Raw genomic sequence first — 56,353 nt, forward strand, 5'->3', positions numbered from 1 at the left:
AAGCTCTGTCCGATGCCGCGGGTCAGGATCAGCGGCAATTTGCCGCCGCGAACCTTTTTGTCGTGCGCCATATGGTCGGCGAGGGCACGGCCGCCGGTGTTGATGCCGGCGCTGGCGAGGCTGTGCGGCAGGTCGACGCTGGCCAGATGGTCGCGCACGCGCGCCGCATCTTCGGGCGGGCAAAGGCCGTTTGCGGCGGAGAATTGATGCGCGAGCACCATGCCCGCCGCGACCGCTTCGCCGTGGAGCAGCCGGTCCGAATAGCCGGTCTCGGCCTCGAGCGCGTGTCCGAAGCTGTGGCCGAGGTTGAGCAGCGCACGGATATCCTGCGTTTCACGTTCGTCGGCCGCGACGATACGCGCCTTGGCCGCGACGCTGTGCGCGATCGCATGCGCGCGCGCGGCGCTGTCGCCGGCGAGCAGGGCGGCGCCATGTTCCTCGCACCAGCTAAAGAAGGCCGAATCGTCGATCAGGCCATATTTGACGACTTCGGCATAGCCGGCGCCGAGTTCGCGGCGCGGCAAGGTTGCGAGCGTCGTCGGATCGATCACGACGAGCGCCGGCTGATGGAAGGCGCCGATCAGATTCTTGCCCGCGGGAACGTTGATCGCGGTCTTGCCGCCGACGCTGCTGTCGACCTGCGCCAATAAGGTGGTCGGGACCTGGATGAAGTTGCAGCCGCGCTTGACGATACTGCACGCGAAGCCGACGAGATCGCCGATCACGCCGCCGCCCAGCGCGATGACATGATCGCTGCGCTCGACGCCTTCGCCGATCAGCCATTCGGTGAGCCGGGCAAGGCCGGCCCAGCTCTTCGTCGCTTCGCCCGGATCGAGCACGAAGGAGGAGAAGGAGATATTCTCCATCGCCAGCGAGGTGCCGACCTTGGTCAGATAATGGTCGGCGACGTGACGGTCGGTGACGATCATCGTCCGCGGACGTTTGAGCAGCGGTGCGATATGGCGGCCGATGTCCGCGAGCAGCCCGTCGCCGATCAGGATCGGATAGCTGCGCTTGCCGAGCTCGACGGTCAGGGTTTGCATGTTGCGATGGCCTCCATGATCGCGCGCACCGTATGCTCGTGCGGCGTGCTCGCCGAACTGACGCGCAGATGCGCCTCGGCGTAGATAGGGTTGCGGACCGCGGCGAGTTCGCGGAGCACCTCGCCCGGGTCGCGGTCCTTGAGCAGCGGGCGGTGGCTGCGCCGCGCGACGCGGTCGACGAGCGTCGGGATATCGGCGTCGAGCCAGATGCACAGGCTGCTTTCAAGGATCAGTGCGCGCGTGTCGTCGTTGATGAAGGCACCGCCGCCGGTCGCCAGCACCAGCGGCTTGCCGGTCAGCAGCCGCTGGATCACTCGCCGTTCGCCATCGCGAAAATGGGCTTCGCCGAAGCGCGCGAAAATATCCGAAATCGTCATGCCCGCCGCGCGCTCGATCTCGTCGTCGGCGTCGGCAAAGCGCATGCCGAGCCGCTGCGCGAGGCGGCGTCCGATCGTCGATTTTCCCGATCCCATCAGCCCGACGAGCACGATCGAGCGCTCGCGGATCGACGCAGGTATGGCCTGCGAGCGAGTGGTGGCCGGGCTTTTCGGGTTTCGCGACATGGTGCGCGCGGCTATACCGCCGAAGCGGCGCGGAACAATGGTTTTCGCCGGTACGACGAATGGTGGGCATTGGATATTGCGCGCGAAGGGCAGATCGGGAAAAGGCCGCTGGATTGCACGATCGATCGTGCTGGCCCTGCTGCTCGTCGCCTTCTGGCTGTTCCTGCTGTTTCTGGGCCGGCCGATCGAGCCAAGGACGATTGAGGTGGACGTGACCGACAAGATTGCCGAAAGCGGGACGCGATGAAGAAGTCGATCCCATCGCTGACGCTGGGCCTGTCGGGTGCCGCCATCGCTGCCGTGCTGGTCTTGCCTGCGCTCGCACAGGAATCGCTGTTGCCCGAAGGCTTCGGCAATCCTGCGGAAACCCCGGCACCGCGCCCGTCGCCGACGCCGTCGCCCACCGCGACGCCCGCACCGACCGCGACGCCGAAGGCCGGGTCGCCGCCCCCGCCCCCGGTCACCGCGACGCTCGGGAGCAGCGCCGCGAGCGATACCGGCGATACGGAAGAAGGCGAGGAGGGCGAAGAGGTCGCGCCCGGGACGCTGAAATATGACTTGCCGCCCGGCGCGCGCCGGCTGCTAACCCGCATCGGGCCGCTGACCCCGGAAACCGGCGGGCTCGGCCCCGATGCATTCGGTGTGCGTGGCCAATATGCCGCCGCGATCATGCGGGGCACCCGCGGCGAGCTTGCGTCGCGCTGGGGGCAGATATTGCTGCGGCGGTCGCTCGTGTCGGCGATCGACACGCCCGACACGATCAACGGCGCCGACCTTGCCGCCGAACGCGCGGCGTTGCTCTTGCGCATGGGCGAATCGATTGCGGCGCGCTGGATCGTGCAGTCGGTCGATTATGACCGCGCCAGTCCGCGCCTCGTTTCGGTCGCGCAGCAGACCTTCCTCGCCAACGCCGATCCGGCCGGCATGTGCGCCTATGTCCCTGCGGGGCTGGCGCATGGCGACGAACAGGCATGGCGCCTCGCCGCCGCGATCTGCGCCGGCCTGTCGGGCGAAGCGGGACCCGCCGGCTGGGCGATCGGGCGCGTGCGGTCGAGCGGCAAGATTTCCAACTTCGACATCCTGCTCGCCGAGCGCGTGCTCGGCGCGACCGGCGCGGGGCGCCGCTCGACGACGATCGAATGGGACAAGGTCGACCGGCTGACGAGCTGGCGCTTCGGGATGGCGACCGCGACCGCGGTTCCGATTCCCGAGCCGCTGCGCGCTTCGGAGCCTGCCTATATGCGTGGCTGGACGGTGCTGGCCCCGATGACCGACATGACGCAGCGGATCGCGGCGGCGCCCGATGCCGCGGCGCGCGGGGTGCTGTCGAGCGAGGCCTATGTCTCGCTGCTCAGCGCCGCGGCGGGTCAGGAAGAGCCCACCGAAGCGCTCACGGCGCAAACCGACGCGCTGCGTAACGCCTTCGGCGCGGCGAGCGGTATCGAACGTTATACCGCGATGCAGGGATTGTGGGGCGCCGATGCGAACACGCCCGGCCGCTATGCCGCGATGATCGCGACGGCGCGCGCCGCCGCGGCGCTGCCGGTGAGCACCGAGGTCGGCGACGATCCGTGGCAGCTCGTGGGGTCGATGTTCGCCGGCGGATATGATCGCAATGCGATCGACTGGGTGCCCACCATATCGGTCGGCAGCCGGACGTGGGGCTTGCTCGCGGTCGGTTCGCCGCGGCCGCTGAACGGCACCAACGCGAGCGCGATCGGCAATTTCGCCGGCGGCGACGACAGTGCCGGATCGCTGCGTTCGAAATTCCTGCTCGCCGGGCTCGCGGGGCTCGGCCGTATCGATGCCGGCGCCGCCGCCTCGGCGGCAAGCGATCTCGACGTCGATCTCGGCAAGCAGACGCGCTGGTCGCGCGCGATCATGGCGGCGGCCGAACGGCGCGAACCCGGCATGGTCGCTTTGCTCGCCGCGGCGGGGATGCAGGGCGACTGGTCGAAGGTGCCGCCCTATCACCTCTATTATATCGTCCGGTCCCTGCGCGAAGTCGGGCTCGGCTCCGAAGCGCGGATGATCGCCGCCGAAGCGCTGGTGCGTGTCTGAGTCCATCAAAGTGCGGCGCCGGCCCGCGCCCCCACCCGGCCTCCCAACGACATGTTACGCTGTTTGGGAGGCCCTCGGCGCCACGCGTCGCCTCGGGCGGTGGGGGCGCGGGCCGGTGCCGGGCCTTTGCAATGTCTGATGGGGCTCTTATCGAGCGCTTTCTCGAGATGATGGCGGCCGAGCGCGGGGCGTCGCGCAACACGCTGGCCGCCTATCGCCGCGATCTGGAACAGGCTGCCGAACTCGCCAAGGGCAGTCTTGCGGACGCCGATACGGCGACGCTCAGAAAATTGATGGCGGGTTATCAGTCGCTTGCCGCAAGCAGCGCGGCGCGCAAGCTGTCGGCGCTACGCCAGTTCTTCGCCTTTTTGCTCGACGAGGGCGAACGCCCCGACAATCCGGCGCTCGACATCGCGCGTCCCGCGACGCGGCGGCCGCTGCCGCGCATCGTGACGCACGACGACGTCGAACGGCTGTTCGCGCAGGCGGGCGAGGAGGCGGCGGGCGAAACGCCGCCCGCGGCCGCGGTCCGCATGCTGCTGCTGATCGAGCTTCTCTATGGCTCGGGTTTGCGCGCGAGCGAACTTGTGACGCTGCCGCGGCGCGCGGTTGCGGGGACGCGCGAGTATCTGATCGTGCGCGGCAAGGGCGACAAGGAGCGGTTGGTACCGCTCTCCGAACGCGCGCGTGACGCGCTGGGCCGCTGGTTGCCGCTGCTCGCCGACGGGTCGCCGTGGCTCTTTCCGTCGGGCAAGGCGCATCTGTCGCGCGTGCGGCTGTTCCAGATGCTGCGCGAACTCGCGGGCCGCGCCGGGATCGATCCGGCGGCGATCAGTCCGCATGTGCTGCGCCATGCCTTTGCGACCCACCTGCTCGAGGGCGGCGCCGATTTGCGCGCATTGCAGTTGATGCTCGGCCACGCCGATATCGCGACGACCGAGATTTACACCCATGTCGACAGCCGCCGTCTCGTCGAACTGGTCAACCGGCGGCATCCGCTGGCGCGGATGGATGTCGCGGCGGCGGGCGTTGACGTTGCGGCGCCTTCGTCCTAGCGACGGCGCATGACAGCCTTTCTGGACTTCGAAAAACAGGTCGCGGCGCTCGATCGCCAGATTGCCGAACTGCGCGAGATGGGCGACGACCCGACGCTCGACATCGATGGCGACGTCGCGCGGCTGGAGGCCAAGTCCTCGAAATTGCTGCGCGAAATCTATGCGAAGCTGACGCCGTGGCAAAAGACACAGGTGGCGCGTCATCCCGACCGGCCGCATTTCAAACATTATGTCGCGGGGCTGTTCGACGACTGGATGCCGCTCGCCGGCGACCGGAATTTCGGCGACGATCAGGCGATCCTCGGCGGGCTCGCGCGCTTTCGCGGCCGCCGCGTGATGGTGATCGGGCACGAAAAGGGCGACGACATCCCGTCGCGCATGAAGCATAATTTCGGGATGGCGAAGCCCGAAGGCTATCGCAAGGCGATCCGCCTGATGCAGCTCGCCGACCGCTTCGGGCTGCCGGTGGTGACGCTGGTCGATACGTCGGGTGCCTTTCCGGGCATCCAGGCCGAGGAGCGCGGTCAGGCCGAAGCGATCGCCCGTTCGACCGAACAATGCCTCGCGCTCGGCGTTCCGATGATCGCGGCGGTGGTCGGCGAGGGTGGTTCGGGCGGCGCGATTGCGCTTGCGGCGGCCAATCGCGTGCTGATGTTCGAACATGCCGTCTATTCGGTGATTTCGCCCGAAGGCTGCGCCTCGATTCTGTGGCGTACCTCGGACAAGGCGGCCGATGCCGCCGCGGCGATGAAAATGTCGGCGGAGGATCTGCTGGCGCTCAGGGTCATCGACCGCATCGTTCCCGAACCGGTGGGCGGCGCGCACCGCGCGCCCGAGGTCGCGATCGCGTCGCTGGGCGATGCGATCGCGCAGGAACTCGATGCGCTCGCCGGTCTGCCGCGCGACACATTGCTCGCCGCCCGCGAGGAAAAATTCCTCGCGATGGGCCGCGCCTGACCGCCCGGAACCCGATCCGCGGCTGTCGCGTTATTTCCGCAACATATGGGCAAGCTCCGGTCCGGCCGCGGCTTGCCTTGTCGCAATCAGCGGATATTCCTGCGCAAGGGATAGATCCGGCAAGAGACCATGAGGGAGGCGCACCGATGACCCGGAAGACAATGACCGCTTTGGCAATCACGCTGGCCGCCGGCATGACGCTCGGTACCGGCGGGATCGGCGTTCCGGCCGACGCCAAGACCAAGACGATCAAGACCGCGACGAGCATTTCGCCGAGCGACCGCAAGCAGGGGCAGGACGCCCATCCGCAGTTGATGGAGGAATTCGGCGGCGCCTATGCCGGGCCGCAGGCGAGCTATGTCAATCGCATCGGGCAGAATATCGCGGTGCAGTCGGGCCTGTCGCGGAACCCCGGCGACTTCACCGTGACCCTGCTCAATTCGCCGGTGAACAACGCTTTCGCGATCCCCGGCGGCTATGTCTATGTCACCCGCCAGTTGATGGCGCTGATGAACGACGAGGCCGAACTGGCGGGCGTGCTGGGGCATGAGGTCGGGCACGTCGCGGCGCAGCACAGCAAGAAGCGCCAGTCGGCGGCGACGCGCAACGCGATCCTCGGCGTGCTGGCGCAGGTCGTGGGCGGCGCGATCGGCGACAATGGCGGGCTGCTCGGCGGCCTTGGCGGCCTGATCCAGAACAATGCGATGCAGGTCGCGCAATATGCGACCCTCGGCTTTTCGCGCAGCCAGGAATTGCAGGCCGACCAGCTTGGCGTCCAGTATCTGCGCAGCGCCGGCTATGACCCGCTGGCACTGTCGACGATGCTGGCGAGCCTTGCCGCCCAGACCAATCTCGAAGCGCGCCTCGCGGGCGGCGATGCACGCGCGATTCCCGAATGGGCAAGCACCCACCCCGACCCGGCGTCGCGCGTGCGCAATGCCCAGACGCTGGCGAGCCGCGCGGGAACGGGCGGCGTCCGCAATGCCGACGCCTTCCTCGCATCGGTCGATGGCGTGCTTTATGGTGACGACCCGAAGCAGGGGGTGGTCGAGGGCAATGAATTCCTTCACCCCGATCTCAAGCTGAAATTCGCCGTTCCGAACGGCTATGGTATGCAGAACGGCAACAGCGCGGTAACGGTCAGCGGCAACGGCGGGCAGGCGCAATTTTCGACCGGCGCCTATAGCGGCGATATGAATGCTTATGTTTCGGCGGTGTTCAAATCGATCGCCGGCAATAGCTCGGTCAGCCCGAGCAGCCTCCAGCGAACGACGGTGAACGGGATTCCGGCTTATTATTCGGTCGCGCGCGCGAACACCCAGTCGGGACAGGTCGATGTGACCGTCTTCGCTTATGAGTTTTCCAAGAATCAGGCCTTCCACTTCGTCGCGCTGACCAAGGCGGGCGGGGCCGGGGTGTTCAACCCGATGTTCAACAGCGTGCGGCGGCTGAGTACGGCCGAGGCCACGGCGATCCGGCCGCGCCGTGTCGATGTCGTGACGGTCGGGCGCGCCGACACGGTGGCCAGCCTCGCGAAACGCATGGCGTACAGCAATTACCAGTCGGAACGCTTCCAGGTGCTCAATCGCCTTACCGCGTCGAGCCGTTTGACGCCGGGGCAGAAGGTGAAGCTGGTCGTCTACGCGAGCCGATAATCAAGCACGAAAAAGGGCGGTGGATCGCTCCACCGCCCTTCCTTGACCCGAAGGGTCGTTTTTCAGCGCTTAGCCGCCGGTCGAGCCGCCCGACGAACCGCCGGCCGCACGGGTCTTCAGCGCGGTATCGACGTCCTGGAACGTGCCGCTGACGCTGGTGCCAACCGAACGGAAAGCGGCGATGCCGGCGACGGCGATGAGAGCGGCGATCAGGCCATATTCAATGGCGGTCGCGGCTTTGTTGTTGCGAATGAACTTTTTGAAAAACAGCATGTCTGGTCTCCTGACAAATCACTTACCCTGTTGACGGTCTGGTCGTGGTCAACATCAGCCGATTTACGGCGAATTGGTTTTGAAAAGCTTAATGTCGAAAATCCCTTTGTGCGGGCGCAAGTCCCGAAATCGGACAGTTACGGGTGATTCATCGCTTGTCCGGAGTTCGAGGAGATGTCGGTCCACATTTCGCCAGCTTGGGTTGCGACATTGCCGACGGCGGCAATGATGCCGATGAAGATCAGCGCGAGTATCAACCCGTACTCGACGGCTGTCGCGGCCCTGGTCGACCGCATCAGCCCGGAAATTTTGTTCATTGTCCCGCCCCTAACTGCAGTTATAGTTCCCGAGGCTGCCGAAGATCGCACAGGAGGGTTAATAATTTGGCTGTGGCGACACCCGGGAAATCCCCGGAAAACTGTCTCATTGTCGTCGCTGCTGCGTTGATTGATCGCGACGGGCGCCTGCTTGTCCAGCAGCGGCCCGAAGGTCTGTCGATGGCGGGCCTGTGGGAGTTTCCGGGCGGCAAGATCGAGCCCGGCGAAACCCCGGAACAGGCGCTGATCCGCGAACTCGGCGAAGAACTGGCGATCGATGTCGATCACGCCTGTCTGGCGCCCGCCTGTTTCGCAAGCGACACGCTCGGCGACCGGCACTTGTTGCTGCTGCTGTATGTTTGCCGCAAATGGCGGGGTACGCCGGTGGCGCAACACGCCAGTGCGCTGCGCTGGGTGCGGCCGGTCGAGCTGCACGGTCTCGCCATGCCGCCCGCCGACAAGCCGCTGATCGGACTGCTCGAAGCGCTTGTCTAGCTCTTCGGCTTGAGCGCATCAGCGAGCGATGCCGTGCCGCTGCCGCGCCGCGCCGGTTGCGGCTGGTCGGGGTGCGGCGCCCAGCCGCTGAAATGGATCAGGCGGAAGGTTTCGGCAATCCGGCCATCGGGGTCGGCCTCGGCGGCGAATGCTGCAGCGATGCGCGCCGCCTCGTCGCGGGTCAGCGGCGGCGGCGCGGGGGAAAGCCGGCTCGACAGGCCTGCCGCACGCAGATCGCGGACGAGCCCGAACCAGTCGCCATAGCGTACCGTCAGCGTATCGACGTCAACGACGGGGAGCGTGAAGCCGGTGCGCTGCAGTAAATTGCCCATCGCCGCAAGGTCGATCTGCGGGTGGAGGCGGGCGACCGGGCGCACGTCTTCGGTCATCGTCGCACGGCGCAGGCGCGGCAGGCTGCCGTCGCCGACGAAGGCGCCGAGGAGCAGGCCGTCGGGTGCGAGCAGCGCCCGCAGGCGCACGAGCGCGCCTGGAACATCGTTGATCGCATCGAGTCCGCCGGGCCAGACGATGAGGTCGAAACGGCCGAAGGGCAGGTCGATGCTATCGGCCTCGCCGACGATCGCGCCAGTGTTGGCGGCGAGCGCCGGCCCCGCCTCGAGGAGCGTCAGATTGCTGCCAATGCCGCGCAGATGGGCGATCAGCGCCGCGTCATGGGCGCCGATCAGCAAGGTCCGGGAAAAATCGCGGGTCACCATGGCGAGGCGGTCGAGCAGGGTCTCGGCGATGATCGGCGCGAGGAAATCGGCGCCGGCGGGCTGGCTGGCGATGCGATCGCGCTGGGCGCGCTGGCGGGCCGGGGAGAAGAGCGGGGGCTGCGACATGCGGCGCTTGTGCCGCCCCCGGCGATGCTTCACAAGTCCGCTATGGGGGAAGGCGGTGCGGATGATCCATCGGGGTGGCAAGCGGACCGCGCCTTGCGCCATATTGTCCGGACGATCGTCGACTATGCCCTGCCGCCGCGCTGCCCCGGATGCGGCCTCGTCGTCGATGACGACCGGCAGTTCTGCCTCTCCTGCTGGTCGTCGCTGACCTTTCTCGACGGACCGGCCTGTTCGCTCTGTTCGATCCCGCTGCCCGCCGCCTTGCCCGGCCCGGTGACTTGCGGCGCCTGCCTTGCCGCGCCGCCGCCGTTCGACGGCGCCCCGTCTGCGGTTGCTTACGGACCCGTCGCACGCACCGTCGCGCTGCGGCTCAAATATGGGCGGCGCGTCGGGCATGCGCGGCTGATGGCACAGCTGATGGCACGCCCGCTCGGCAAGCTCGCGGATGCGGAGCCGGTGTTGCTTGTCCCGGTCCCGCTCCATCGCTGGCGCCTCTGGTCGCGCGGCTTCAATCAGGCGGCACTTGTTGCCGACGAACTGACGCGGCTCACCGGTATCCCGCACGACCATGATCTCTTGCTGCGGATCAAAGCGACGAAGGCACTGCGCGGCCAGGGGCGGCGCGAACGCGAGCGGATCGTCGCAGGTGCCTTCGCGCTGGGGAATGGCGCGAAAGAGAGGGCGGCGGGCCGGCATCTGGTGCTGATCGACGACGTCCACGCGAGCGGCGCGACGCTGCGCGCGGCGGCGCGGGCACTTCGTCGGAGCGGAGCCGCGCGCGTTTCGGCGCTTAGCTGGGCGCGGGTGTTTCCCGACGCGCTGATGACCAGCAACATATTTGACTTTGCGCGCGTTGATTCCGATATGATGGACGAAAGGATGACAGGATAGCCGCATGGCGAAGATCGAAATCTTTACCAAATTCTTCTGCCCCTATTGCTCGCGCGCGAAAGCGCTGTTCGACAAGAAGGGCGCCGCCTATCAGGAAATCGACGTGACGATGGATCGCGCCGGGTTCGACGCGATGGTCGATCGCGCCGGCGGCGCGCGCACCGTGCCGCAGATATTCATCGACGGAAAGCATGTCGGCGGCAGTGACGACCTTGCCGCGCTCGACGCGCGCGGCGGGCTCGATCCCCTGCTCGGCGCGGGATAATCCCGTGATCGTCTTCGACCTTTGCTGCGCGGCCGGCGATCACCGGTTCGAGGCGTGGTTCGCGAGCAGCGACAGCTTCGCCGACCAGCAGGCGCGCGGACTGATTGCCTGCCCGGTCTGCGGCGACAGCGCGATTGCAAAAGCGGTGATGGCGCCGCGGGTCGGGGCGAAATCGAACCAGCAATCGGGTGCAATTGCCAAACCTGCCGAGGTTTCGGCGACCGGTGAGCCTTCGCCCGAACTGGTGCGCAAGGTGATCGCGGAGATCGCGGCGAAACAGGCCGAAATGTTGCCGCAGTCGCGCTGGGTCGGGCGCGATTTCGCCGATGCCGCCCGCGCGATGCACGAAGGGCGGGCCAAGGAAGACCTGATCCATGGCCAGGCCTCGCCCGAACAGGCGGCGGAGCTCCGCGAGGATGGCATCGCCGCGATGCCGCTCCTCGTCCCTATTGCCCCGCCCGACGCGGTGAATTGATCGCCCGCCGATTGACGCTCGATACCTCGCGCCGCTAAACGGGCGCCGCGTGCACCCGTAGCTCAGCAGGATAGAGCATCAGATTCCTAATCTGGGGGCCACAGGTTCGAATCCTGTCGGGTGCACCACTTCCGGGTTTGGGTGGCACAATAGATTTTGTCATCGAGGGCAGGGGGTGAATATGCTGAAACAACGTCTCGAGGCCGCCAACGATGTTGCGCGCAAGCTGGTCGAAGCGGAGCGTGCGATCGAAAACGCCATTGCCGCGACCGGCGTACTCGCCGGTGCGCTTGCGCAGGGGCAGGCGAAGGTGGGGCTATCCGCGGTTGCGGCCGATCCGGCTTATTCGAATTTGGCGGTCAGTTTTGCCGGGCTCTTCCAAGCGCATGCCAATATGGTGGCTCTCCATAAGGAGCTTGAAATGATCAAGGACGCCATTGGACTTCGCAATTTCCGTATCGAAGGCACCGGCGATGCGGCCAAGATCCTGCGACCGACGGGCGGAAATGATCGGGCAGACCCTACAGCACAGGTAGCGTGAAATCGATACTCGTCACCTTCACCTGGCTCTGAGAGAGCGCCGCTTTGAATCGGCCGGGGGGTAGGATATCAGGGGCATTCACAGGCGAGGCGGGACGATGGTGAGAGAAGGCGCGCTCAAGCTGAAAGCGCAGCTATTCTGCGGCGACGAGCCCGCGATCGGCCCCGGCAAGGCGGACTTGCTCGAGGCGATCGATCGCGAAGGGTCGATCTCGGCGGCGGGGCGGTCGCTGGGGATGAGCTATCGCCGGTCGTGGTTGCTCGTCGACAGCATGAATCGCTGCTGGGCCGAAAGACTCGTCGAAACGACGGCGGGCGGCGGAGCAGCGAAAGGCGCCCGGCTGACCGATTGCGGCCGGACGGTGCTGGCAAGCTATCGTGCGCTCGAACGCCGGCTGGCCGATGCCGCGCGGCGCGGGGGATTGGACGAGCTGACCGCGCTGATGCGCGCTGCGCCGCTGCCGCCGAGCGCGAAGCCCTGACAAGCCCGCGTCAGGGCAGCTTTGCGACCAGCGCCGCGATCGACGGCGTGGAGCTCGCGGCGATCTGCAGCAGATAGTCCCCCGGCGTCAGCGAAAAATCGACCATCTTGCGAATACCCGAGCATTGCGGGCCATGGCCATGGGCGGTTGAGGCAAGGGCGCTGCCGCCTTGGATCACGTCGACCCACGCGCCCGCGCCCAGCGCGACGCGGTAGCTGCCCGCCGTCTCGACGTGAAAAGCAAGGAGCCCGGCGTGCGTTTCACCTTCGCCGGGCTTGCCGGGCGGCGCAGCGAACCGGACCTTGCTGGCGGGTTGGAGCGCGACATCGGCGGCGCGGCCGATCGCGATGGGCGAAGCCTCGGCCGCGGCGGCATCGCTTGCTCCCGTCAGCGTGCTGCGCGACGTCCACCCGGCCAGTTCGGCGGGGAGCGCTGCGCTGCCGGTCGTGCAGTCGGGCTGTTCCGCATAAGCGGCGCCGGGTGCGGCCAGCGCAAGCGCCGTCATTGCGGCAAAAAAAGAGCGGCGCATGCTTTCCCTCCGAGGCGACCAATGTATATGGCCGTATATAGCGATTCGCCCAAAAGCAATGGCGATCTGCGACATAAGGGGAATCTCCATGCGACTGCTTCTTTTCGTGACGACGGCGCTCGCCGCCGCGGTGCCGGCCCATGCCCAAGCGGCAGACGAAGCAATTGCCGCGAAAGACAGCGCCTTCACGCTCGGCCAGATCGTCGTCACGGCGCCGCGTTCCGAGGATATCACGATCGGGACCGAAACGCTGTCGTCCGAAGCGATCTACACCTTCAACCGCAACACGCTCGACGAGGCGGTCAACCTGATGCCCGGCGTGACGTCGGCGAACAGCGGCGGATCGCGCAACGAGCGACTGATCTTCGTCCGCGGGTTCGACCGTTTTCAGGTGCCCGTGTCGCTCGACGGCATCCGCGTCTATCTGCCCGCCGACAACCGGCTCGACTATGGCCGCTTCCTGACCCCCGACATTGCCGAAATCCAGGTCGCCAAGGGCTATGCCTCGGTACTCGACGGCCCCGGCGCGATGGGCGGGGCGATCAACCTCGTGACGCGCAAGCCGACCAAGGCATTGGAAGCCGAGGCACGCGCGACGATCGATCTCGACCGCGACGTCGATTATGCCGGTTACAATGTCTTCGCGCTGCTCGGCACGCGGCAGGAAAAATTCTACGCGCAGGCGTCGTACACGCGCAATTTCCGGGACCATTGGGACCTTGCAGGCGGTTATGATCCCGCGCCGGGTTCGGCCGAAGACGGCGGTGAGCGCGATTTCTCGCGGACACGCGACTGGCGCGTCAATGCGAAATTCGGCTTCACGCCCAACGATACCGACGAATATTCGATCAGCTATACGCGGCAGGAAGGGTCGAAGAACGCGCCGCTGCACGTTACCGACGATGTCGCGGCGCAGCGCAACTGGAGCTGGCCCTACTGGAACATCGAGAGCATCTATTTTCTTTCGACCACCGCCTTGGGGGATCGCGCGACGCTGAAGACGCGCGTCTATCGCAACAGCTTTGACAATCTGTTGCGTGCGTTCGACGACCGGACGCAAACGACGCAGACGCGCCCGCGCGCGTTCAACAGCTATTACGCCGACAAGGCGTGGGGCGGTTCGGCCGAACTGGCCGTCGACCTTACCGACGCCGATACGCTGACCGTCGCCGCGCATTACCGCCGCGACAAGCATGTCGAATGGCAGCAGAGCTTTCCCGCGGGCACCACCGAACCGCGCCAGACCAACGTCGAGGATAGCTACAGCATCGCTGCCGAAAATCGCCTTGCGCTGACTCCGGCGCTGAGCTTCGTCGCCGGCGCGAGCTTCGACTGGCGCGATCTCAAGCGGGCCGAGGAATATGGCACCCCGCCGGGCGAGACCGCGGCGCGCATCTTCAGCTATCCGATCCGCAACGCGAGCGCGTTCAACGCGCAGGGGCAGCTCGTCTGGACCCCCGACGCCGATACGCGCGTCCACGCCGGAATCTCGTCGCGCGCGCGCTTCCCGACGATCTTCGAGCGCTTCAGCACCCAATTCGGTACCGCGGCGTCGAACCCCGACCTCAAGGCCGAACGCGCGACCAATTACGAGATCGGCGTGTCGCGGCAGTTCGGGCCGGTGCGGGCCGAGGGGGCGGTCTTTTACAGCGATATCAGCGACGCGATCGTCTCGGTACGCCCGGCGGGTTTCCCTGCCAATTCGACGCAGCGCCAGAATCTGGGGAACGCCGAATATTATGGTGCCGAGCTGGCGCTGACCGCACATGTTACCCCGACCCTAGAACTCGGCGCGAACTATACCTACACGCACCGTTCGTTCGAGATCGGCACACCGGCGGCGGGCACGGTGGTTCCCGTCTTCCGCCTGACCGACGTCCCGGCGCACAAGGGCTTCGCTTATGCGAGCTGGTCGCCGTTCGGCGGGCTGACCATCGTGCCGAGCGCCGATTTCGCGTCGAACCGGACGACACTGACCACGGCATCGCCGCCGGTCTATTACCGCACCGGCAGCTATGTGCAGGCGAATCTGCGTATCGATTATGCGCTGCGCGACGGCATCGAGATCGGCGTCGGCGCGCGCAACCTGTTCGACGACAATTATGTCCTGACCGACGGCTTCCCCGAACCGGGGCGCAGTTTCTTCGCGAGCATCCGGGCGCGCTACTGAGCGCCCGGAACCCTTTCGGCGCTGCCGCGCTATGAAAGGCGATGGAGCTCAACGCGCCGATACTTGTCCACTGGATCGACCTCGACCTGCTGTCGCGGCTGGGCGTTGCGGCGGTGCTCGGGCTGCTTCTCGGACTCGACCGCGAGATCCGCGGGCATGAGGCGGGGTTCCGCACGCATGGGCTGATCTGCTTTTCGGCGGCGATGATGACGGTGTCGATCATCGCGCTCTATACCCAGATCGGCGGCGAGCGCTCCGATCCGCTGCGCATTTACGAGGCGACGGGCGCTTTCATCGGTATCATCGGCGCCGGGCTGATCGTGTTCAGCAAGGGCGAGGTCAAGAATCTCACCACCGCGGCGCATCTGTGGCTGGCGGCGGTGATCGGCATCGCCTGCGGCGCGGCGCAATGGCCGCTGGTGCTGATCGGGTCGGCGATCAGCGTGATCATGTTGACGTTGTTGAGCCTGGTCGAGGCGCGGTGGGAGCGCAAGCGTGGCGATGAAGGGCGGACTGGCGAGCGCTAGAGCGAAGCCGAAGCCTGCATGACCTGCCGCCCGTCCACGGCAAACGCCCCTAGCTCCAGTCCGCCGTCTTTGCCGCGCAACGCCAGATGAAGGGGTTCGCCGCAGATCGCCGGGGACACGCCGCGGAAAGCGAAGCTCTTCAGGCGATTGTCGCCATACTCGCGCTGCGCGAGGTCGAGCAGCAGCGTCGCGGTGAGCGGGCCATGGACGACAAGGCCGCGATAGCCCTCTTCCTGCGTGGCGTAAGGCAGATCGTAATGGATGCGATGGCTGTTGAAGGTCAGCGCCGAATAGCGGAACAGCAATGCTTCCGACGGGACGAGCATGCGGTGCGCGTCCCAGCCCGACGGGTCGAAACCATCATCGCCGGGCGGCGGCGGAGCGGGCAGCGTTCCGGCGGGGGCAGGTTCGCGGAAGACGATCGATTGGGTTTCGCGCACCGCGAGGGTGCCGTCGCCATGGGTTTCGTGCGCGACATCGGCGAAGACAAGCTTGCCGGTGCCGCCCTGCTTTTCGGTGATCGCGGCGACGCGCGACGTGCGGATCACCGACTGGCCGGGGCGCAGCGGGGCGAGGAACTCGACCTTGCTCGCGGCCCACATGCGGCGCGGAAGCGGGATCGGCGGCAGGAAGCTGTCGTCGCTGTCCGCGCGGACCGGATGGCCGTCGGCGCCGAGGATCGCGGTCGGCGCGTCGGGCAGGCAGAGGCACCAGTGATAGGCCTGCGGGACGCTACCGTCGGCGGGCGCCGTGCGGTCGAGCGTCGCCAGCCAGCGCGCGGCCGCCGCTTCGTCGATGCGGTCACGGCGCGTTTCGATCCGGCCGATCCAGTCCTGCCACTCGCTCATCAATTGCGTCCTCCGGTCAGCCCGCGCGCGATCACCTGCGCCTGAATTTCCGCCGCGCCCTCGAAGATGTTGAGGATGCGCGCGTCGCAGAGGATGCGGCTGATTTCATATTCGAGCGCATAGCCGTTGCCGCCGTGGATTTGCAGCGCGGCGTCGGCGTTCGCCCATGCCGTGCGCGCGCCGAGCAGTTTCGCCATGCCCGCCTCGATATCGCAGCGCTTGCCCGAATCCTTGGCGCGCGCGGCGGCATAGCTGAGCTCGCGCGCCATGACGAAATCGACGAGGCTCATCGCCAGCTTGTCGGCGACGCGCGGGAAGTGGACGATCGCCTTGCCGAACTGCTTGCGGGTCAGCGCATAGTCGAGCCCGAGTTCGAGCGCGCGGCGGGCGACGCCGACCGCGCGTGCGGCGGTCTGGATGCGCGCGCCCTCGAAGGTGCGCATGAGCTGCTTGAAGCCTTGCCCCTCCTCGCCGCCGAGCAGCGCATCGGCCGGTGCCGTCATGCCATCGAATTGCAGCGCATATTCGCGCATGCCGCGATAGCCCAAGACCTCGATCTCGCTGCCGGTCATGCCGGGGGCGGGGAAGGGATCGGCCTCGGTGCCGCGCGGTTTGGGGACGAGCAGCATCGAGAGGCCGGCATAGCCTTTGGCATCGGGCACGGTGCGCGCCAGCAAAGTCATCAGGTCCGAGCGCGCGGCGTGGGTGATCCAGTTCTTGGCGCCGTCGATTACCCAGCTTGCGCCTTCGCGGCGTGCGCGGGTCTGCAGCGAGCCGAGGTCGGAGCCGACATCGGGTTCGGTGAAGACGGCGGTGGGCAGGATTTCGCCGCTGGCGATCTTTGGCAGCCATTCGGCCTTCTGCGCGTCGGTACCGCCGAGCACGATCAGCTCGCCCGCGATCTCCGACCGCGTGCCGAGCGAGCCGGTGCCGATCCAGCCGCGCGACAGTTCCTCGGTGACGATGCACATGACGAGCTTGCCGAGCCCGAGCCCGCCATATTCCTCTGGAATGCAGACGCCGAAGGTGCCGAGTTCGGCCATCGCCTGCACCGTCGCATCGGGGATCAGCGCGTTGGCGAGGTGCCAGCCGTGCGCGTGCGGGATGATCGCGGCGTCGGTGAAGCGGCGGTACTGGTCGCGGATCGCGTCGAGGTCGGCGTCGTGGAGCGTCTCGCTGGGCCAGTGGTCCGCGGCGAGCGCGGCAGCAACTTCGACGCGGGTTGCGGCATGGTCGGTGTCGAGCAGGTCAGCGCAGGCGCCGGCGAGCGTCCGAGCAGCGGCGCCGAGGCCGAGATCGGCGGGGCGGAAAATCTCGTTCTGGCCCATCGGCAGGCCGCCGGCGAGCTGGCCGATGCTTTCGGCGAAGGCGAGGGTGGCAATCTGGGCGTCGAGCGGATTTGATCTCGAGCCGGACTCGAACCAGTCGAGTGTGGCTTCGAGCGCCGCGACCGTCGTTGCGACCCATGCAAAGCCATGCGCTGCGCGCTGCTCGCTGTCGATCGGGTTCGCAGCCAGCCGCTCGCTGAGCGCAGCCTGCGCCGCGCCGCGATAGGCTTGCGCGGCCGTGAGGGCTTGGCGCAGATCGCCCACGCTCAGGCGGCGCGCTCGAAGATTGCGGCGATGCCTTGGCCGCCGCCGATGCACATGGTTTCAAGGCCGTAGCGGCCGTCGCGGCGCACCAGTTCGCGCGTCAGATTGGCGAGGATACGCCCGCCGGTCGCGCCGATCGGGTGGCCGAGCGAAATGCCCGAGCCGTTGACGTTGAGGATTTCATTCCGGCTGTCGTCGTCGCTCCAGCCCCAGCCCTTGAGCACCGCGAGCACCTGCGGCGCGAAGGCTTCGTTCAGTTCGACGAGGTCGATGTCGTCCCAGCCGAGGCCATTGCGCGCGAAGAGGCGCTCGACCGCGGGGACGGGGCCGATGCCCATCCGGCTGGGATCGCAGCCGGCGGCGGCCGAGCTGTGGTACCAGGCGATGGGGGTGAGCCCGAGTTCGTCGAGCTTGTCCTCCACGACGACAAGACATGCGGCGGCAGCATCATTCTGCTGGCTGGCGTTGCCCGCGGTGACGACGCCGCCTTCGAGCGGTCGCAGCTTGCCGAGCGATTCCAGCGTCGCGTCGGCGCGATAGCCCTCGTCGTGCGCGAAGACGACCGGATCACCCTTTTTCTGCGGGACCGACACCGGCACCAGTTCGTCGTCGAACAGGCCGTTTGCCCACGCGGCGGTGGCGCGCTGGTGGCTGCGGACGGCATAGGCGTCGCATGCCTCGCGGCTGATATCATAGTCCCTGGCGAGATTTTCGGCGGTCTCGATCATGCCGGTGATGACGCCGAAGCGCTCGACCGGCTGCGACATGACGCGGCCGCGGGTCAGGCGGTCGTGGAGGGTGAGATTGCCCGCGCGGATCCCCTTGCGAATATCGGTGCTGTAATGTTCGACGTTCGACATCGATTCGACCCCGCCCGCGACGACGATGTCGGACATGCCGGTCTGGACCATCATCGCGGCGTTGACGATTGCCTGCAATCCCGAGCCGCAGCGGCGGTCGAGCTGGTAGCCGGGGACCTCGATCGGCAGCCCCGCGGCGAGCCACGACCAGTGGCCGATGCACGGCGCTTCGCCATTGCCATAACCCTGCGAAAAGACGACGTCGTCGACGCGCGCGGGGTCGATCTTCGTGCGTTCGATCAGCGCCTTCAGGATGACGGCGCCGAGATCGCCCGCGGTCAGCGACGACAGCGCGCCGCCGAACTTGCCGACGGGGGTGCGGATCGGGGCGACGATGGCGGCGCGGCGCAGGGTCATTTCATTCTCCGGTGTTGGCGGTGCCGACGATGCCGGCGTCGATCAGGCGGGCGATCTCGCCCGAGGAAAGCGAAAGGCGCGAGGACAGTATTTCTTCGGTGTGCTGGCCGTTCAGCGGGGCGGGCCGCGGCGGTTCGCGCTCCGCCTGCGGGATCGTCGAGAAAGCGCCGGCGGCGGGATAAGCGAAGCCGCTGGGGTTTTGGGCCGAGCCGAAGATCGGGTTGTTCGCGACGAGCGCCGGGTCCTGTACTGCGTCGTGCATTGTGCGATAGGGCGAATGGACGATCCCGCCCGCATCGAAGGCGGCGGCAAGGTCGGCATGGTCGCGCGCGGCGATCGCCTGCTCGAACAGCGGATAGAGCGCGTCGCGGTGGTCGAAGCGGAGCCCGTCGTCCGTGGCGAAGGATATACCGCGTTCGCTCTCGATCGCGGCGATGGCATCACCGAGATCGAGCGCGGCGATCAGGTTCGCCCATTGGCGCGGGGTGACGACGACGATCATCGTCCGCTTGCCGTCGCGCGTCACGAAATCGCGCCCGAACAGGCCGTAAACCGCATTGCCGAGCCGCGGGCGGTTCTCGCCCGAATAAAGCACTTCGGCAATCCCGCCCAGATTGGCGACGGTGCCGATCGCGACATCGGAGAGCGGGATGCGGACCTCGCCACCTTCGCCGGTGGTTGCCCGGCGCTGGATCGCCGCGAGCAGCGCGAAGGCGGCGTAGGCGCCGGTGAGCAGGTCCCACGCGGGCAGGACATGGTTCACCGGATCGGGCCCGGCACCGGTCAGCATCGGATAGCCGACGCTGTTGTTGACCGTATAGTCGAGCGCGGGTGAGCCGTCGGCCCAGCCCATCACGCGGACGGTGATCAGGTCGGCGCGGCCGGCCGCCAGCGTGTCGTGCGACAGGAAGCCGCCGACGGGAAAGTTGGTGATGAACTGGCCGTTGGCGCGCACCAGTTCCTGCAGCAGTTCGCGCCCCTCGGGTCGGGCCAGATCGAGCGCGACCGATTTCTTCGCGCGGTTGAGATTTTCCCAATAGAGCGAGTTGTTGTCGGCCGTCACCGGCCAGCGCCGGAAATCGGGGCCGCCACCGATCTGGTCGACGCGGATCACTTCGGCGCCGAATTGCGCGCAATAAAGCCCGGCTGTGGGCGAGGCGACGAAGGACGACGCCTCGATCACCGACAGGCCCGACAGCAAGGAATACATCAGTTCGCCGCCGCAAATTCGCGCAGCATATGCTTGGCGATCTGGAGCTGGAGGATCTGCGTCGTGCCTTCGTAGATGCGATAGATGCGCGCATCGCGGAAGAAACGCTCGGCGTCATATTCGGCGAGATAGCCCGCGCCGCCATAGACCTGGACGCAGGCGTCGACGACGCGGCCACACATTTCGGACGCGAAGACCTTGAACGCCGCCGCCTTGCGCAGGACATTCTCGCCCGCGTCGGCGCGGCGGGTGACATCCTCCATCATGCATTCGGCGGCGTAGATGTCGATCTCGCTCTGCGCGAGCATCTGCTGGATGAGCTGGAAATTGGCGATCGGCTCGCCGAACGCCTTGCGCTCGGTCGCGTAGCGCACCGCGCTGTCGAGCGCGCGGCGGGCATAGGCGGTTGCGGCGGCGCCGACCGACATGCGGCCGTTGTCGAGGCTCATCATCGCAAAGGCGAAGCCCTTGCCGAGTTCGCCGCCGAGCAGCGCCTCGCCGCCGACGCGCACATCCTCCATGATGATGTCGGCGATATGGCTGCCCGACTGACCCATCTTCTTGTCCGACTTGCCGACCGTCACCCCCGGCGTGTCCATCGGCACGATGAAGGCCGAGACATGGGCGTTCTTGGGGAGGTTCTCCTTGCTTGTGCGCGCCATGATCAGCGCGACCTTCGCAAAGGGCGAATTGGTGATGTAGCGCTTGGTGCCGTTCAGCACCCAGCCGTTGTCGGTCTGCACCGCCGTCGTCTGGAGTCCCGCCGAATCCGACCCGGAGCCGGGTTCGGTCAGCCCGAAAGCGGCAATCTCTCCTGCCGCGACGCGCGGCAGCCATTCGGCCTTTTGCGCCTCGGTCCCGCCATTCTTCAGCGCCGAGGCGAACATGCCGAGGTTGATCGAGATGATCGAGCGGAAGGCGGGCATCGCATAGGAGAGCGTGTGGATGGTGCGGACATATTGGCTGACGTTCATTCCCGAACCGCCATATTCCTCGGCCATCGTCAGCCCGAACAGGCCCATCTCGCGCATCTCGGACAGGATGTCGGCGGGGATCGCGTCGGTCTCGATGATCGTCTGCTCGGCGGGGAGCAGGCGTTCGCGGACGTAGCGCTGCAACTGCTCGATGAATTGCTCGAAAACATCGGCGTCCATGCCGGGGTTGGGACTGCTCATGTGGGCCTCCTGATCTGGTCATAGGCCGATAGGCGCATCGCCGCCAATATTCAATATTCGGAATTGCTTTTTATATAGATGAAAACTATCAGGCCGCATGACCGGTCCCGTCCGTTCCGTATCGCAAGCGCTTGCCATCCTGCGCCTCCTCGCCGAGACGAGCCCGCTGTCGCTGTCCGACATCGGCCGGATGGTGGGTCTCAGCCCGTCGAGCTGCCTCAACCTGCTCAAGACGCTGGCGGGTGAGGGCGCGGTCGAACGCGATGCGCGGACGAAGACCTACCGGCTCGCCCCGGCATGGGCGATGCTCGGCGTGCTCCGCGACGGCGACGCGCAAAGGCTGGTCGAGCGCGCGCGGCCGCTGATGGCGGAACTCGCGCAATCCTTCGATGCCGCGGTCGGGCTGTGGAAAATGGTGTCGCGCGAGCGGACGCGGCTGATCGCGCGGGCGGAAAGCGACGCGGGGATGCGCCTTCACCTTGCCGACGATCAGCGCCAACCCCTAGGCGGCGGTGCGGTGGGGCGCGCGCTCGCAGCGAAGCAGGGCGCCGACGATATCGAACTCGCGCGCCGCTTTGCGCCGGTCCGCTGGCAGGCCGATCTGCCGCTCGAAACCTATATCGCGCAGGTTCGCGAGGCGGCCCGCCGGGGTTTTGCGCTCGACGAAGGCTTTGCCCATCGCGGCGTATGCACCGTTGCGGTCGGGATCACCGGCGCCGCGCCGGGCTTTTGCATTTCGGCCTCGATCTTGGCGGGGTCGCGAAGCGGCGAAGATGTTGCGGCGCTGGGCGCCGGACTCGGGTCACTCGCTGCGACACTTGCTCCCTAGGGCAGCGGCGCCTTGGCGAGCGCGGCCAGCCAGAGCGAACCGAGTTCGACGTCGATCCAGTCGGCGGCGAAGGGATCGAGGCCCGAACCGGGATAGAGGCCGAATTCGCCGAAATAGGGCCGCCCGCCGATGTCGTAGAAATCGACGCGCAGGAAGCTGGTGCCGCGCGCGAGCGTTTCGGCGGCAGCGAGCATGGCGGCGAGCGAAGCCGGCGCTGCGGGGCGGTCGCGCGCCGGGACGAGCTGGCGCCAGTCGCGGTCGTGCAAAATCCAGCGATGCTGCTCGCCGCGGCCGAGATGGACCTGCACATGCGTCGCCGCGCCGCCGAAGACGTAGATCTTATAGTCGACCGGCAAGGGCAGGCGGCCGCCGAGCAGGGGCTCGGCAAGCAGGCCGCGGGGCACATCCCGATAGGCCCATTCGTCGAGCCAGCCACCATAGGCGCGGCGCTGCCAGCGGTCGGCGGCGCGCCGGATGCGGCGCCATTGGCGGGCGCCGGGGGCGCTGCACAGCACGATATTGTGGTTGCAGCCGTGCCGCGCCTTGAGGATCGCGGGGAGCGCGAACGGCACCGCGGGCGGCAGCCCGGTGCCGGTCCAGAGCGTCGGGACGACCCAGTCGGCGCCGAGCTCGGCGGCCGCGAGGCGCTTTGCCGCGAGCTTGTCCATCAGCACCGCTTGCGCCGGCGAGCGGTCGTGGAACTTGCGCCACTGGACCAGCTCGGTGAAGCGGCGCGGTGCCGCGAGCCCGAGGCGCCGCCGGTGACGGACGGCATAGAGGAGTTCGACGCGCAGGCGCGCGAGCAGGGGAATGCTGCGGTTCGGCGCGACGGACGGGTCGAGCGCCGGCGCCGGCATCAGCGTGGCGGCGCGTTCGCGTCGGAGCCGCTGCCGCCGAGCGCCTGATAGAGCGCGACATAGGCGGTGAGGCGATCGGTGCGGAGCTGGATCAGCGCGAGGTCGACCGCGAGCAGCGCGCGCTGCGCGTCGATCTGTTCGAGATAGGGCGAATAGCCGGCGCGGTAGCGATTGGTCGCGTGGCGCAGCGCATCGGCGACCGCAGCGCGCTGGGCGAGCAGCGCCTGTTCCTGGACGCCCAAGCGGTCGATCACCGCGAGCTGGTCCTCGACCTCGCGAAACGCGGTGAGGACGGTACGGCGATAGGCGAAGGCGGCCTGATCGCGCTGGGCGGTCGCGGCGTCATACTGGCCCTGCAGCCGCCCGCCCTGGAACAATGGCGCCAATATGCTGCCGCCGATCGACCAGATACTCACCGGATCGGGGAGCGCCGACGAGATGACGGCGCCCGCCGACGCCGACAGACGGACTTGCGGCAGGAATTGCGCGCGGGCGACGCGGAGATTGGCGTCGGTCGCGGCGAGCGCATATTCGGCCTGGGCGATGTCGGGACGGCGGCGGACGAGGTCGGAGGGCAGCGCCGCAGGAACCGGCGGCCGCACCAGCGCATCGAAATCCTGCCCGCGGGCGATTGCGTGCGGCGTATCGCCGACGAGCTGCGACAGCGCATTTTCCTGCCGGGCGATCGCTGCCTCGATGGCCGGAATCTGCTGCTCGGCGGCGCGATATTCGGCCTCGGCCTGCCGCAGTTCGAGCTGGGACGTATAGCCCGCTTCGGCGCGGTCGCGCGCGATGCGCAGCGCCTCGCCGCGCGATGTCAGGGTCTGGCGCAGCAATTCGCGCCGCGCGTCGAGCGCGAGCAGGGTGATATAGCCGCTGGCGGTCGCAGCGCTCACCGACAGTGTCGCCGCCTCGCGCGCCGCCGCGACCGCCGCCGCATTGGCGCGCGCAGCCTTGACCTGCGCGGCGTTGCGGCCGAACAGGTCTATTTCATAGGCGGCCTGAAAGGCGGGCTGCGCGGCGAAGCTTTCGGTGGCGACGCCGAAGGGATTGAGCGCGCGCTGCTCGGCGCCCGGCGCGCTGGCGCTCAATGTCGGCAGCAGCAGCGACCGCGCGACGCGTTCCTGCGCCCGCGCTTCGGCGACGCGCGCGGCGGCGATGGCGAGATCGGCGTTGTTCGCGCGCGCCTGTGCGACCAGCGCCGCGAGTTGCGGATCGCCGAAGCCGGCCCACCAATCACGGTCGCCGGCTCCGGTCGCCGGCATCGCAGTGCGCCAGTCTGCGGGCGGCGAGATGTTGCTCGCCTCGGGGCGCGGGGTCAGCGCGGGCATGCAGCCCGCGAGGAGCAGCGGCAGGAGCAGGACCGGACGCGCGAAGCCCATCACTCGGCCCCGGTGTGCACGGTGGCGATCACCGACATGCCGGGGCCCAATCGCGCGGCGAGTTGCTGGTCTTTGTCGATGCGGATGCGCACCGCAATACGCTGCGGCACCTTGACGAAATTGCCCGATCCGGTGTCGGGCTTGATCACGCTGAATTCGCTCCCCGCCGCCGGCGCGACGCTTTCGACATGGCCCGAAAGCTTGGCGCCGCCGAGCGCGTCGACACGCAGGGTGGCGCGCTGGCCGACGCGGATATTCGCGGTCTGCGCTTCCTTGAAATTGGCGACGACCCAGTGGCGCTCGGGGACGAGGTACATCATCTGCGTGCCCGGATTGACGAGCTGGCCGACGCGCACCGTCACTTCGCTGAGCTTGCCGTCGCGCGGCGCCCGGATCACGGTGTTTTCAAGGTCGATGTCGGCGAGGCCGCGCGCCGCCTTCGCATTCTCGACCCCCGCCTGCAGCCCGCCGCGGCCGACCCCGACCGAGCGGAGCTGTTCGACGGCGATCTGGCGCTGCGCCTCGGCCTGGCGCACCGCGGCTTCGGCCTGACGGAGCGCGGCGAGCGTCTGGTCGCGTTCGCGCAGCGACACCGACCCCGCATCGACCAGTTCGCCGACGCGGCGCATATCGGCCTGCGCCCGCGCGAGCTGCGCGCGTGCGTTGGCGACCGACGCATCCTGAAGCTGGATCTGCGCCTCGGCCGAGCGGCGGCTTTGTTCGCTGTTGTCGAGCGAGGCCGATTGCGCGGCGATGTTGGCGGTGCCCTGTGCGACGCGCTGGCGATAGATGCGGTCGTCGATCCGCGCGAGCACCTCGCCCGCCTTGACGCGCTGGAAATCCTGCACGAGCACCGCCGTGACATAGCCGCCGACCTGCGGCGCGATGATCGTCGTCTGGCCGCGGACATAGGCGTTGTCGGTGGTCTGGCTCGACGGCCTGAACGGTGGCAGGCCCCATGCATAAAGGATGGCGAGCGCGCCGACGAGGATCAGCGCGCCGAACAGGATGATCCGGCGGCGCGAGCGCGGCGGTTGCCAACCTTCGTCGCTTTCCTCCGCAGGCGCGGCGGCGGGTTCGGGCGGCGGCACCGGTTTCGTTGGCGCCGGCGCAGACTTCGCGGGCTTCGCCGCGGCTGCGTCGCTTTTCTCAGGCACGTCGTTCATTGGTTTCCCGCCCTCATTTTCTGAAGCGCCTCGAGTTCGGCGGCGAGTGGATTGAAGCCGCGCCGGCGATCGTAGAGCCAGCGCACGAACATGACGACAAAGGCAAGCGCCGATAGCGCGCCGATGACGAAGAAAGTGTCGTTGAAGGCGAGGATCGCCGCCTCGCGCGCCGCTTCGCGTACGACCTGCGCGCCGGCGCTGGCACTGCGCAGCGCCGGATCGGTCATCGTCCCCGTCAGGCCGTTCGCGAGGGTCGCGATGCCCTGCGCGACATCGGGGTTGCCCGGCGACAGGCTCTGGCCGAGCGTCATCAGGTGCGATTTGGTGCGCAGCGTGTGGAAGGCCGACAGTGCGGCGACCCCGGCAAGGCCGCCGAGCGTCTGCGACAGGCCGAACACCGCGACGAAGCTGACCAGATAGGACGGCCCCTTGGTCAGCGCGCGGAGCAGCCCCTCCATCAGCATCGGGCCCATGAAATAGACCGCGGCAAAGGCGATCGCGGCCTGCGAGAAATAGAGGTTCATCGGACCCGTGCGCAGCCCCGAATGGGTGTCGAGAAAGGCCCCGATCGCGATCACCGCCAGCGACACGAGCGTCTGGCGGCGAAGATCCATCGGATTGAGCGTGACGATCGACAGCAACGCCCCGGCGAGCGTCGCCACCGCCAGCACCGCGTAATAGGAAACGAGCTGGTCGTTGACGAGGCCGATCGACGACAGGAGGCCGGTCGCGCCGAAATTTTGCTCCGACGTCAGCACGCGCACGAGCGCCCCGGTCAGGGCGAATTTGACGAGGTCGCGGCTGCCCATCCAGCGCGTCTGGAGCATCGGGTTCTTGCGGTTGTGCTCGATCAGGAAGGCGGTGCCGATCAGCACTACCGACGCGGCAAGCGCACCGCCGAGCCAAGGCGTCGACCACCACTGGATGCGCCCCTGAACGAGGAAGGCGCAGAGCAGCCCTACCCCGGTCGCGAGCATCGGGAAGGTGAGGAGATCGAGCTTTTCGAACGAGCGGATCGTCTCGCCCGGGGGCAGGTGGAGGATGTTGACGAGCCCGAAGGCGACGAGCGACATCGCGAATTGCAGCACGAACAGATTGGCGATGTCGCCGTCGGCGAGCAGCAGCGGCGAAATCGCGCGCGCCAGCGGCACCGCCACTTGGGTGAGCCCGATCGCGAGCAGGAAGCCCGCAATACGCTTTTCCTGCGGCAGCCCCTGCATCAGGTAGAAGGCGGCAAGCGTGGTGAGGCCGCTCGCCGCGATCCCCGAAACGCCGCGCGCGATCAGCTCCATCCGGTAGCCGGCGTCGAAAAGCTGCAGGAAATTGGCGAGCAGCAGCGCGAGCATCATCGCGCGGACGAAGCGCTGGATGCCGAATTGCTGGCGCGACTTGTAGAGCAGGATGCTCATGCACGCGTTGGTCATATTATAGGCGACGGTGACCCAGCCGGCATCGACCGGGGTCAGGTCGAGATGCCCCTGCAATGCGGTGAGATTGGCGATCAGCATCCCGTTCTGGAAACCGCCGACGATCGCGAGGAAGACGCCGATCAGGAAATAGGCGACCTTGCGGCGCGCCGGATGGTCGGGCGACGCGGGCGACCCCGGCATGAACGGGCGCTCGTGGGGTTTGAAGACATAATCGCTGCCACCGGGGGCAGGGGACGAACGCGACTCAGCCATCGCGCATAGCGATAGACCTTCGCGGCGCCGGTTTCGACCTGTTTCAGTCGCGCCCCCAAGGTCAGGACGCGAGCCGTTCGGCGAGGAAGTCGATGAAGACGCGAACGCGCGCCGGCAAGGTCGAGCCGCCGAGGAACAGGGCGTGAAAAGGCTCGATATCGCCGGGGTTATAATCGGCGAGCAGTTCGACGAGGCGGCCGTCGGCGAGCGCGTCGGCGACGTTGAAACGGCCGACGCGGGCGATGCCGACCCCGTCGATGGCGAGCTGGACGACGGTATCGCCGTTATTCGCTTCGACCGCGGGCGTGATCGGCAGCTCGAAGACTTGGCCCGCGCGCGCGAACGGCCACCACGGCTGGCGGCGGCGGAAATTGAAGCCGAGGCAGCGGTGGGCGAGCAGTTCCTCGGGCTCGGCGGGGATGCCGTGGCGTGCCAGATAGGCGGGCGAGGCGATCACGACGCGGTCGCTTTCGCCCAGTCGCCGGGCGATCAGCGGGCTGTCGGGGAGCGGCCCGATGCGGATCGCGACGTCGGCGCGTTCCTCGACGAGGTCGATCACCGTATCGGTCAGGCTGATGTCGACGAGAATGCCCGGATAAAGGTCGAGGAATTCGCCGAGCAGCGGCACGATCCGGGTGCGGCCATAGGACAGCGTGGTGCTGACGCGCAGGCGTCCGCGCGGCGCCGCCTGCTCGCCGATCGCCTGTTCGACCTCGGCAAGATCGGCGAGGATGCGGCGCGCGGCGTGATAATAAGCCTCGCCGTCGGCGGTCATCGCGAGGGCGCGGGTCGAGCGAAGCAGCAGCCGGGCGCCGAGCCGCGCCTCGATGCGGTCGATCGTCCGGCTGACCGCCGACGGCGTCAGGCCGAGGATGCGGCCCGCGGCCGAAAAGCTGCCCTTGTCGATCACCGCGACAAAAATCTCCATCGCCCGGGCGCGATCGCCGCCTTCGTCCATCTTTGCGTTCAATTCAAAAATCCTTCGCGCAACATCCCTCTAATTCCGGCGATGCGTCCGATCCATTTATGCCTCCAATTCGTAACCGAAAGGGTGGACGCATGAAACTCAATTTCCCGCTGCTGGCGCTGGCGACCGGCGCCTTCGGGATCGGCATCACCGAATTCGCGCCGATGGGGCTGCTTCCCGACATGGCCGAGGGGTTGGGGGTTTCGATCCCCGCCGCAGGGCTGCTCGTCTCGGCCTATGCGCTCGGGGTGATGCTCGGCGCGCCGCTGATGACGCTGACCACCGCGCGGATGAAGCGGCGTACCTTGCTGATCGCCCTGATGGGCATCTTCACCCTCGGCAACTTCCTGTCGGCGATCGCCAGCGACTATGCGATGCTGATGGTCGCGCGCGTCATCACCTCGCTGAACCATGGCGCTTTCTTCGGGGTCGGATCGGTCGTCGCGGCGAGCATCGTGGCGCCCGAAAAGCGCGCGAGCGCGGTCGCGGCGATGTTCATGGGGCTGACGCTCGCCAATGTGATCGGGGTCCCGCTGGCGCCATGGATCGGCGAAAGCTTCGGCTGGCGTACCGCGTTCGGCGGCATCGCGGTCTGGGGGCTGGTCACCATGGCCGCGCTGTGGTTCGCGCTGCCCGATACGCCGCAACCGGCGGGCGGCGACATGCGCGCCGAACTCGGCGTGTTCCGGCGCCGCGAGGTGCTCGTCGCGCTGGCGCTGACCGCGATCGGTTCGGCGGCGATGTTCACCGTCTTCACCTATATCGCGCCGATCCTGAAGGAGGCGACCGGCATCGGCACGCTGCATGTCACCGCAATGCTGGTCATCTACGGCCTCGGCCTCACCCTCGGCAACTGGCTGGGCGGGGTGTTCGCCGACCGGTCGATCGACCGGACGCTGATCGTCTCGCTCGCCGGGCTCGCTGCGACGCTGCTGATTTTCGCTGCCGCGATGTTCCAACCGCTCGCCGCCGCAGTCACCATCTTCGTCTGGGGCATCGCGACCTTTGCCATCGTCCCGCCGCTGCAGATGCGGGTGATGGAAGCGGCGTCGGACGCGCCGAATCTGGCTTCGGCGGTCAATATCGGCGCCTTCAATCTTGGCAATGCGATCGGCGCGGCGGTCGGCGGGGGCGTGATCGGCGTCGGCCTCGGTTTCCCGGCGGTGTCGATCGCGGGGGCGGTGATGGCGGTCGCAGGCCTTGTCATCGTGCTGGTCTCGCGAAAGAAAGTCGCGGGCGGCGCGGCGATCGCGGTCTGAGCAGCGATTTTTGCCATCAATCGAAAAATTCGATCACAGGCGTAGATATTTTCGCTTTTCGCGATGCAACATAAATGGCTAGGGGGAGCCTCCAACCACAAAGGAGGCTCTCCATGTCCGTTCTCAACACCACCCTCAAACCCTTCAAAGCGACCGCGTTCAAGGACGGCAAGTTCGTCGACATCACCGACGCCGACGTGAAGGGCAAGTGGGCGGTCTTCTTCTTCTACCCGGCCGACTTCACTTTCGTCTGCCCGACCGAGCTCGAAGATCTCGCCGACATCTATCCGACGCTGCAAAAGATGGGCGTCGAGGTCTATTCGGTGTCGACCGACACGCATTTCTGCCACAAGGCCTGGCACGACACGTCGCCGGCGATCGGCAAGATCAACTATTATATGGTCGGCGACCAGAACCACACGCTGTCGAACAATTTCGAAGTGCTGCGTGAAGGCGTCGGCCTGGCCGACCGCGGTACCTTCGTGCTCGACCCGCAGGGCGAAATCCAGCTCCTCGAAATCACCCCCGAGGGTGTGGGCCGCAACGCCGCCGAACTGCTCCGCAAGATCAAGGCGCTGCAATATTGGGTCAGCCACCCGGGCGAAGTTTGCCCCGCGAAGTGGGAAGAGGGCGCCGAAACGCTCGCCCCCTCGCTCGACCTCGTCGGCAAGATCTAAGCTCAACGACTACTGCCGGAGGGGCGGCGGCACGACCGCCGCCCCACGGTTTCTCTTCCCCTTTCCGCAGGAGCTCTCCCCCATGCTCGACGCCAATCTGAAGCAGCAGCTTCAAGGCCTCCTCACGAATCTTCGTGAACCGATCGAACTGATCGCGTCGCTGGGCGACGATGCCAAGTCGGCCGAGCTGGCGGGCCTCCTCGACGATATAGCCGCGCTGTCGGACAAGGTCAGCGTGACCCGCGCCGACGACGATGCGCGCCGCCCCAGCTTCCTGATCCGCCGCACCGGCGACGCCAATGTCGCGGTCCGTTTCGCCGGCATCCCGATGGGGCATGAATTCACTTCGCTCGTCCTCGCGCTGCTCCAGGTCGGCGGCCATCCGCCGAAGGTGGCGCCCGAGGTGCTGGAGCAGGTCGCGGCGCTCGACGGCGACTATCATTTCGAGACCTATTTCTCGCTGTCGTGCCAGAACTGCCCTGACATCGTGCAGGCGCTCAACCTGATGAGCGTCGTCAACCCGCGCATCACCCACACCGCGATCGACGGCGGGCTGTTCCAGGCCGAGGTCGAGGATCGCAAGATCATGGCGGTGCCGACGATCTTCCTGAACGGCGAGAATTTCGGTCAGGGCCGCATGGAGCTCGAACAGATAATCGCGAAGCTCGACAGCGGCGCCGAGGCCAAGGCCGCCGAGAAGATCGCCGCCAAGGAGGCGTTTGACGTGCTCGTCGTCGGTGGCGGCCCCGCGGGTGCCGCGGCCGCGATCTATGCGGCGCGCAAGGGCATCCGCACCGGCATCGCAGCCGAGCGCTTCGGCGGGCAGGTGCTCGACACGATGGCGATCGAGAATTTCATCTCGGTCCAGCACACCGAAGGGCCGAAGCTGGTCGCGCAGCTCGAACAGCACGTCAAAGACTATGACGTCGACATCATGAACCTGCAACGCGCCGAGAAACTGATCCCCGCGAAGACCGAAGGCGGCCTGCACGAAGTGAAGCTCGCCAGCGGCGCATCGCTGAAGGCGCGCACCGTGATCCTCTCGACCGGCGCGCGCTGGCGCCAGCTCGGCGTGCCGGGCGAGGATGCCTATCGCAACAAGGGCGTCGCCTATTGCCCGCATTGCGACGGCCCGCTCTACAAGGGCAAGCGCGTCGCGGTGATTGGTGGCGGCAACAGCGGTGTCGAGGCGGCGATCGACCTTGCCGGCCTCGTCGCGCACGTCACGTTGATCGAGTATGACAGCGAGCTGCGCGCCGATGCGGTGTTGCAGCGCAAATTGGCCAGCCTGCCCAACGTCAAGATCATCACCTCGGCGCTGACCACCGAAGTGCTCGGCGACGGCGAGAAGGTGACGGGACTTTCGTACAAGGACCGCAACAAGGACGAACTGCACCAGATCGAGCTCGAAGGCATTTTCGTCCAGATCGGCCTCGTTCCGAACACCGAATGGCTTAAGGACAGCGTCACCCTGTCGCGCCACGGCGAGATCGAAGTCGATCATCGCGGCGAGACAAGCCAGAAGGGCATCTTCGCGGCGGGCGACTGCACGACGGTGCCGTACAAGCAGATCGTCATCGCGATGGGCGAAGGGTCGAAGGCGGCGCTGTCGGCGTTCGACTATATGATCCGCCTGCCGGCCGAGGTGGAAGCCGCGGCGGCGTAGGATAATCCTCCCCATCGCAAGTCGATGGGGAGGATCAAGCGGTCGCCATCCCCGCAAACCGTTTCGGCGGCATCCCGACCTGCCGCGCGAACGCCGTGCTGAACGCGCTCGCCGACCCGTAACCGACGGTGAGCGCGATCTCTTCGATCCGCCCAGCGCCGCGGCGCAGCAGATCCTTCGCGAGGTTCATCCGCCAGCCGAGCAGATATTCCATCGGCGGCACGCCGACGGTGCGCGCGAAGCGCTCGAAAAAGGCCGAGCGCGACAGCGCCGCCGCTTTCGCGAGTTCCGAAGTGGTCCACGCCCGCGCGGGCTCGGCGTGCATCTGCCTTATCGCCGCCGCGAGCCGCGGGTCGGCAAGGCCGCGTAGCAGCCCTGGCGGCGTCGCCTCACCGCCGACCGCGCGCAATGCCTCGACCAGCAAAATCTCGACCAGCCGCGCGAGCAGCAGGTCGCGCCCCGGCCGCTCGGCGCCCGTTTCCTCGCGCAGCATCGCGACCAGCGACGCCAGCCGCTCGGCCCCGCGCAGGTGGATCATCGCGGGCAATTGCGACACCAGCAGCCCCGCCTCGGGCGACGCGAAGGCGAAATAGCCGCCCATCATCCGCACCTCGGGCGGGCCTTCGGCGCGGCCGTGCCGAACCTCGCCCGTCATCCCGGCAGTCGCATGCGGGTCGAGCAGGGCCGCTTCGGCGGGGGCAAAGCCCGACATGGCAAAGCCGGGCGTCGCGGGCAGCAGGATGAAGTCCCCCGCCGCCAGCGTCACCGCCTCCTGCCCGTCGACCGCGAGCCGGCACGACCCTTCGAGCACCGTACAGAAGCTGGGGTGCCCGAAATCCGAATAGCGCACCGCCCATGCCCCCGCGCCGCTGATCCCCTTCGAGAAGATGGTGCTTGGCCGCAGCAGCGCGATGAGGTCGGAGAGAGGGTCGAGCATATCGGGACTTTTAATAAAGAAATATGGATCTTGAATTATAGATAGTCCGTAACGGCCGGTCTAGAGGCTTTTCGTCCCCGGATGAACGGAACCAAGACGATGAAGACCATCCTGATCACCGGCTGTTCGTCGGGCTACGGCCTCGCGACGGCCCGCCACTTCCGCGCCAACGGCTGGAACGTCGCCGCGACGATGCGCACGCCGCGTCCCGACCTCTTCGAAACCTCCGACCGCATGCGCATCCTCGCGCTCGACGTCACCGACCCCGACAGCATCGCGCTGGCGCTCGAACGTGCGGGGCCGATCGACGTGCTCGTCAACAATGCCGGCATCGGCCTGTTCGGCGCGCTCGAACATTCGCCGATGCAAAAGATCCGCGACGTCTACGCCACCAACACGCTCGGTACGATCGCGATGACGCAGGCGGCGATTCCGCAGATGCGGACGCGCGGTTCGGGGACGATCGTCAACGTCACCTCGTCGGCGACGCTGGCGCCGTTCCCGCTCGCGGCCGCCTATACGGGCAGCAAGAGCGCGATTCAGGGCTTCACCGGCAGCCTTGTGCACGAACTGGCGCCGCTCGGCATATCGGTGAAGCTCGTCGAACCGGGCTACGGCCCGACGACCGCCTTTGCGCAGAACACCGATATCCGGCTCGAGGATGTGCTGCCCGAACCCTATGGCAGCTATGCCGCGCCGATCCTCGCCGCGATGGCGGAGCCTGCGCTGTTCACGACCGAGGCCGACGTCGCCGAGGCGGTATGGGCGGCCGTGCACGACACGAGCGGCCGGTCGCATTTTCCGGCCGGCACCGACGCGCTGGCACTGGCCGGCGGATGATCAGGCCGGCTGGCCCGCCGGTCGCCGCGCTTGCAGCCAGGCCGCCAGCTTCGCGACGTCATCCGCACCGAACAGCAATCCCAGCTTGCTGCGGCGCCAAAGGATATCCTCGACGTCGCGCGCCCATTCGCGCTCGATCATCCACTGGGCTTCGGCCGCGCTGAGGCCGTGGGCAATCTCGCCGCCCAGCGCGTCCCAGTCTTCGGCCTTGCCGAGCCAGGCGCGGGCGTCGGTGCCATAGGCCTTGACCACCCGGTCGACCGTCGCGGCGGGCAGGAAGGGATGGGCGAGCTTGTATTCGGCCTTGAGCGCGGCGGCGCCGTCGATCCCGAAATCCCCCCCGGGAAGCGGCGTTTTCGCGGTCCAGCGTCTGGTCGACACGGCATCGAGATGGCCTGCCAGTTCGTCGACGGCATGTTCGGCAACATGGCGATAGCTGGTGATCTTGCCGCCATAAATGGTGAGCAGCGGCGCGCCTTCGTCGACGTCGATATCGATCCGGTAGCCGCGCGTCGCGGCTTCGGGGCGGCCCGATCCGTCCTCGATCAGCGGCCGTACCCCCGAATAGGTCCAGACGACATCGGCGGGGGTAACCGGCTCGCGGAAATATTCGCTGGCGCCTTCGCAGAGATAGGCGATCTCGTCGGCGCTTGCATGCACCTCTGCGAGCGGCCCGTCATGATCCCGGTCGGTCGTCCCGATCAGCGTGAAGTCGCGCTCATAGGGAATGGCGAAGAAAATGCGCCCGTCGGGAAGCTGGAAGAAATAGGCATAGTCGTGCGCGAACTTCCGGCGCACGACGATGTGCGAGCCGCGCACCAGCCGCATCCGGTAATCGGGCGGCGCCGAGGCGCGCGCAAGCAGGTCGAGCACCGCCGGGCCCGCCGCGTTGACCAGGCTTTTGCCGGTGAAGCGATAGCGATGCCCGCGATCGTCGCTGCCCTCGACCACCCATAGCCCGCCCTCGACGCGCATGGTTTCGGCGCGGGTGCGCGTCCGGATTCGCGCACCGCGCTCGGCGGCATCGCGCGCGTTGAGCAGCACGAGCCGGGCATCGTCGACCCAGCCGTCCGAATATTCGAACGCACGGACATATTGTGATTGGAGCGGCGTGCCCGCTTCGTGCTGCGCCAGATCGATCGAGCGCGTCGCGGGCAGCTTTTTCCGCCCGCCGATATGGTCGTAGAGAAACAGGCCGAGCCTGAGCAGCCAGCGCGGGCGGAGGCCGGTGCGATAGGGCAGGACGAAGCGCAGCGGCCAGATGATGTGCGGCGCGATGCTCCACAGGATTTCGCGCTCTTTCAGCGCCTCGCGGACGAGGCCGAATTCATAATGTTCGAGATAGCGCAGCCCGCCGTGGATCAGCTTGGTCGATTTCGACGAAGTGCCCTGCGCAAGGTCGCCGGCTTCGAGCAGCAGCACGCGCGCGCCGCGTCCGGCGGCATCGCGCGCGACGCCGGCGCCGTTGACACCGCCGCCGACGACGATGACATCATAAGGCTGCGCGCTGTCGGGCATGGCTTTCCCTATGGCAGCGCGACGGGATTTGCCAAGGGGCGAAGATCGTTCGTGGTTTACGTATGCTCGTTGCATTCGGGGCACGCATTCGCCACGTCTGAAACATCGATCCAAGGGGATGAGCGTGAGCGTGAAAGTCGAGACATTGCTGCTGTTCGGCGCGACGGGCGACCTTGCGCAGCGCATGCTGTTCCCTTCGCTCTATAATCTTCACGTCGACGGGCTGCTCGCCGACACGCTGACGATCATCGCCTCGGGACGGTCGAAGATGGACCGCGCCGGTTGTCACGCGCTCGTCCGCGACGCGTTGACCGAGCATCTCGCCGCCGATCGGCTCGACGAGACGCAGATCGAGGGCTTCCTCGTCCGCATCGATTATTGCCCGGTCGATGCCGGCGCGGGCACCGGATATGACGACCTTGCGGCGCTGCTCGGCGACCGACTCGGCCGCCCGATCGGCGCCTATCTGTCGACCCCGCCGTCGATGTTCGGCCCGATCGCGCAAGGGCTCGCCGCCGCAGGGATCGCCTGCGCCGAATGCCGCATCGCGATGGAAAAGCCGATCGGCCACGACCTCGCCTCGTCGCGCGAGGTCAACGAGCAGGTCGGCAGCGCCTTTGCCGAAGACCATATTTTCCGCATCGACCATTATCTGGGCAAGGAAACGGTCCAGAACCTCCTTGCGCTGCGCTTTGCGAACATGCTGTTCGAACCGCTGTGGAATGCGCAGGCGATCGATCATGTCCAGATCACCGTCGCAGAGACCGTGGGGCTGGAGGGCCGCGTCTCCTATTATGACGGCGTCGGCGCGCTCAAGGACATGGTGCAGAACCATATGCTGCAACTGCTCGCGATCATCGCGATGGAGCCGCCCGCGAGCGTGTCGGCGACCGCGGTGCGCGACGAGAAGGTCAAGCTGCTCCGCTCGCTTCGCAAGCTGAGCGCCGCGGACGTCAAGGCGCACAGCGTCAAGGGCCAGTATACGAGCGGCGCCGTGAACGGCGGTGCGGTCGCGGGTTATGCCGACGAACTCGGCCAGCCGTCGAACACCGAAACCTTCGTCGCGATCAAGGCGTTCATCGACAATTGGCGGTGGAAGGGCGTGCCCTTTTACCTGCGCACCGGCAAGCGGATGCCGCAGCGCAAGTCGGAGGTGCTGATCCAGTTCAAGCCGGTGCCGCACAATATCTTCGCGCGCGTCGGTACGGGCAAGCTCGATGCCAACAGCATGATCATCAACCTGCAGCCCGAGGAGAATATCCGGGTCAAGGTGATGGCGAAGCAGCCGGGGCTAGACCGCGACGGCGTGAAGCTGAAGGAAGTGACGCTCGATGTCTCGCTCTCGCACAGTTTCGAGGGCGAGCGGCGGCGGATCGCCTATGAGCGGCTGCTGCTCGACTTCATCGAGGGCGAACAGACCTTGTTCGTGCGCCGCGACGAGGTCGAGGCGCAGTGGCAGTGGATCGATTCGATCCTCGGCGCCTGGGCGTCGGTCGACATGGCGCCGCAAAATTACACGGCGGGAAGCTGGGGGCCGTCGAGCGCCATCGCGCTGATCGAGCGCGACGGAGCGAGCTGGCATGACTGATCTTCACCCGGCCGTTGCGAAGGTTACCGAGCGGATCGCCCGGCGCAGCCGCGAGCGCCGCGCCGCCTATCTCGACCTGATGGAGCGCCAGCGCGAGGCGGGGACGAACCGCGGCAATCTGTCGTGCGGCAACCTTGCGCACGGCTTTGCCGCAGCGGGCGACGACAAGGCGGCGATCCGGACCGGCGCGGCGATGAACATCGGCATCGTCACCAGCTATAACGACATGCTCTCGGCCCATCAGCCCTATGGCCGTTATCCCGAGCAGATCAAAATCTTCGCGCGCGAGGTTGGCGTCACCGCGCAGGTCGCGGGCGGCGTTCCGGCCATGTGTGATGGCGTGACGCAGGGGCAGGCAGGGATGGACCTGTCGCTCTTCAGCCGCGACAATATCGCACAAGGCACCGCGATCGCATTGAGCCATGCGATGTTCGAGGGCGCGCTGCTGCTGGGCATCTGTGACAAGATCGTTCCCGGTCTGCTGATCGGCGCGCTGCGTTTCGGCCACCTGCCGCAGATATTGATTCCTGCTGGTCCGATGCCCTCGGGGCTCGCGAACAAGGAAAAGCAGCGCGTCCGCCAGCTCTATGCCGAGGGCAAGGCGAGCCGCGACGAACTGCTCGAAGCCGAAGCGGCAAGCTATCATGGCGCGGGCACCTGCACCTTCTACGGCACCGCGAATTCGAACCAGATGATGATGGAACTGATGGGGCTGCACATTCCCGGCAGCGCCTTCGTCAATCCGGGCACCAAGCTGCGACAGGAACTGACGCGCGCTGCGACCCACCGGATTGCCGCGATCGGCTGGGACGGCGAAGATTATCGCCCGCTGGCGCGCTGCATCGACGAGAAGGCGATCGTCAACGCCGCGATCGGCCTGCTCGCGACGGGCGGCTCGACCAACCATGCAATCCATTTGCCCGCGATCGCGCGGGCGGCGGGCATCGTCATCGACTGGCAGGACTTCGACGAGCTCAGCCACGCGGTGCCGCTGCTCGCGCGCGTCTATCCGAACGGCGCGGGCGATGTGAACCATTTCCATGCGGCAGGCGGTATCGGTTTCGTGGTCAGGGAATTGCTCGGTGCGGGACTGCTCCACGGCGATGTGATGACCGTTGGCAGGACGATGGCCGACTATGCCGCCGAACCCCTGCTGGTGAACGACGAACTCCACTGGCAACCCGCACCCGCCGAGAGCCGTGACGACACGATGCTGCGCCCCGTCGCGGCACCCTTCTCGCCCGACGGCGGCATGCGGCTGCTCGCGGGCAATCTCGGCCGCGCGATCATCAAGACGAGCGCGGTGGCCGAAGATCGCTGGACGATCGAGGCGCCGTGCCGGATCTTCGACGACCAGAATCAGGTGCTGACCGCGTTCAAGGCAGGCGAACTCGATCGCGACGTCGTCGTCGTCGTGCGTTTTCAGGGGCCGCGCGCCAACGGCATGCCCGAACTGCACAAGCTGACCCCGGCCTTGGGCGTGCTGCAGGACAAGGGCTATCGCGTCGCCTTGCTGACCGACGGCCGCATGTCAGGCGCGAGCGGCAAGGTGCCGGCGGTGATCCATCTGTCGCCCGAGGCGCTGCCCGGCCCCGACGGCGTCAGCGGTCCGCTCGCTTACCTCCAAGAAGGCGACGTCGTGCGCGTCTGTGCGGTGAGGGGAGAAGTCGTCGCGCTGGTCGACGAAGCCGAATGGGCGGCGCGCACTCCCGCCATTGCCCCGCCGCCTGCGCTCGGCGTCGGCCGCGAGCTGTTCGCGCTGTTCCGCCATCACGCCGACGAAGCCGAAAAGGGCGGTTCGGCGATGCTCGCCGCCATGGAGACCATAGTTTGACCCAATCCATCGACCAGATCATGCGCATTGCGCCGGTGATTCCGGTGATCGTTATCGACCGCGTCGAGGACGCGGTGCCGATGGCCGAGGCACTCGTTGCTGGCGGGCTGCCAGTGCTAGAAGTGACGCTGCGCACTCCTGCCGCACTCGACGCAATCGCCGCGATGAAGACGGTGCCCGGCGCGGTCGTTGGCGCGGGGACGGTGCTCAACCAGCTTGACCTGAACAAGAGCATCGACGCGGGCGCCGAGTTCATTGTCTCGCCCGGAATAACAGCCGGTCTTTGCAAGGCTGCCATCGATAATGGCATTCCGTTTCTTCCCGGCACTGCCAACGCATCGGACATCATGCTGGGAATGGACATGGGCCTCTCGCGCTTCAAATTCTTTCCCGCCGCGACGAGCGGCGGCATTCCGGCGCTGAAGGCGCTCGCGGGTCCGTTCGGCGGAATCCGTTTCTGCCCCACCGGCGGCATCACCCCCGCGACCGCACCCGAATGGCTCGCGCTCGATCCGGTGCTGTGCGTCGGCGGTAGCTGGGTCGTTCCGCCGGGTCCGCTCGATCCCGTCCGCATCGAAGCTCTGGCCCGCGAGGCATCGGCGCTTTCGGGCCATTGATTAACCCCATTTTACCTGTCATCGTGCAGGGATAAGGCGGCAATATAGCCGTTGGTGGGGAGACAGGCGTGCCGAGGCCGCAACCGCATTTGGACGAAGTGCTGGCGTCGGAGCCGGGATCGCATATCGCCGCGCTGTTCGATTTCGACGGCACGATCATCTCGGGCTATTCGGCAACCGCGATGCTGCGCGAGAAATTCCAGCGCCGCGAAATGTCGGTCGAGGAGATTGCCGAGACCGCGCAGGTCGTCGCGCAGCACAGCCTTGGCCAGCTCGGCTTCTCGGGGCTGATGTCCGCCGCCGCCAAATTCATGAAGGGCGTCGAGGAGGAAAGCTTCGTCGAGTTCGGCGAAGAACTCTACAAGAAGCACATCGCCCGGAAAATCTATCCCGAGACGCGCGCGATCATCGAGGCGCATCAGGCGAAGGGGCACCGCGTCGCAATCATCTCGTCGGCGACGATTTACCAGATCGAACCGACCGCGCGCGACCTCGGCATCACCGACATCAAATGCTCGGCCTATGAGATCGAGGACGGGGTGTTCACCGGCGACATCATCCGCCCGCTGTGCTTCGGCGACGGCAAGGTGCTCGCGGCCGAGGAACTCGCCACCGAATATGGCCTCGATCTCGATCAGAGCTTTTTCTATTCGGACAGCGACGACGATATCGAACTGCTCGAACGTGTCGGCAAGCCGCGCCCGCTCAACCCGAACATGAAACTGAAGGGCATCGCCGACGAACGCAACTGGCCGGTGCAGCGCTTTGCGAGCCGCGGCACGCCGTCGTGGATCGATTATACGCGCACCATCTATGCAACCGGTTCGCTGGTCGGCGCCTTCGCGGCGGGGCTGCCGATCTGGGCGCTGACCCGTTCGCAGCGCGAGGCGGCGAATTTCTCGATCGGGCTGTTCGGCGATTTCGCGACCGCGATCACCGGCGTCGAGCTGGAGGTCGAGGACGAGAAGCATCTCTGGTCCTCGCGCCCGTGCGTCTTCATCTTCAACCACCAGAGCAAGGCGGACGTGATGATCCTCGCCAAGCTCATCCGCCGCGACATGGGCGGGGTGGGGAAAAAGGAGATCAAGGATATCCCCATCCTCGGCAAGCTGATGGAATGGGGCGGCACCGTGTTCGTCGACCGCGCCGACGGCAAGAGCGCGATCAAGGCGATGGAGCCCCTGGTCGATGCGATCCGCGAGGAAGGCAAGTCGATCTGCATCTCGCCCGAAGGGACGCGGACGCTGACACCGAAGCTCGCGCCGTTCAAGAAGGGCGCCTTCCATCTGGCGATGCAGGCCGGGGTGCCGATCGTCCCGATCGTGATCCATAATGCCACCGACGTCGCGCCGAAGAACGAGTTCGTGATGCGCCCGGCGACGGTGCGCGTCACCGTGCTGCCGCCGGTCGACACGTCGAAGTGGAGCGCGCGGACGATGAATGTGCATGTCCGTGACGTCCGCAACATGTTCCTGCGCACGCTGGGGCAGGCGGAGGAAAGCGCGGAGGAAGCGGTGGCCGCAGAGGCGCCGCCGCCCGCCGCCAAGGCAGCGAAGCCGGCGCCGAAGAAAGCGGCGACGAAAAAGCCACCGGCCAAGAAAAAGCCGCCCGCCAAAAAACCTGCGGCCGGCAAGGGACGGGCCGACTAAGGCGTGGCGGACGGAACGCCCCGCACCGAAATCGTGGCGGAGGAGGCGGCCGACCGGCTCTATATCATCGACGCGCGCAACCGGGTCGAGCGGCGCATATTGCTCGACTGGATCCACGCGACGGCGGGCGATCTGGGTGGCGACCGCGCCCCGCAATGGGCCAGCCTGTCGATCGCCGACGGCGACCATGCGCTCGACCTCGATCAATTGAAGGCGCGGCTCGCCGGGGCGCCCGGGCGACAGGTCGTGCCGCTGCGTGTCGCCTGGCGCATTCCGGGGTTCGAGCGCGACCGGGCGCTGAAATTCCGCCACCTGATCTTCGGCGATCCGCGCCAGCCGGGACCGCTGCGCTCGCAATTCATCCTGTGGCGCGACCGCCGCCGCGCCCAGATCCTTGTCGGCGAGGCGGCGACGCAGGCGGCGCTAAAGGACCGCTTCCTCGCGCAGACAGGCGGCGGCGACGGCGGGGAGGAAGGCGGCGCCGAATATGCGGGTTTTGTCGCGCGACAGGCGGGGCTCGCGCTCGACGTTGCCGAACGCGGGATCAGGGGCAGCCGGTACAAGGTGCCGCGCTTCGTCGCCGACGGCCTGCGCACCAGCCCGAAATTCCGCGCCGCGCTGGCCGAGCTGTCCGAAACGCTCGGGCGTCCGGTCGGCGACCTCTACCGCGAGGCGCGGCCGCTGATGAAGGAGGTCATCGCGCGGCCGAGCGCGTTGTTCCTCGACCTGCGCGCCAAGCTCGACCGCATGATGTTCGGCGGCTACGCGCCCGAGATGGAGGCCGACGCGGTCGAGCTCGCCCGGTTGCGGTCGATCCTGCGCGAGCATCCGACGTGCATCCTGTTCACGCACAAGACCTATATCGACGGCGCGACGCCGAGCCGGCTGCTCTATGAGAACGACATGCCGATGCTGCACAGCTTCGGCGGCGCCAATCTCGACATCGCAGTGATGGGCGAATTTTTCCGCCGCTCGGGGATGATCTTCATCCGCCGCAGCTTTCAGGGCCAGCCGGTCTACAAGGTCGTGCTGCGCCATTATATCGCCTGGCTGCTCGCCAAGCGCTTCCCGCTGTCCTGGGCGTTCGAGGGGACGCGTTCGCGGCTTGGCAAGCTGATGCCGCCGAAATATGGCCTGATGAAATATGTCCTCGACGCGGCGCATGCGACCGGCACGCGCGACGTCCATTTCGTGCCTTTCGTCACCAGTTTCGACCTCATTCGCGATGTCGAGGAATATGCCGCCGAACAGACGGGGCGGAACAAGAAGCCGGAGAGCCTGAGCTGGTTTCTCGGCTATATGCGCAGCCTGCGCGCGCCGTCGGGGCGCATCCGGCTCGACATCGGCAATCCGGTGGTGATCGATACGGCGCCGGGCCCCGACGACAAGCGTGCGCTCGAAAAAATCGCCTTCGCGGTCGCGGTCGAGGCGAACCGGGTGACGCCGCTGACGGTCACTTCGGTGATGTGCCTGATCCTGCTCGGCACCGCGCCGCGCGGGGTGACCGCGACCGAATTGCTCGCGACCATCGCGGCGGTCGCCGACTGGGCGCGGGCCCGCGGTATCCGGCTCAGCAAGGAACTCGAAAGCGGCGACGATGCCGCGCTGTCGGCGACGGTCGACACGCTCGTCGCGAGCGGGCTGCTGACGCGTTACGAAGCGGGCAGCGAAAATGTCTATTCGATCGACCCCGCCAAACATCCGATGGCGAGCTATTACCGCAACATCATCGTCCATCATTTCCTCGACCGCGCGATGATCGAGATCGCGCTGTTCGAACTGCGCGATGGCGACAGCAAGGATGCGACCGCCGCCTTCTGGACCAAGATCGACCGGCTGCGCGACCTGTTCAAATTCGAATTCTTCTATCCCCCGCGCGACGAGCATCGCGCCGCGCTGCAGGCCGAGCTCGAGCGGATCGACCCGGTGTGGGATCGCCGCCTCGCGAGCGGCGACCGCGGCGTCGCGCAGCTCATCCGCCGCTGCCAGCCGCTCGTCGGCCACGCGATCCTGCTGCCCTTTGCCGAGGCCTATTCGGTCGTCGCCGACCTTGCGGCGCGCGCGCGGCCGGGCGACGAGATCGATGAAAAGGCGTTGCTCGACGCGGCGCTCGTCGAAGGCAAGCAGGCCTATCTGCTCCGCCGGATCAGCAGCGAGGCGGCGATCGGCAAATTGCTGTTCGCCAACGGCCTGTCGCTGATGCGGCATATGGGGATCGCGGGGACGGCGACCCCCGACAGCCTGAACGCCCGCCGTGCGTTGCTGATGGAACTGCGCGGGCTTGCCAACGTCATGGAATCGATGCGCCTCGCGACGCTCGCGCTCGCGGACCGCTTGCCACCATCGGGAGGATAGGATGCTCAAACAGCTCAGCGCGCAGGACGCCCAGTTCCTCTATACCCAGACCGCGAACAATCTGACGCATATCATGGGGGTCTATATCTACGACCCGTCGACCGCCCCGGGCGGCTTCGTGCGCTTCAAGGATATCATCCGCCACGTCGAGAGCCGCGTCGATAGCTCGCCGCTGTTCAAGCGCCGCCTGCACCGGCTGCCGTTCGACGTCGACCATCCCTATTGGGTCGAGGACGAGCATTTCGACATCGAGGCGCATATGAGCCACGCGCGGCTGCCCGAGCCCGGCGACTGGCGGCAGTTCACAATCGCGGTCGCGCGCTATTTCTCGAAGCCGATGGATATGAACCGGCCGCTCTGGGACATTTATATCATCGAGGGTCTCGACCGCATCGAGGGCATCCCCAAGGGCAGCTTTGCGATGCTCCACCGTGTTCACCATGCGGCGGTCGACGGCGCGTCGGGGGCGCACGCCTTCATCGCGATGAGCGATATCGACGCGAAGGGCACGCCGGCGATCGCCGAGCCGCCGCCGGCCGAAAATCTCGGCAAGCCGCCGTCGAGTGCCGAGGTCGTCACCCGCGCCTGGTCGGCGTCGATGCAGTCGCCGGTCAAGTTCATGAACGCGCTTTTGAAAATGTCGCCTGCGCTGGTGTCGGCGGCGCGCAAGACGATGATGACCGAGGGCGGGATGACCGCGGGTGTCCCTGAAACGCGTTTCAACGTGCCCGTCGGGCCGCACAAGATGTTCGACGCGACGACGGTTGCGCTCGCCGATGTCGCGGCGATCCGGGCGAAGGTCCCCGGCGCGACGGTCAACGACGTCGTGCTGACCACGGTCGGCGGGGCGCTGCGCAAATATCTCGCAAAACACAAGGAACTGCCGAAGGAGAGTCTCGTCGCAGTCGCGCCGATCAACCTGCGCGGCAAGGGCGGCAAGGCTGCGACTCCCGGCAACCAGGTGTCGGCGATGAGCGTGCCGGTGCGCAGTGACATCGCCGATCCGCTGGACCGGCTCGCGGCGATCCGCGATTACACGGTCGAGGCGAAGGAAGCGAAGGCCGGGGTCAGCGCGCGGATCATGACCGACCTGTCGCAGCATATCCCGGGCGCGACGATGGCGGCGGTGGCGCGGATCGTCACCAGCGAGCGCTTCGCAGTGCGCGGCACCAACCTCTTCATCTCGAACGTTCCCGGGGCGCAGGTGCCGCTCTATCTGGCGGGCGCACAGCTTGTGCAGCAGCACGGGATGGCGCCGCTCGCGAACAATATGGGGCTGTTCGTCGCGACGCCGAGCTATAATGGCCGCATCGCCTTTTCGATCATCTCCGAACGGTCGGTGATGCCCGATATCGCCTTTTTCCGCGAATGCATCGACGAAAGTTTCGCCGACCTGATGGCCGCGGCGCCGAAACCCGAAAAAGCGAAAGCCGTTACGGAAAAGCCGAAGGTGGCAGTCAAAGTCGCCCCGAAACCCCGGACGAAAGCGAAAACTGCGCCAAAACAGGCCAGCAAACCGAAGGCGAAACCGGTTGCCAAAGGCAACGCAACCGGCAAGACTCGCAAAAAATAAACCATGTCTTGCAGGAAGACCGAATGCTTTTCACCCCGACGCTCAGCGCCGATCGCGATCTTGTGACCGCGCCCGATTATATCGCCTGGGCCAAGGCGGCGCGTGAGCATGACCGGAAATCGGGCGCGCAGGCGTGGCGCGACGCCGACGAAAGCAAGCATTTCGATTACAGGGCGATCCGCGGTCGCCTCGAAAAACTGCGCAAGCTGTCGGCGGCCGGTGACGTCAAGGGGCTGCTCTTCGTGCTCAACGAGGGCATCCACGGCAATATCGACGGCATGGGGCACGAGCGGCTGTACCAGAAGGCGCGCTTCGGCACGAAAAAGCTGATCGAGGATTATGTCGCCGAGGTCGTTGCGGCGCTCGACAAGATCGCGATGTCGCGTGGCATCCCGCGCGAGGAAAAGCGCGATTTCTTCCGCCGCGCCCAGCATTGCTACGGCCGCTCGGCGCTGCTGCTGTCGGGCTCGGGCAGCTTCCTCTTCTTCCATATCGGCGTCGTCAAGGCGCTCTGGAGCGAAGGCGTGCTGCCGAACATCCTTGCCGGATCGAGCGGCGGGTCGATCGTCGCTGCGGTCGTCTGCACCCGAAAGGACAGCGACGTCGGCCCCTTCCTCGAAAGCGAGCGCCTCGCCAACCCGGCGCGCGATCCCGAGATGCGGCGGCTCGCGCCCGACGAGGTTGCGGCGCGGCTTGCCGAACTGATCCCCGACCTGACCTTTCAGGAGGCTTATGAAGTCAGCGGCCGCCACCTCAACGTGTCGGTCGCGCCCGCCGAAAAGCACCAGAACGGCCGGCTGCTCAACGCGATCACCGCGCCCAATGTGCTGATCCGCGAGGCAGTGCTCGCGTCGTGCGCGGTGCCCGGGGTCTTTCCGCCGGTGATGCTGATGGCGCGCGACGAAAGCGGCCAGCGCGTGCCCTACCAGCCCGACCGGCGCTGGGTCGACGGATCGGTCACGCACGACATCCCGACCAAGCGGCTCGAACGGCTTTATGGCGTCAACCACCATATCGTCAGCCAGGCGAACCCGCTCGCGCTGCCCTTCGCGACCGACACGCGCAAGCAGATGGCGCCGATCGAGGCGATCCAGCACGCGTCGATGGCGACCTTCAAGGCGTGGCTCAATGCCAATATGGTGATTTTCCAGAAACCGCTGGAAATGGTGCCGCCGCTCAACAGCCTCGCCAACCTCGCACGCTCGGTGATCAATCAGGAATATACCGGCGACATCAACATCATCCGCCCGCCCAAATTCTGGTCGCCGACGAAAATCCTGTCCGACCTGTCGCGCGAGGACATCGACGAGCTGATCGACAGCGGGATGCGTACAGCGTGGCCGAAGATCGAGATGGTGCGGACGCAGACCGCGATCAGCCGCGCGCTCGACGTCATTCTCGCCAAGATCGACAAGGCGGGCGATGACGGCCCCGGTCACCGCAGCGCGGCGCTGAAAAAGGCGGTGCGCTGACCGTGGCGACGGGCGCGATCGTCCTGCCCGCCGGATCGGCAGGTGCCGGTGCGGCGCTTCACGTCACTCACTGGCTGCCCGCAACCGCGCCGAAAGCAGTGGTGCTGCTCGCGCATGGTTATGCCGAGCATGCCGGACGCTATGCGCATGTCGCGAAGCGGCTGACCGACGCGGGCTATGCCGTTTATGCCGTCGATCATTGGGGGCACGGGCGGTCGGACGGCACGCCGGGTTTCGTGCCGCGCTTCTCCGCCTTCACCGACGGCATGGCCGAACTGCTGACATTGGTCGAGGTCAATCACGGCGATACGCCGCGCCTGCTGCTCGGCCACAGCATGGGCGGGCTGATCGCGACCCTGTTCCTGATTGGGCATCAGCAGGCGTTCGTCGCGGCGGCGCTTTCGGGCCCGGCGATCGTGCCTGGGGCGCCGCCGTCGCGTTTCACGGTGTGGATCAGCCGCTTCCTGTCGCGCTTCTTCCCGCGCCTTGGCGTGTTGTCGCTCGATGCGAACGGGGTCAGCCGCGACCCGGCGGTGGTCGCCGCCTATCTCGCCGACCCGCTCGTCTATACCGGCAAGATCGGTGCACGGCTGGGCAAGGAATTTATGGACGCAATGGCGGCGGCGCAGGCCGGTGCGCCGAAGATCCGCCTGCCGATCCTGCTCCAGCACGGCGAAGCCGACAGCCTCGCTTCGGCAGAAGGGTCGCAATATCTGTTCGACCATGTGTCGTCGGCCGACAAGACGCTCAAAATCTATCCCGGCCTGTTCCATGAAATCTATAACGAGCCGGAACGGGATGCCGTGCTCGACGATTTGATCGGCTGGTTCGACGCGCATGTGGCGGAAGGTTAAGCCAACCCCAAATCCCGTTCGTGTCGAGCGAAGTCGAGACACCCGTCAGGGCAGCGCCACGCCGATGGGTGTCTCGACTTCGCTCGACACGAACGGATTGAGAGGACAGTTTTAGACCCATGAGAATCCTCCTCGTCCTCCTCTTTGCGCCGCTGATCTCGCTCGCGCTGCTCTATTTCATCTTCCCCGGCCGCCTGCTTGCGCTCGGCCGCTGGCTGCTGCGCAAGCGCGGCGGTACGGTGCAGAAAAGCGTGGCCGTAAATGGCCGCACCTGGCCCTATCTGGAGGGCGGCGATCCGGGCAAGCCGCTGCTCCTGCTCGTCCATGGCTTTTCGGGCGACAAGGATAACTGGTCGATGATCGCGCCCTATCTGACGCGCGATTATCACGTCATCGCGCCCGACCTGCCCGGCTTCGGCGAGAATGAGCGCAATCCGGCGCTCGCCTATGACATCGAGGCGCAGACGCGGCGACTGAAGGAGTTTTCCGACGCGCTCGGTCTCGTGCAGCCGCATATTGCGGGCAACAGCATGGGCGGGTGGATCGCGCTGCGCTATGCGCTCGATTATCCGGATGCGCTGGCCAGCCTGATCCTGATCGACAATGCCGGGGTGCTCGGCGCGGACGAGAGCGACCTTCAGAAGCAGGCGGTCGAAGGGGAGGATAGTCCGCTCGTTCTCGCCAGCCTCGAGGATGCCGACCGGTTGGTGGCGATGGTCGTCCACAAGCCGCCCTTCATCCCGCAGCGGCTCAAACCCGCCCTCTATGCCGACGGGCTGCGCTACCGCGACCAACTCGACACGATCTTCTGGATCATCGCCAACGAAGCGCGCGATCATCCGCTCAACGACCGGCTCGGCGAGGTCAAGGTGCCGACATTGATCCTGTGGGGGCGCCATGACCGCATCATCGATGTGAGCTGCGTCCCGGTGCTCGAAGCGGGGATCGCGGGCAGCACGTCGCACATCATGGAGCATGTCGGCCATGTCCCGATGGTCGAGGACCCGAAGGGGACGGCGGAGGTGATGAAGGGCTTTCTTGCCAAGCTGTGAGAAGCGCGTCAGTCTCTCCTCAAAATAGCGGGAGAGGTTCATGCGGTTGAAAGTCGGGCTGCTCGGTGGGGGCAGTTGGGGAACGACGGTCGCGTCGGTGGTGTCGCGCAATGCGCCGATCACGCTGTGGGCGCGCGATTCCGAAACCGTCGACGGCATCAACCGCGACAATGAGAACCGCAAATATCTACCCGGCATCAAGCTGCCGCTGGCCCTCAGCGCGACCGCCGATATGGGCGACGTCGTCGCGGGTGCCGATGTGCTGGTGATGGGCGTCCCCTCGCATAGCTTCCGCAGCGTATTGGAAGAGGCGAGGCTGCATTTGCGCCCGTGGGTGCCGGTAATCAGCCTGACCAAGGGGCTCGAACTCTCCTCGGGCAAGCGGATGACCGAGTTGATCGAGGAAGTGCTGCCCGGCCACCCCGTCGGCGTCCTCACCGGCCCCAATCTGGCGCGCGAGATCATGACCGGGCAGGCGGCGGCGAGCGTGCTGTCGATGGAGGACGAGATCGTCGTCCGCGCGCTGCAGCCGGTGTTCCATTCGGGGCTGTTCCGCGTCTACACCAACACCGACCTGCTCGGTTGCGAACTCGGCGGGGTGCTCAAGAATATCATCGCGATCGCGGTCGGGATGGGCGACGGGCTGGGTGCGGGCGACAATACGCGCTCGGCGCTGATGACGCGCGGGCTGGCCGAGATCACCCGGCTCGGCGTCGCGATGGGCGGGCGGCCGGAGACCTTCGCGGGCCTTACCGGCATGGGCGATCTCATCGCGACCTGCACCAGCCCGCTGTCGCGCAACCGCCATGTTGGGGTCGAACTCGGCAAGGGGCGGCATATCGACGAAATCATCGCGGGCATGAACATGGTCGCCGAGGGGGTGAAAAGCGCTCCGACGGTGATCGCGCTCGCCGAAAAGCACGCTATTGCGATGCCGATTGCGCAGGATGTCTTCGATGTGACGCAGGGAAAACGGAGCGCGCAGGACGTGTTTCGCGGCCTGCTGCGCTCGGCGGTCGGCGACGAAGCGCACCCCGGCTGAGGCTATTTCGGACGATTCCGCCACCAGCCGTGCCGATTCATCGGCCAGCCGGGAAGAAAATCGCCCGCTGCTTCGTTTTCTCCTGTGACGCTCCGCTGCGGTGGAGCGCAAATCAGGAGTTGGACAATGAAAAAGTGGACCACCCTTGCCGTTCTGATGGCTCTCCCCGCCAGCGTCGCCGTTGCGGCCGTGCCCTATGGCTCGATGCCGCCGGGGTTCGAGGCGCCGCACATCCGCACCGCCCCGATTGCGGGCGTCGTCAACCAGTATTGGTATAATTACAAGGCCGACATTCTGGAGGCGGAGAAGGAGCTGACCAGCGACCTTCGCCACGCCACCGACCGCGAGGATCGCTGGGACGCGTGGGATGAATGGGAGACCGAGGTGGTCGACGCCGACAAGGATTATGTGAAGGAAATGCGCAAGAAGGGCTATCGCAGCGGCCGCGTCACGGTCGGCGGCTAAGCCTTCGACGCTTGCCCGGACCTTGCTCCGGGTCGCAGGGAAGGGCGGGCGTGATCGGGCGCCCGCCCTTCTTTGCTCAATAGCTCCGCGGCATCCCCAGCACATGTTCAGCAACGTAGGACAGGATCATGTTCGTGCTTATCGGCGCGACCTGATAGAGGCGCGTTTCGCGGAATTTTCTCTCGATGTCATATTCGGCGGCGAAGCCGAAGCCGCCGTGGGTCTGGATGCACGCCTCGCCGGCCGCCCAGCTTGCTTCGGCCGCCAGCATTTTTGCCATATTCGCCTCGGCGCCGGCGTTTTCGCCCGCTTCATATTTGGCGATGCCGTCGTGGACGAGCAGTTCGGCGGCGCGCATCTGCGCATAGGCGCGGGCGATCGGGAATTGCACGCCCTGGTTCTGCCCGATCGGGCGCCCGAACAGCACGCGTTCCTTCGCGTAGCTCGATGCCTTCTCGATGAACCACTTCGCATCGCCGATGCATTCGGCGGCGATCAGTAGCCGTTCGGCGTTCATGCCCGACAATATGTAGCGGAAACCCTTGCCCTCTTCGCCGATCAAGTTGGCGGCAGGGATGCGCATATTGTCGAAGAAGATTTCGGTCGTCGCATGGTTCATCATCGTGTCGATCGGCCGGATCGACAGCGTGCCCGCGGCGAGCGCTTCCTTCATGTCGACAAGGAAGACCGACAGGCCTTCGGTGCGGCTGGCCGCCTGATCGCGCGGCGTCGTGCGCGCGAGCAGGATCATCAGGTCGCTATGCTCGGCACGGCTGGTCCACAGCTTCTGTCCGTTGACGACATATTCGTCGCCGTCCTTCTTCGCGACGGTTTTCAGGCTCAGCGTGTCGGTGCCGCTCGTCGGTTCGGTGACCCCGAACGCCTGCAGGCGGAGTTCGCCGGTCGCGACCTTGGGAAGATAGCGCGCCTTCTGCTCCTCCGACCCGTGGCGCAGCACGGTGCCCATCACATACATTTGCGCGTGCACCGCGCCGCCGTTGCAGCCTTGGCGCTGGATTTCCTCGAGGATCGCCGCCGCTGCCGACAGCGGCAGGCCGGCGCCGCCATATTCCTCTGGGATCAGCGCGGCGAGATAGCCCGCCTCGCCGAGCGCGGCGACGAACTCGCTCGGATATTCGCGGACCTTGTCCTTGGCCTGCCAATAGGGGCCGGGGAAGGCGGCGCAGAGCTTGGCGACCTCTTCGCGGATGGCGGTGTAATCGTGGCTCATGCGTCGGCGCGCCCGATGATCGCGATCGATGAGACATTCTGGTTCGGCATGCCGCCGAGGTTGTGGCTGAGCGCGAAGACCGGATTGTCTTGCCGCTGTCGTTCGCCGGCGCGGCCGAGAAGCTGGAGATAATTTTCGTAGATCATCCGGAGGCCCGACGCGCCGATCGGATGGCCGAAGCATTTGAGCCCGCCGTCGATCTGGCACGGGATCTGCCCGTCGGCGTCGAAGAAGCCGTCGAGTACATCGCGCCAGCCCTGACCTTCCTTCGAGATATGAATATCCTCCATCGTCACCAGTTCGGTGACCGAGAAACAGTCGTGAACCTCGATCAGGCTGAGTTGCGACCGCGGATCGGTGATCCCCGCCTCGTCATAGGCCTTGGTCGCGGCGACGCGCGTCGTGTGGAAATAGCTGCCGTTCCATCCCGACGCCTGCATCTCCCAGCCGTTCGAGGTCGCGAGCTGGAGCGCTTTCACCGTCACGATGTCGGTCTTGCCGAGACTGCGGGCGATTTCGGGGGTGGTGACGATCGCGCAGGCGGCGCCGTCGCTGACCCCGCAGCAATCGAAGAGGCCGAGGGGTTCGGCGATCATTGGCGCGTTCAGCACCTGATCCATCGTCACCGCCTTTTGCAGATGCGCTTTCGGATTCTTCGCGCCGTTCGCATGGCTCTTGACCGAGACATGCGCCATCGCGCGCTTGAGGTCGTCCTTGCCGACGCCGTGGACGCCGCGGTACGCGCTCGCGAGCTGGGCGAAATTGCCCGGCGCCGATCCGGTGATGCCGATCATGTCGTGCGTCGTGCCGCGGGTACGAACGGGCAGGCCGCCATAGCCGGTGTCCTTGAGCTTCTCCGCGCCCATCGCCAGCGCGATGTCGCACGCGCCCGAGGCGACGGCATAGACCGCGCCGCGAAAGCTTTCGGTGCCGCTGGCGCAATAATTTTCGACCTTGGTCACGCCGATGTCGGGCAGCCGCAGCGCGACCGCGAGCGGGATGCCGCTCGGCCCGATATTCTGCGCGTCGAACGCGGCACCCAGCCAGGCGGCGTCGATCTGGCTCGTCTCGATCCCGGCGTCGGCCATCGCCTCTTCATAGGCCTCGAGCATGAGCTGGTCTTCGTCCTTGTCCCAGCGTTCGCCGAACTTGGCACAACCCATGCCCAATATGGCGACCTTGTCGCGGATACCCTTGGCCATCTGTCGTCTCCTCTCAGAAAGCCGGCGCGGCTTTCCAGAAATAGCGGCGGAAACCGCGGTTCTCGTCATAGGCCTTGATGCGGAACATCATGCGCAGATCGGCGCCGACGTCGAGCGCATCGCCCGCGAAATCGGTGAATTCGGTCATCATCCGCCCGCCGCCGACGAAATCGATATTGCCGTAATAGCTTGGCGGATCGGGCGAGTAAGTGAGCGCGTCGGCGGTCCAGGTCATCACCTTGGCGGGCACCTCGGCGAGCGGATAATCCTCCTGCGTGCCGACCGCATGGTCGTTGGCATTGACGCTGACCTCGCTCTTCGGGAACTGCACCGTCCCCGTCTTGGTGCAGCGCCCGCCGACGAGCCCGAGCACCGCCTTGCGGTTGCGCCATAGCGCGGTGAGCGCGGTCTTGCTGTCGTGCTCGGCGCGCATCCCGCGGTCGAGCGGCAGCAGCCCGCGGTGGAAGAGATATTTGGCGTAATTGCTCGATTCGATCCGCCGCGCGAGCCAGCCCGACAGGCCGATCCGCGGCTTCACCGACCCGATCGCACCGGTGACTTCGAACAGCAGCAGGTCGCAGCCCTGGCCGAAACTCGCGAGCAGGATGCGCTCGCCCGCCTTCGCCTTTTCGAGCGCCGCGGTGAACATCACCAGCGCATGCGCCGCGCCGGCATGGCCCAAGTTTGCGCCGAGCGTATCGGCGACCGCGCCTTCGCCGATCCCCGCTTTCTTCGCGAGCATCTCTGGCACGCCCTTGACCGCGACGGAAACGAGGAAATGGTCGATTGCAGCGCCCTCGATACCGGCCTTTTTCAGAAGCGCCGCGATCGCGGGGTTCATGATCCGGGCAAAGCCCTCGTCACGTACCCAGCGCGCCTCCCAGTCATAATCATGCGCTTCGCCGGCCTCGCGGAAGTGGTCGACGAAATCCATCGTCACGCTGTGGCTCGCGACGAGCGTCGCGATTGGCGTGCCGGTGCCGACGAGCACCGCCGCGGCAGCATCGCCGCTCGTCATCTCGCGCTCGGATGCGGGCTTGGGCGTCGTGAGGTCGGCGGCTGCGACCAGCGTGGTTTCATGTCCGCCCAGCGCCGCGAGCAGCGCCGAGGTCGCGGCGCGCTGCGATCCCGCGACGTCGAGCGCGCCGACCGCGTCGGGCAGGTTCAGCGCTTCCTTGACGATGCCGGCATTCTGGCGGTCGGCGAACGGGAGCGTGGTCGAGGCGATGGCGACGCGCTGGACGGTCGCGCGATCCAAGCCTTCGAGCGCATCGCGCGCGGCTTCGACCGCCATGGTGACGCTGTCCTCGTCCCAGTTGGCGACCGCTTTCTCGCCCTTGGCGAGGCCGCGCAGGCCGCCGGCGAACCAGCCGTTCGTTGCGTGAATACTGCTGCGCTGCAGCCGCGTGATCGGCACATAGGCGCCGAACGCCAGGATTCCGAAATCGCTCATGCCGTCTCCGCATAGCCGTTGGTGAAGACAATCTTGTCGCGCTCGACCACGCGGGCGCGGAAGGCGAGCTTGCCACCCTCTTCGTCCCAGATCGAGGTCTCGATCGTTTCGCCGGGATAGACCGGCGCCGAAAAGCGGCCGTCGATCCGCTTGAGGCGCGCGGGATCATTGCCGCAGCGCGCGGCGAGCAGCGCCCGCCCGATCACGCCATAGGTCGCGAGCCCGTGCAGGATCGGCGCTTCGAAGCCGCCCGCCCTGGCGACATCGGGGTCGATGTGCAGCGGGTTGAGGTCGCCCGACAGGCGATAGATTTGCGCCAGATTGGTGGCGGTGGTCAGCGTCACCGCATCGTCGGGCGCGCGGTCGGGGATGGTGTGCGGCACCGGTGCGCCTTCGGCCGAACCGCCGAAGCCGCCGTCGCCGCGCAGGAAGGTCATCGAGCGCGAGGTCGCGAGATGCGTGCCTGCCCCGTCGTGGATCTCGCGCGTCACCATCGCGAGCGCGCCCTTGTCGGCGCCCTTGTCGTACAGCGCCTCGATCACCGTCGATCCGACGACCTCGCCTTCAACGGGCAGCGGCGCGTGGAGGATCGTCGACTGCTCGCCGTGCAATATCTTCTGCCAGTTCGCGCCGAGCGCCGGGTCGCGCCAGATGAAGCCCGGATAGCCCAATGTCACCGCCATCGTCGGCAGCGCCTTCAGCCGCTCCTCGAACAGGAAATCAAGCTCGGTCGCCCCGACGCCGAGCGCGTAAAGGATCGTATCGCGCGGCGTGAGCACCTGCCGCGTGACGATCGGCGGCATCGAAAGGAGGTAGTCGGGGTCGATCGCCATCAGATGGGATCGTAGCCGAAGACGTCCCCCGAACGCTCCGCCGGATTGGCGAAACTGCCGCGGAACGCCGGGAGCATCTCGTCGGCGATCGCCTGCGCGGTCCAGCCCTCATTCTTCTGCATCGAGCGGATCGGGCGCGGTTTCGAGAAAAGGAATATCTCGTTCTTGCGCACGCCGAACACCTGGTTCGACACTTCCTGCGACGCATCGCTCGCGAGGAAGGCGACGAGCGGCGCGATCTTGTCGGCGGTCATCGTCTTCATCCGCTCGATGCGCAACGCCTCGGCCTCGTTGGTCGCGGGGATCGTCGCGATCAGCCGGCTCCACGCGAAGGGGGCGATGCAGTTCGAGCGCACCCCGGCGCGCGCCATGTCGAGCGCGATCGACTGGGACAGCCCGACGATGCCGAGCTTCGCCGCCGAATAATTGGCCTGGCCGAAATTGCCGATCAGCCCGCTGGTCGAGGTGAAGTGGATGAAGCTGCCCGACTGCTGGTCGCGGAAATAGGGCGTCGCCGCCTTCGACACATTGAAGCAGCCGTTCAAGTGAACGTCGATCACCGCGTTCCAATCCTCATGGCTCATCTTGTGCCAGATGCGGTCGCGCAGGATGCCGGCATTGTTCACCACCGCGTCGATGCGGCCGAAGGCTTGCACCGCATCCTCGACGATGCTTGCCGCGCCCTTGGGGTCGGCGACGCTGGCGCCGTTCGCCAGCGCCTTGCCGCCGGCCGCCTTGATGTCGTTTACCGTTTCCTGCGCGGGGGAGAGGTCGGCGCCTTCGCCCTCGGCGCTGCCGCCCAGATCGTTGACCACGACCGCCGCGCCTTCCTTTGCGCAGAGCAGGGCGATCTCGCGTCCGACCCCGCGCCCTGCGCCGGTCACCGCCACCACTTTGCCGCCCAGCATCCCGCCCATCGCATCCTCCATTCCATCGGTTCGAAATCGGCTAGTTGAGTCGGTCGATATATTCAATATAAAGAATTGTGTTTTCACAATGAAGAAAAATGGTGGTGCATGTGGCGGATGGGGTGAGATCGGTTTCGCAGGCTTTTGCGATCATGCGGCTGTTCGCCGATTCGGAGACGCTGACCCTTTCCGATGTCAGCCGTGCGGTCGGCCTCAGCCCCTCGAGTGTTTTCAACCTGCTCGGCACCTTGCTGGGTGAAGGGGTGATCGTCCGCGAACAGCCGGGGAAACGCTACCGGCTGGCCGACGCGTGGCGGCGGTCGGGTCTGCTGCGCGACGGCGATGCGCGGCGGCTGATCGATCGCATGGTGCCGCTGCTGGCGGAGTTCGCGCAGGTGCATGAAGTCACCGTCGGGCTGTGGCAGACCGCGTCGCGCGACCGCATGCAGCTTGTCGCGCACGCCGAAAGCAACGCGGTGCTCCGCATCCATCTCGCGCGCGGGCAGCGCCAGCCGCTCGGCGGCGGCGCGGTCGGGCGCGCGATCGCTGCGGCGCAGGCGCCGGGCTCCGACGAAATCGTGCGGCGGTTCGCCGCGGTTCGCTGGCAAAAGCCCGTGTCGCCCGGACTCTATGCCGAGCAGATCGGCGCGGCGGCGCAGGCGGGCTATGCGCTCGACGACGGCTATACCCACATCGGCATCTGCACCCTCGCGGCGGTGATACCGCAGGCGAAGCCCGAGTTTTGCGTTTCGGCCAGCTTTTTCGCGGGGGCGCGGACGGCGTCCGAGGTCGAGAAGCTGGGCAGGGCGCTGATCGCGCTTGCGCAGGCCGGGCTCGACTGACCCGATCAGGCGCCCGCTTCGGCGAGCAATTTCTGCGCTTCTTCGCCCTGCCAGTCGATCGCGCCGACGACCCGCCAGACCTCGCGCCCCTCGGCATCATAGAGGATGCTCGTCGGCAGCGCGCTGTTCGCCGCATCGAGCAGGCCGTTCTGCGGATCGATATAGGGCTGGAGTGCTGTCAGTCCCGCCTTCTGGAACCACGGGTCGACGACCTCGGCGCCCTGCAGGTCCTGCGCCACCGCAATCACCGTCATCGTGTCGCGCCGGTTGGCGGCGAGCTTGTCGAGCGTCGGCATTTCGGCGACGCACGGCGCGCACCATGTCGCCCACAGATTGACGAGCAGCGGTTTGCCCTTGAACGCGGCAAGCGTTACCGGCGCATCGTCGGGGCCGCGGAACGCTGCCGCCGGTACCGGTTTTC

Annotated in this window: 54 protein-coding genes and 1 tRNA gene (2 of these 55 running past the window's edge); 31 read left to right on the plus strand and 24 right to left on the minus strand. The window is 66.7% G+C overall.

The features are described from left to right. Positions 1–1,043, minus strand: the 5' portion of a protein-coding gene (gene aroB / locus LH19_RS02285; protein ID WP_054724563.1) for a 3-dehydroquinate synthase. Its footprint begins 70 nt before the window's first position; the window shows 1,043 of its 1,113 coding nt (coding positions 1–1,043); its start codon is at positions 1,041–1,043; the stop codon falls past the left edge of the window. Next, entirely contained in the window at positions 1,031–1,606 is a 576-nt protein-coding gene (locus LH19_RS02290) for a shikimate kinase (RefSeq protein WP_054724565.1), read from the minus strand. Before LH19_RS02290 ends, aroB begins: the two co-directional genes overlap by 13 nt. A 37-nt stretch (positions 1,607–1,643) precedes the next feature. Here LH19_RS02290 and LH19_RS02295 point away from each other — a divergent pair, with 37 nt between their 5' ends. The 5 genes from LH19_RS02295 to LH19_RS02315 all read left to right on the plus strand — a co-directional run bounded on the left by LH19_RS02295 (position 1,644) and on the right by LH19_RS02315 (position 7,334). Beyond that, positions 1,644–1,853 (plus strand): hypothetical protein, encoded by a 210-nt coding sequence (locus LH19_RS02295; RefSeq protein ID WP_054588938.1) that lies wholly within the window; start codon positions 1,644–1,646, stop codon positions 1,851–1,853. Continuing rightward, positions 1,850–3,667: a hypothetical protein gene (locus tag LH19_RS02300; protein WP_054724568.1), complete on the plus strand. Its 1,818-nt coding sequence runs from the start codon at positions 1,850–1,852 to the stop codon at positions 3,665–3,667. The genes LH19_RS02295 and LH19_RS02300 overlap by 4 nt, the downstream gene beginning before the upstream one ends. Before the next feature lie 131 nt (positions 3,668–3,798). Next, positions 3,799–4,722, plus strand: coding sequence for a tyrosine recombinase (locus tag LH19_RS02305; RefSeq protein WP_054724570.1), 924 nt, complete (start codon positions 3,799–3,801; stop codon positions 4,720–4,722). Positions 4,723–4,731: 9 nt separating this feature from the next. Continuing rightward, entirely contained in the window at positions 4,732–5,679 is a 948-nt protein-coding gene (locus LH19_RS02310; RefSeq protein ID WP_054724572.1) for an acetyl-CoA carboxylase carboxyltransferase subunit alpha, read from the plus strand. 146 nt (positions 5,680–5,825) lie between these two features. Further along, positions 5,826–7,334, plus strand: coding sequence for a M48 family metalloprotease (locus LH19_RS02315; RefSeq protein ID WP_407696695.1), 1,509 nt, complete (start codon positions 5,826–5,828; stop codon positions 7,332–7,334). Positions 7,335–7,403: 69 nt separating this feature from the next. Here LH19_RS02315 and LH19_RS02320 read toward each other — a convergent pair whose 3' ends face one another. Both LH19_RS02320 and LH19_RS02325 read right to left on the minus strand, forming a co-directional pair. Further along, complete coding sequence (locus LH19_RS02320) at positions 7,404–7,607, minus strand: Flp family type IVb pilin (protein WP_054724576.1); 204 nt, start codon at positions 7,605–7,607, stop codon at positions 7,404–7,406. 137 nt (positions 7,608–7,744) lie between these two features. Continuing rightward, positions 7,745–7,924 (minus strand): Flp family type IVb pilin, encoded by a 180-nt coding sequence (locus LH19_RS02325; RefSeq protein WP_054724578.1) that lies wholly within the window; start codon positions 7,922–7,924, stop codon positions 7,745–7,747. A 72-nt stretch (positions 7,925–7,996) separates the two neighbouring features. On the opposite strand from LH19_RS02325, the gene LH19_RS02330 reads away from it, so the two are divergent. After that, a complete protein-coding gene (locus LH19_RS02330; RefSeq protein WP_054724580.1) occupies positions 7,997–8,419 on the plus strand; it encodes a (deoxy)nucleoside triphosphate pyrophosphohydrolase in 423 nt (140 codons plus the stop codon). On the opposite strand, the gene LH19_RS02335 is transcribed toward LH19_RS02330, so the two are convergent. Beyond that, complete coding sequence (locus tag LH19_RS02335) at positions 8,416–9,261, minus strand: methyltransferase domain-containing protein (protein ID WP_054724582.1); 846 nt, start codon at positions 9,259–9,261, stop codon at positions 8,416–8,418. The two genes, LH19_RS02330 and LH19_RS02335, sit on opposite strands and share 4 nt — an antisense overlap. A 93-nt stretch (positions 9,262–9,354) precedes the next feature. Between LH19_RS02335 and LH19_RS02340 the strand changes: the two genes are divergently transcribed. From LH19_RS02340 to LH19_RS02365, 6 genes are all read left to right on the plus strand, one after another. Then, positions 9,355–10,152 (plus strand): ComF family protein, encoded by a 798-nt coding sequence (locus LH19_RS02340; protein ID WP_234716062.1) that lies wholly within the window; start codon positions 9,355–9,357, stop codon positions 10,150–10,152. Between the two features lie 4 nt (positions 10,153–10,156). After that, positions 10,157–10,417: a glutaredoxin 3 gene (grxC, locus tag LH19_RS02345; protein WP_054724586.1), complete on the plus strand. Its 261-nt coding sequence runs from the start codon at positions 10,157–10,159 to the stop codon at positions 10,415–10,417. A gap of 4 nt (positions 10,418–10,421) precedes the next feature. Next, positions 10,422–10,892 (plus strand): DUF1178 family protein, encoded by a 471-nt coding sequence (locus LH19_RS02350; RefSeq protein WP_054724588.1) that lies wholly within the window; start codon positions 10,422–10,424, stop codon positions 10,890–10,892. 51 nt (positions 10,893–10,943) lie between these two features. Further along, a tRNA-Arg gene (locus LH19_RS02355) sits at positions 10,944–11,020 on the plus strand. Positions 11,021–11,073: 53 nt separating this feature from the next. After that, a complete protein-coding gene (locus LH19_RS02360) occupies positions 11,074–11,433 on the plus strand; it encodes a hypothetical protein (RefSeq protein WP_156343992.1) in 360 nt (119 codons plus the stop codon). Between the two features lie 100 nt (positions 11,434–11,533). Then, entirely contained in the window at positions 11,534–11,914 is a 381-nt protein-coding gene (locus LH19_RS02365; RefSeq protein ID WP_054732885.1) for a winged helix-turn-helix domain-containing protein, read from the plus strand. Positions 11,915–11,924: 10 nt separating this feature from the next. Here the strand turns inward: LH19_RS02365 and LH19_RS02370 are convergent, their stop codons facing one another. Beyond that, positions 11,925–12,443: a hypothetical protein gene (locus LH19_RS02370; protein ID WP_054724592.1), complete on the minus strand. Its 519-nt coding sequence runs from the start codon at positions 12,441–12,443 to the stop codon at positions 11,925–11,927. A gap of 88 nt (positions 12,444–12,531) precedes the next feature. Between LH19_RS02370 and LH19_RS02375 the strand changes: the two genes are divergently transcribed. Both LH19_RS02375 and LH19_RS02380 read left to right on the plus strand, forming a co-directional pair. Continuing rightward, a complete protein-coding gene (locus LH19_RS02375; protein ID WP_145923326.1) occupies positions 12,532–14,613 on the plus strand; it encodes a TonB-dependent receptor plug domain-containing protein in 2,082 nt (693 codons plus the stop codon). Positions 14,614–14,654: 41 nt separating this feature from the next. Beyond that, positions 14,655–15,140: an MgtC/SapB family protein gene (locus tag LH19_RS02380; protein WP_054724594.1), complete on the plus strand. Its 486-nt coding sequence runs from the start codon at positions 14,655–14,657 to the stop codon at positions 15,138–15,140. Here LH19_RS02380 and LH19_RS02385 read toward each other — a convergent pair. From LH19_RS02385 to LH19_RS02405, 5 genes are read right to left on the minus strand one after another with little or no spacing between them, the layout of a single operon-like run. Then, entirely contained in the window at positions 15,137–15,988 is an 852-nt protein-coding gene (locus LH19_RS02385) for an FAS1-like dehydratase domain-containing protein (RefSeq protein WP_054724595.1), read from the minus strand. The two genes, LH19_RS02380 and LH19_RS02385, sit on opposite strands and share 4 nt — an antisense overlap. Beyond that, positions 15,988–17,580, minus strand: a complete 1,593-nt coding sequence (locus LH19_RS02390) for an acyl-CoA dehydrogenase family protein (protein WP_054724597.1) — start codon at positions 17,578–17,580, stop codon at positions 15,988–15,990. The genes LH19_RS02385 and LH19_RS02390 overlap by 1 nt, the downstream gene beginning before the upstream one ends. 2 nt (positions 17,581–17,582) lie before the next feature. Next, on the minus strand, positions 17,583–18,797 hold the full coding sequence (locus LH19_RS02395; protein WP_054724599.1) for an acetyl-CoA C-acetyltransferase: 1,215 nt from the start codon (positions 18,795–18,797) through the stop codon (positions 17,583–17,585). A gap of 1 nt (position 18,798) precedes the next feature. Further along, on the minus strand, positions 18,799–20,007 hold the full coding sequence (locus tag LH19_RS02400) for a CoA transferase (RefSeq protein WP_054724601.1): 1,209 nt from the start codon (positions 20,005–20,007) through the stop codon (positions 18,799–18,801). Further along, complete coding sequence (locus tag LH19_RS02405) at positions 20,007–21,182, minus strand: acyl-CoA dehydrogenase family protein (protein ID WP_054724602.1); 1,176 nt, start codon at positions 21,180–21,182, stop codon at positions 20,007–20,009. The genes LH19_RS02400 and LH19_RS02405 overlap by 1 nt, the downstream gene beginning before the upstream one ends. A gap of 97 nt (positions 21,183–21,279) precedes the next feature. On the opposite strand from LH19_RS02405, the gene LH19_RS02410 reads away from it, so the two are divergent. Further along, positions 21,280–22,011, plus strand: coding sequence for an IclR family transcriptional regulator (locus LH19_RS02410; RefSeq protein WP_054724604.1), 732 nt, complete (start codon positions 21,280–21,282; stop codon positions 22,009–22,011). Here the strand turns inward: LH19_RS02410 and LH19_RS02415 are convergent. The 5 genes from LH19_RS02415 to LH19_RS02435 form a co-directional block, all read right to left on the minus strand. Then, positions 22,008–22,868: an ATP-grasp fold amidoligase family protein gene (locus LH19_RS02415; RefSeq protein ID WP_082395383.1), complete on the minus strand. Its 861-nt coding sequence runs from the start codon at positions 22,866–22,868 to the stop codon at positions 22,008–22,010. The genes LH19_RS02410 and LH19_RS02415 overlap by 4 nt on opposite strands. Continuing rightward, positions 22,868–24,250 (minus strand): efflux transporter outer membrane subunit, encoded by a 1,383-nt coding sequence (locus LH19_RS02420; protein WP_054724606.1) that lies wholly within the window; start codon positions 24,248–24,250, stop codon positions 22,868–22,870. Before LH19_RS02420 ends, LH19_RS02415 begins: the two co-directional genes overlap by 1 nt. Next, positions 24,250–25,416 (minus strand): HlyD family secretion protein, encoded by a 1,167-nt coding sequence (locus LH19_RS02425; protein WP_054724608.1) that lies wholly within the window; start codon positions 25,414–25,416, stop codon positions 24,250–24,252. The genes LH19_RS02420 and LH19_RS02425 overlap by 1 nt, the downstream gene beginning before the upstream one ends. After that, positions 25,413–27,098, minus strand: a complete 1,686-nt coding sequence (locus tag LH19_RS02430; protein WP_054724610.1) for an MFS transporter — start codon at positions 27,096–27,098, stop codon at positions 25,413–25,415. Before LH19_RS02430 ends, LH19_RS02425 begins: the two co-directional genes overlap by 4 nt. 61 nt (positions 27,099–27,159) lie before the next feature. Further along, positions 27,160–28,068 (minus strand): LysR family transcriptional regulator, encoded by a 909-nt coding sequence (locus LH19_RS02435; RefSeq protein ID WP_054724613.1) that lies wholly within the window; start codon positions 28,066–28,068, stop codon positions 27,160–27,162. 89 nt (positions 28,069–28,157) lie between these two features. Here LH19_RS02435 and LH19_RS02440 point away from each other — a divergent pair, with 89 nt between their 5' ends. The 3 genes from LH19_RS02440 to ahpF all read left to right on the plus strand — a co-directional run bounded on the left by LH19_RS02440 (position 28,158) and on the right by ahpF (position 31,667). Next, positions 28,158–29,324, plus strand: a complete 1,167-nt coding sequence (locus LH19_RS02440; RefSeq protein ID WP_054724614.1) for an MFS transporter — start codon at positions 28,158–28,160, stop codon at positions 29,322–29,324. A 113-nt stretch (positions 29,325–29,437) separates the two neighbouring features. Then, positions 29,438–30,001 carry an alkyl hydroperoxide reductase subunit C gene (gene ahpC / locus LH19_RS02445; protein ID WP_054588911.1) on the plus strand — a complete coding sequence of 188 codons (564 nt, stop codon included), beginning with the start codon at positions 29,438–29,440 and terminating at the stop codon, positions 29,999–30,001. A gap of 82 nt (positions 30,002–30,083) precedes the next feature. Beyond that, positions 30,084–31,667 (plus strand): alkyl hydroperoxide reductase subunit F, encoded by a 1,584-nt coding sequence (gene ahpF, locus LH19_RS02450; protein WP_054724617.1) that lies wholly within the window; start codon positions 30,084–30,086, stop codon positions 31,665–31,667. A gap of 34 nt (positions 31,668–31,701) precedes the next feature. On the opposite strand, the gene LH19_RS02455 is transcribed toward ahpF, so the two are convergent. Next, positions 31,702–32,604: an AraC family transcriptional regulator gene (locus LH19_RS02455; protein ID WP_054724619.1), complete on the minus strand. Its 903-nt coding sequence runs from the start codon at positions 32,602–32,604 to the stop codon at positions 31,702–31,704. 99 nt (positions 32,605–32,703) lie between these two features. Here LH19_RS02455 and LH19_RS02460 point away from each other — a divergent pair, with 99 nt between their 5' ends. Further along, positions 32,704–33,444 carry an SDR family oxidoreductase gene (locus LH19_RS02460; RefSeq protein WP_054732899.1) on the plus strand — a complete coding sequence of 247 codons (741 nt, stop codon included), beginning with the start codon at positions 32,704–32,706 and terminating at the stop codon, positions 33,442–33,444. On the opposite strand, the gene glpD is transcribed toward LH19_RS02460, so the two are convergent. Beyond that, on the minus strand, positions 33,445–34,962 hold the full coding sequence (glpD, locus tag LH19_RS02465) for a glycerol-3-phosphate dehydrogenase (RefSeq protein ID WP_054724621.1): 1,518 nt from the start codon (positions 34,960–34,962) through the stop codon (positions 33,445–33,447). A 118-nt stretch (positions 34,963–35,080) separates the two neighbouring features. Between glpD and zwf the strand changes: the two genes are divergently transcribed. From zwf to LH19_RS02520, 11 genes are all read left to right on the plus strand, one after another. Next, on the plus strand, positions 35,081–36,550 hold the full coding sequence (zwf, locus tag LH19_RS02470; protein WP_082395384.1) for a glucose-6-phosphate dehydrogenase: 1,470 nt from the start codon (positions 35,081–35,083) through the stop codon (positions 36,548–36,550). Then, entirely contained in the window at positions 36,543–38,384 is a 1,842-nt protein-coding gene (edd, locus tag LH19_RS29305; RefSeq protein ID WP_054724623.1) for a phosphogluconate dehydratase, read from the plus strand. The genes zwf and edd overlap by 8 nt, the downstream gene beginning before the upstream one ends. Then, positions 38,381–39,001 (plus strand): bifunctional 4-hydroxy-2-oxoglutarate aldolase/2-dehydro-3-deoxy-phosphogluconate aldolase, encoded by a 621-nt coding sequence (locus tag LH19_RS02480; RefSeq protein ID WP_054724625.1) that lies wholly within the window; start codon positions 38,381–38,383, stop codon positions 38,999–39,001. The genes edd and LH19_RS02480 overlap by 4 nt, the downstream gene beginning before the upstream one ends. Positions 39,002–39,069: 68 nt before the next feature. Next, positions 39,070–40,650, plus strand: a complete 1,581-nt coding sequence (locus LH19_RS02485; protein WP_054724627.1) for an HAD-IB family hydrolase — start codon at positions 39,070–39,072, stop codon at positions 40,648–40,650. A gap of 3 nt (positions 40,651–40,653) precedes the next feature. Beyond that, positions 40,654–43,005 carry a glycerol-3-phosphate 1-O-acyltransferase gene (locus LH19_RS02490; protein WP_054724629.1) on the plus strand — a complete coding sequence of 784 codons (2,352 nt, stop codon included), beginning with the start codon at positions 40,654–40,656 and terminating at the stop codon, positions 43,003–43,005. A 1-nt stretch (position 43,006) separates the two neighbouring features. After that, positions 43,007–44,578: a wax ester/triacylglycerol synthase family O-acyltransferase gene (locus tag LH19_RS02495; RefSeq protein WP_054724631.1), complete on the plus strand. Its 1,572-nt coding sequence runs from the start codon at positions 43,007–43,009 to the stop codon at positions 44,576–44,578. 23 nt (positions 44,579–44,601) lie between these two features. Further along, complete coding sequence (locus tag LH19_RS02500; protein WP_054724633.1) at positions 44,602–46,050, plus strand: DUF3336 domain-containing protein; 1,449 nt, start codon at positions 44,602–44,604, stop codon at positions 46,048–46,050. A gap of 2 nt (positions 46,051–46,052) precedes the next feature. Further along, positions 46,053–46,904: an alpha/beta hydrolase gene (locus LH19_RS02505; RefSeq protein ID WP_054724636.1), complete on the plus strand. Its 852-nt coding sequence runs from the start codon at positions 46,053–46,055 to the stop codon at positions 46,902–46,904. A gap of 119 nt (positions 46,905–47,023) precedes the next feature. Next, positions 47,024–47,956: an alpha/beta fold hydrolase gene (locus LH19_RS02510; protein WP_054724637.1), complete on the plus strand. Its 933-nt coding sequence runs from the start codon at positions 47,024–47,026 to the stop codon at positions 47,954–47,956. 40 nt (positions 47,957–47,996) lie between these two features. Continuing rightward, on the plus strand, positions 47,997–48,998 hold the full coding sequence (locus tag LH19_RS02515) for an NAD(P)H-dependent glycerol-3-phosphate dehydrogenase (protein ID WP_054724639.1): 1,002 nt from the start codon (positions 47,997–47,999) through the stop codon (positions 48,996–48,998). Positions 48,999–49,124: 126 nt separating this feature from the next. After that, entirely contained in the window at positions 49,125–49,463 is a 339-nt protein-coding gene (locus LH19_RS02520) for a hypothetical protein (protein WP_054588899.1), read from the plus strand. A 76-nt stretch (positions 49,464–49,539) separates the two neighbouring features. Here the strand turns inward: LH19_RS02520 and LH19_RS02525 are convergent, their stop codons facing one another. Genes LH19_RS02525 through LH19_RS02545 form a run of 5 tightly spaced genes read right to left on the minus strand, consistent with a single transcriptional unit; the run spans position 49,540 to position 55,099 of the window. After that, the gene (locus LH19_RS02525; RefSeq protein WP_054724641.1) at positions 49,540–50,694 is read right to left on the minus strand and encodes an acyl-CoA dehydrogenase family protein; all 1,155 of its coding nucleotides are present in this window, start codon (positions 50,692–50,694) and stop codon (positions 49,540–49,542) included. Continuing rightward, complete coding sequence (locus LH19_RS02530; RefSeq protein ID WP_054724643.1) at positions 50,691–51,896, minus strand: acetyl-CoA acetyltransferase; 1,206 nt, start codon at positions 51,894–51,896, stop codon at positions 50,691–50,693. The genes LH19_RS02525 and LH19_RS02530 overlap by 4 nt, the downstream gene beginning before the upstream one ends. Before the next feature lie 13 nt (positions 51,897–51,909). After that, the gene (locus LH19_RS02535) at positions 51,910–53,349 is read right to left on the minus strand and encodes a 3-oxoacyl-[acyl-carrier-protein] synthase III C-terminal domain-containing protein (protein WP_054724644.1); all 1,440 of its coding nucleotides are present in this window, start codon (positions 53,347–53,349) and stop codon (positions 51,910–51,912) included. Continuing rightward, positions 53,346–54,182 carry a MaoC/PaaZ C-terminal domain-containing protein gene (locus LH19_RS02540; RefSeq protein WP_054724646.1) on the minus strand — a complete coding sequence of 279 codons (837 nt, stop codon included), beginning with the start codon at positions 54,180–54,182 and terminating at the stop codon, positions 53,346–53,348. Before LH19_RS02540 ends, LH19_RS02535 begins: the two co-directional genes overlap by 4 nt. Continuing rightward, positions 54,182–55,099 (minus strand): SDR family NAD(P)-dependent oxidoreductase, encoded by a 918-nt coding sequence (locus LH19_RS02545; RefSeq protein ID WP_234716063.1) that lies wholly within the window; start codon positions 55,097–55,099, stop codon positions 54,182–54,184. The genes LH19_RS02540 and LH19_RS02545 overlap by 1 nt, the downstream gene beginning before the upstream one ends. A gap of 113 nt (positions 55,100–55,212) precedes the next feature. Here LH19_RS02545 and LH19_RS02550 point away from each other — a divergent pair, with 113 nt between their 5' ends. Further along, positions 55,213–55,932, plus strand: coding sequence for an IclR family transcriptional regulator (locus LH19_RS02550; RefSeq protein WP_158514380.1), 720 nt, complete (start codon positions 55,213–55,215; stop codon positions 55,930–55,932). Positions 55,933–55,937: 5 nt separating this feature from the next. On the opposite strand, the gene LH19_RS02555 is transcribed toward LH19_RS02550, so the two are convergent. Next, positions 55,938–56,353: the 3' portion of a TlpA family protein disulfide reductase gene (locus LH19_RS02555; RefSeq protein WP_234716064.1), read on the minus strand. The gene runs 91 nt beyond the window's last position; 416 of the gene's 507 nt are visible here — the last part of the coding sequence; its start codon lies off the right edge, out of view — the gene reads right to left on this strand; the stop codon is at positions 55,938–55,940.

It is taken from the genome of Sphingopyxis macrogoltabida, assembly GCF_001314325.1.
Lineage (GTDB): Bacteria > Pseudomonadota > Alphaproteobacteria > Sphingomonadales > Sphingomonadaceae > Sphingopyxis > Sphingopyxis macrogoltabida.

What these genes read in the sequence shown, in the direction of transcription:
- LH19_RS02290 (WP_054724565.1), bottom strand. Translation starts at nt 1,606, where the DNA reads ATGTCGCGAAACCCGAAAAGCCCGGCCACCACTCGCTCGCAGGCCATA.
- LH19_RS02295 (WP_054588938.1), top strand. Translation starts at nt 1,644, where the DNA reads ATGGTTTTCGCCGGTACGACGAATGGTGGGCATTGGATATTGCGCGCG.
- LH19_RS02300 (WP_054724568.1), top strand. Translation starts at nt 1,850, where the DNA reads ATGAAGAAGTCGATCCCATCGCTGACGCTGGGCCTGTCGGGTGCCGCC.
- LH19_RS02305 (WP_054724570.1), top strand. Translation starts at nt 3,799, where the DNA reads ATGTCTGATGGGGCTCTTATCGAGCGCTTTCTCGAGATGATGGCGGCC.
- LH19_RS02310 (WP_054724572.1), top strand. Translation starts at nt 4,732, where the DNA reads ATGACAGCCTTTCTGGACTTCGAAAAACAGGTCGCGGCGCTCGATCGC.
- LH19_RS02315 (WP_407696695.1), top strand. Translation starts at nt 5,826, where the DNA reads ATGACCCGGAAGACAATGACCGCTTTGGCAATCACGCTGGCCGCCGGC.
- LH19_RS02320 (WP_054724576.1), bottom strand. Translation starts at nt 7,607, where the DNA reads ATGCTGTTTTTCAAAAAGTTCATTCGCAACAACAAAGCCGCGACCGCC.
- LH19_RS02325 (WP_054724578.1), bottom strand. Translation starts at nt 7,924, where the DNA reads ATGAACAAAATTTCCGGGCTGATGCGGTCGACCAGGGCCGCGACAGCC.
- LH19_RS02335 (WP_054724582.1), bottom strand. Translation starts at nt 9,261, where the DNA reads ATGTCGCAGCCCCCGCTCTTCTCCCCGGCCCGCCAGCGCGCCCAGCGC.
- grxC (WP_054724586.1), top strand. Translation starts at nt 10,157, where the DNA reads ATGGCGAAGATCGAAATCTTTACCAAATTCTTCTGCCCCTATTGCTCG.
- LH19_RS02360 (WP_156343992.1), top strand. Translation starts at nt 11,074, where the DNA reads ATGCTGAAACAACGTCTCGAGGCCGCCAACGATGTTGCGCGCAAGCTG.
- LH19_RS02370 (WP_054724592.1), bottom strand. Translation starts at nt 12,443, where the DNA reads ATGCGCCGCTCTTTTTTTGCCGCAATGACGGCGCTTGCGCTGGCCGCA.
- LH19_RS02375 (WP_145923326.1), top strand. Translation starts at nt 12,532, where the DNA reads ATGCGACTGCTTCTTTTCGTGACGACGGCGCTCGCCGCCGCGGTGCCG.
- LH19_RS02380 (WP_054724594.1), top strand. Translation starts at nt 14,655, where the DNA reads ATGGAGCTCAACGCGCCGATACTTGTCCACTGGATCGACCTCGACCTG.
- LH19_RS02385 (WP_054724595.1), bottom strand. Translation starts at nt 15,988, where the DNA reads ATGAGCGAGTGGCAGGACTGGATCGGCCGGATCGAAACGCGCCGTGAC.
- LH19_RS02395 (WP_054724599.1), bottom strand. Translation starts at nt 18,797, where the DNA reads ATGACCCTGCGCCGCGCCGCCATCGTCGCCCCGATCCGCACCCCCGTC.
- LH19_RS02400 (WP_054724601.1), bottom strand. Translation starts at nt 20,007, where the DNA reads ATGTATTCCTTGCTGTCGGGCCTGTCGGTGATCGAGGCGTCGTCCTTC.
- LH19_RS02405 (WP_054724602.1), bottom strand. Translation starts at nt 21,182, where the DNA reads ATGAGCAGTCCCAACCCCGGCATGGACGCCGATGTTTTCGAGCAATTC.
- LH19_RS02410 (WP_054724604.1), top strand. Translation starts at nt 21,280, where the DNA reads ATGACCGGTCCCGTCCGTTCCGTATCGCAAGCGCTTGCCATCCTGCGC.
- LH19_RS02415 (WP_082395383.1), bottom strand. Translation starts at nt 22,868, where the DNA reads ATGCCGGCGCCGGCGCTCGACCCGTCCGTCGCGCCGAACCGCAGCATT.
- LH19_RS02420 (WP_054724606.1), bottom strand. Translation starts at nt 24,250, where the DNA reads ATGGGCTTCGCGCGTCCGGTCCTGCTCCTGCCGCTGCTCCTCGCGGGC.
- LH19_RS02425 (WP_054724608.1), bottom strand. Translation starts at nt 25,416, where the DNA reads ATGAACGACGTGCCTGAGAAAAGCGACGCAGCCGCGGCGAAGCCCGCG.
- LH19_RS02430 (WP_054724610.1), bottom strand. Translation starts at nt 27,098, where the DNA reads ATGGCTGAGTCGCGTTCGTCCCCTGCCCCCGGTGGCAGCGATTATGTC.
- LH19_RS02440 (WP_054724614.1), top strand. Translation starts at nt 28,158, where the DNA reads ATGAAACTCAATTTCCCGCTGCTGGCGCTGGCGACCGGCGCCTTCGGG.
- ahpC (WP_054588911.1), top strand. Translation starts at nt 29,438, where the DNA reads ATGTCCGTTCTCAACACCACCCTCAAACCCTTCAAAGCGACCGCGTTC.
- ahpF (WP_054724617.1), top strand. Translation starts at nt 30,084, where the DNA reads ATGCTCGACGCCAATCTGAAGCAGCAGCTTCAAGGCCTCCTCACGAAT.
- LH19_RS02455 (WP_054724619.1), bottom strand. Translation starts at nt 32,604, where the DNA reads ATGCTCGACCCTCTCTCCGACCTCATCGCGCTGCTGCGGCCAAGCACC.
- LH19_RS02460 (WP_054732899.1), top strand. Translation starts at nt 32,704, where the DNA reads ATGAAGACCATCCTGATCACCGGCTGTTCGTCGGGCTACGGCCTCGCG.
- glpD (WP_054724621.1), bottom strand. Translation starts at nt 34,962, where the DNA reads ATGCCCGACAGCGCGCAGCCTTATGATGTCATCGTCGTCGGCGGCGGT.
- zwf (WP_082395384.1), top strand. Translation starts at nt 35,081, where the DNA reads ATGAGCGTGAGCGTGAAAGTCGAGACATTGCTGCTGTTCGGCGCGACG.
- edd (WP_054724623.1), top strand. Translation starts at nt 36,543, where the DNA reads ATGACTGATCTTCACCCGGCCGTTGCGAAGGTTACCGAGCGGATCGCC.
- LH19_RS02495 (WP_054724631.1), top strand. Translation starts at nt 43,007, where the DNA reads ATGCTCAAACAGCTCAGCGCGCAGGACGCCCAGTTCCTCTATACCCAG.
- LH19_RS02500 (WP_054724633.1), top strand. Translation starts at nt 44,602, where the DNA reads ATGCTTTTCACCCCGACGCTCAGCGCCGATCGCGATCTTGTGACCGCG.
- LH19_RS02510 (WP_054724637.1), top strand. Translation starts at nt 47,024, where the DNA reads ATGAGAATCCTCCTCGTCCTCCTCTTTGCGCCGCTGATCTCGCTCGCG.
- LH19_RS02515 (WP_054724639.1), top strand. Translation starts at nt 47,997, where the DNA reads ATGCGGTTGAAAGTCGGGCTGCTCGGTGGGGGCAGTTGGGGAACGACG.
- LH19_RS02520 (WP_054588899.1), top strand. Translation starts at nt 49,125, where the DNA reads ATGAAAAAGTGGACCACCCTTGCCGTTCTGATGGCTCTCCCCGCCAGC.
- LH19_RS02525 (WP_054724641.1), bottom strand. Translation starts at nt 50,694, where the DNA reads ATGAGCCACGATTACACCGCCATCCGCGAAGAGGTCGCCAAGCTCTGC.
- LH19_RS02530 (WP_054724643.1), bottom strand. Translation starts at nt 51,896, where the DNA reads ATGGCCAAGGGTATCCGCGACAAGGTCGCCATATTGGGCATGGGTTGT.
- LH19_RS02535 (WP_054724644.1), bottom strand. Translation starts at nt 53,349, where the DNA reads ATGAGCGATTTCGGAATCCTGGCGTTCGGCGCCTATGTGCCGATCACG.
- LH19_RS02540 (WP_054724646.1), bottom strand. Translation starts at nt 54,182, where the DNA reads ATGGCGATCGACCCCGACTACCTCCTTTCGATGCCGCCGATCGTCACG.
- LH19_RS02545 (WP_234716063.1), bottom strand. Translation starts at nt 55,099, where the DNA reads ATGGGCGGGATGCTGGGCGGCAAAGTGGTGGCGGTGACCGGCGCAGGG.